The organism is Sphingomonas sp. 1F27F7B (assembly GCF_005503355.1).
GTDB lineage: Bacteria > Pseudomonadota > Alphaproteobacteria > Sphingomonadales > Sphingomonadaceae > Sphingomonas.
Window position 1 is genome coordinate 57,672 of the sequence record NZ_SCMK01000003.1, and the last position, 57,671, is coordinate 115,342.

Below are 57,671 nucleotides of genomic sequence, written 5' to 3' on the forward strand. Positions count from 1 at the left end.
GATCGGATTGGGCGTGCACACGCTTTCCGTCCCCCCGGCGCAAGTGGCCGCCACCAAGGCGCTCGTCACCACGTTCACCGTCGGGGCAGCGGCCGACCATGCCCGCCGGGCATTGACCTGCGCATCCGCAGCCGAAGTCCGGGCGCTGGCGCGCCGGTTCGCCGAGGAGCTCTCCGCATGAAGTCCCCCCTCGCCCTTCTCCAGCCGCTCGGCCGCGCGCTCATGCTGCCGATAGCGGTGCTGCCGATCGCCGGGCTGCTGCTCCGGCTCGGCCAGGCCGACCTGCTCGACCTTCCCTTCATGAGCGCGGCGGGCGATGCGATCTTCGCGCATATCGGCCTGCTCTTCGCCGTCGGAGTCGCAACGGGCTTCGCGCGCGACGGCAATGGGGCGGCGGCCATGGCGGGCGTGGTCTGCTATCTGGTGATCGGCAATGCCGCCCAGGTGTTTCTCGCCGTGCCGCCGGCAACCATCCCGCCCGGCACCGGCGAAGCGATCGGCGCCACGCTCTCCGCCGCGTGGAAAGCCGCGACGATCGACAAGCTGCAGGTTCCCGTCGGCATCGTCGCCGGGCTGGTCGGCGGCGGTTGCTACAACCGCTTCTCGACCACCAGGCTGCCGGACTATCTGGCGTTCTTCGGGGGCCGGCGCCTGGTGCCGATCGTCGCCGGCATCGCCGGCCTGGCGATCGCGATACTGCTCGGCCCGGCCTATGACTGGATCAGCGCGGGAATCGACGGGCTGAGTCGGGGCGTCGTCGCCTCGGGCGGCTGGGGCCTGTTCGCCTTTGGCGTGCTCAATCGGCTGCTGATCGTCACCGGCCTGCATCACATCCTCAACAACATCGCCTATTTCGTCGTGGGCGAATATGCCGGGAAGACCGGCGACCTGACGCGGTTCTTCGCAGGGGATCCCAGTGCCGGCGCCTTTATGAGCGGCTTCTTCCCGGTCATGATGTTCGGCCTGCCCGCCGCCTGCCTGGCCATGTACCACACTGCCGCGCCCGAACGGCGCAAGGCGGTCGGCGGGATGCTGCTCAGCCTTGCGCTCACATCGTTCCTCACCGGAGTGACCGAGCCGATCGAGTTCAGCTTCATGTTCCTGGCGCCCGCGCTCTATGCGGCGCACGCGGTGCTGACCGGTATCGCCCATGTCGCGATGCACCTGCTCGGCGTGAAGCTGGGCTATGGGTTTTCCGCGGGCCTGTTCGACTATGTGCTGAACTATGGCCGTGCCACGCATCCCCTGCTCCTCCTTCCTATCGGCCTGGCCTATGCGGCGATCTATTATGGGCTCTTCCGCTGGGCGATCCTGAAATTCGACCTGAAGACGCCGGGCCGCGAAGCTGTCCAGGACGGAAGCCCGGCGACTGCGGCGGCGCCGGCGGGCGACCGGGCCGGCGCGATCGTGGCGGCGCTGGGCGGTGCGGGGAATCTGCGCACGATCGATGCCTGTACGACGCGCTTGCGCCTGCGCATCGGGGACATGTCGGTGCTCGACGAACCGGGGCTGCGTGCCCTGGGCGCGCGTGGCATCCTCAAGCTGGCGGACAATAATCTCCAGGTCGTGGTGGGCGGCATCGCGGACACGCTGGCCATGGAGATGCGCGATTTCGTCGGGCGCTCCGTCGCCGGGGCAGCGCTTCCGCCGGACATGCAAGCGGAAAGCCCGCTTCCTGCCGCCATCGTCGCAGCGTTGGGAGGCGCCGCAAATCTCGTCGATTCATTGCATCGCCCCGGGCGGATCCGTATCGTGGTGCACGATCCGGAAATTGTCGATCGGCAGGCGCTCGCCGCTAACGCGCGCGCCGTGATCATGCCCGCGGCCACGACCTTCCATCTTCTTGTCGTGGACTGAGCCTGGCGAAAGCACCCCGATGGGGGAATCTCCCTTGCGCGGGACATGACAAGCCGTTCGTGCTGCGCTAGCCTTGGCCGATGCCGCCGAAGCCAGCATCGCAGACCAAGCCCGTCACCAGGAGAACCGGAACGAACGGGGAGGCTGCCGCGCCCAACTATAGCGCGCCTGCGCTGGAGAAGGGCATCGACGTGATCGAGCTGCTCGGAAACGAGCCGTTCGGGCTGACGATCACCGAAATATCCCAGCGGCTCGGGCGTTCGGTGAGCGAGCTGTTTCGCGTGGTCGTCGCCCTGGACCGCCGGGGGTGGCTGCACAAGGATGCCGCGAGCGACCGGTATCGGGTCACCTACAAGCTGCTCGAGCTGGCGCATCGCGCGACGCCCGCGCAGGAGCTCACTTATGTAGCCGCGTCCCGGATGCGCGCGCTTGCCGCGGCAACGATGCAGTCCTGCCATCTCGTGGTCGTCAATAGCGGACGCGGCCTGATCGTCGCGCGCCAGGAGAGCCCGGGTCCGACCGGGTTCGCGGTTCGCCTCGGCACCGAAGTCGCGCTGGAGACCAGCTGCTCGGGCCATGTGCTGCTGGCGTTCACGGACGAGGCCAGCCGGCCGGAAGTGCTTGGCGAGGCGCCGTCGCGCAAGCTCGCCCAGCGATTGGCGACGGTGCGCGCGCAGGGATATGAATCCATCGCGAGCTCGCGCCTGGCCGGCGTATCGGACCTCTCCTGCCCGATCTTCGGTTTCAGCGGCCAGGTGGTTGCGGCGCTCACCATTCCCTTCCTGGCCGCGATCGACGATGCCCCGCATCTGTCGGTCGAAGAGACGCTGGCGCTGCTGAAGGCCACTGCGCTCGATATATCGACCGTCCTGGGCTGGTATGACCGGGAAGAAGCGCCGGTGGTACCGAGCCTCTCCGTGCCCGAACCGAAGCGTCCACGCAGGAGCCGCAAGGCTGGCTAGGCCTGCGCGGCGCGATGCCGCGTATGAAGGCGCATCTCCGAATTCCGTTCTAGCGAGTGGCCCCAGCATCGCCCCTCGCCGGGGACATGCGCGTCCTGGCCGGCTCGCCCTTCGCCACCATGGATCGAGAACCCGGGCAGAATATCCGGCTTTGGTCGTCGAACGCCCCCTGGGGCGGTGCCGGCGGTTGTTCCGCCAGCGGGCATCACGGCCATGGACAACCGTAATTTTATCTAAAAATTATATTTCCATATACAAAATCAATATGGTCCAATATGAGAGGACGCAGTGCTCGACACCTGATCTCCCCCGTCACGGAGAAAACCAACCAATGACCGTGATCACCGGCCTGCGCGTGCTGGACATCAGATTTCCTACCAGCCTTGCCCTAGACGGCTCGGATGCGATGAACCCGGATCCGGACTATTCCGCGGCCTATGTGATCCTGGAAACGAGCACGCCCGGCCTCACCGGCCATGGCCTCACCTTCACCATCGGTCGCGGCAACGAGATCTGCGTCGCGGCGATCGAAGCATTGCGTCCCTTGATAGTCGGCCGCTCGCTCGATGCGATCCGCGCCGAGCCGGCTGCTTTCTGGCGGCACATCACGGGCGACAGCCAGTTGCGCTGGATCGGCCCCGACAAGGGCGCCATCCATCTCGCGACGGGAGCGATCGTGAACGCGGTCTGGGATCTCTGGGCGAAGGCCGAACGCAAGCCGGTCTGGCGCCTGGTCGCGGACATGTCGCCAGCCGAGCTCGTGCGGGCGATCGACTTCCGATACATCACCGATTGCATCACCCCGGAAGAGGCATTGGCGCTTCTGGAAGCGCGCGCCGCCGACAAGGAGAAGCGGATTGCGCAGCTCCAGGCGGAAGGATATCCCTGCTACACCACGTCGGCCGGCTGGCTGGGCTATGACGACGACAAGCTGCGCCGCCTGGCGCAGGAAGCCGTCGATGCGGGCTTCCGCCACATCAAGCTCAAGGTCGGCGTCGATCTGGCGGACGATGTACGGCGTGTCGCGATCGCGCGCGAGGTGCTTGGCGCCGAGGGCGTGCTGATGATCGACGCCAACCAAGTCTGGGAAGTCGAGCAGGCAATCGACTGGGTCAATGCCCTGGCCTTTGCGAAACCCCTGTTCATCGAGGAGCCGACCAGCCCGGACGACGTGCTCGGGCACGTCCATATTCGTGCCGGCATCGCCCCTATCAAGGTCGCGACCGGCGAGATGTGCCAGAATCGCATTCTCTTCAAACAGTTCATCATGAGCTATGCCATCGACGTGGTGCAGATCGACGCCTGTCGCCTGGGCGGTGTCAACGAAGTCCTGGCCGTGCTCCTGATGGCCGCGAAATACGACCTGCCCGTCTGGCCGCATGCAGGCGGTGTCGGACTGTGCGAATATGTCCAGCATCTCGCGATGATCGACTATCTCTGCTTCGCCGGCACGCGTGAGGGCCGTGTGATCGAATATGTCGATCACCTGCACGAGCATTTCGTCGATCCCTGCGTGATCCGGTCGGCCGCCTACATGCCCCCGGAAAGGCCGGGATTCTCGATCGAGATGAAGCCCGAAACGCTCGCCCGGTACCGGTATGCGCCGGATCGCGGGCAGGCGGCGTGAGCCGCGGGTCGCCGCCCGGACCCTAGCGCATGTCCAGCAGCGATGTGTCGACCTCCGCAAGCGTGCGGGCACCCGCCAGGGCGAGCGTGACCCGCATCTCCGCCGCAAAGAGGTCGAGCAGACGCACCACGCCGGCCTCGCCCGCCGCTGCCAGGGCATAGGCCCATGCGCGCCCCAGCAACACCCCTTGGGCGCCCAGCGCGAGCATGCGCACGACATCGGCGCCGGACCGTATGCCGGAATCGGCCAGCACGGTGAGCCGATCCCCGACCGCTCCCGCCACCGACGGCAAGGCCCGCGCAGTCGAAACGGCGCCGTCGAGCTGGCGCCCGCCATGGTTGGAGACGACGATGCCATCGGCCCCGAACCGCGCCGCATCCCTGGCGTCTTCGGGGTCAAGGATGCCCTTGACGATCAGGGGACCGTCCCAGGTCTCGCGGATCCATTCCAGGTCGCGCCACTGGACGGCGGGATCGAAATTCGCGGCGAGCCAGCCCATGAAGTCCTCCAGCCCGCTCGTCTTGCCGAGTACCGGGGCGACGTTGCCGAGGATGTGCGGCCGTCCGCGCACGCCGACGTCCCATGCCCAGCCGGGTCGCCCCGCCGCCTGCACGAGTCGCCGCATTCCGCTCCCTGCCCCGGAGAGGCCACTATGCGCATCCCGGCGCCGCATCCCCGGAACGGGCATGTCGACCGTGAACACCAGTGCGGACGCGCCTTGCGCCTTGGCGCGGCAAAGCAGGTCCCGCATAAAGCCGCGGTCCCGAATGACATAGAGCTGGAACCAGATCGGTCTCGATGATGCCGCAACCACCTCGTCCAGTGCGCAGACCGAGACCGTGGAGAGGCAGAAGGGTATGTTTCGAGCCGCTGCCGCGCGCACGGCCTGCACTTCGCCGCGACGCGCGTACATGCCCGTCAATCCAACCGGCCCCAGCGCGATCGGCAGCGACAGCCGTTGCGAGAACAAGGTGCAGGACAGATCGACATCCTCCACTTCCCGAAGCACCCGCTGACGAATCGCCAGTGCTTCCAGATCGGCTTCGTTGCGCCGCAATGTCGTTTCCGCCCCGGCCCCGCCATCGACATAGTCGAACAGGAAACGGGGCAACCGCCGCTGCGCGGCCAGGCGAAAGTCACTGGTCGAGGTCGCGATCATGGGGCTATCCTGGTTTTGTTTTTCTCTATGAATTTGTATTTTAAATACGCAATTCTAAAAGAGCATATTCCGCTCTGCATCCGGGGGGAGAAAATCTGAGATGGCCAGTCGCGCATTCCTTGCCGCACCGCCGATCATCGAGCGCCGTTATGCGGTCGCGTTCGCGCTCGTCACTTCGCTTTTCTTTTCCTGGGCATTGGCGGCAGCGCTCAACGACGTGCTCATCCGGCAGTTCCAGAAGGCGCTGGACCTCACCCGCACGGAAGCGAGTCTGATCCAGTTCGCATTCTATATCGGATATTTCTGCGCCGCCGTTCCCGCGGGCCTGCTCATCCGCCGCCTGGGGTACAAGAACACGATCCTGATCGGCCTGGGCTGTTATGCTGGCGGCGCGTTTCTCTTCTATCCCGCAGCGTCCACCGAGCAATTCGGCATGTTCCTGATCGCTCTGTACGTGATCGCGATCGGGCTCGCCTTTCTCGAAACCGCGTCCAATCCCTATGTGACGATCCTCGGCGCACGGGAGACGGCGTCCGCGCGGCTGAACCTGGCCCAGTCCTTCTACGGCATCGGCGCCATCATCGGTCCGATCGTCGGCGGGCTGTTCATCTTCTCGACGGACGAACGGACCCAGGCGCAGATCGCCGCGATGGCGCCGGCCGAACGCGCGGCATGGCGGTCCGCGGCGGCGGCCGCAGTGCAGGGCCCCTATGTCGCGATCGGCATCGTGGTCTGCCTTCTCGCGCTGCTGATAGCCTGCACGCGCTTCCCGGCTCTCGATCGCGCGACCGCGATTCCCGGCGGCGGCCGCTCCATGTTCGCCGTGCTTCGCCACCGCGGCCTGCTCGCGGCCATCGCTGCGCTCTTCCTCTATGTGGGAGCCCAGGTCGGCGTGTGGAGCTTCTTCATCGACTTCGCCAAGACACAGGCCCCGCAGTTGAGCGAGCGCGCCGCCGCGTTCCTGCTCTCCGGGAGCCTGGCGATGCTGATGATCGGCCGCTTCAGCGGCGCATTCCTGCAGCAGCGGATCGCCCCGGCGCGGCTGCTCGCGATCTATGCCGCCGCGAACATAGCACTGTGCGGCTTCGCTTCGATCGCCACCGGCATGCCCGCAGTCGGCGCGCTCTGGCTCACCAGCTTCTTCATGTCGATCATGTTCCCGACGATCTTCGCGCTCGGCGTCGAGGGGCTGGACGACGAAACCGAGAGCGGGGCGGCCTTCCTGGTCATGGCGATCATCGGCGGTGCGCTGGTGCCTCCCCTGATGGGCTTCGTTTCCGAGGGAATTGGCGGCGTTCACCATATGATGTTCGTCCCCATGCTCGCCTTTGTCGGCGTGCTGGCCTTTGCCGTGCTGCGCCTCCGCGAAGGGCGTGCCGCATGACTCGCGCCGTGTTCGTGCTCGATCTGGAAAATGATCCGGAGCTGATCTCCGCCTATGAGGCACGCCACACGCCCGGCTCCGTTTGGCCAGAAGTCATTCGCGCCATCCGACAGCGCGGATATCGCGACATGGAGATCTGGCGTGTCGCCGATCGCCTGGTCATGCTCGCTGAAATCGTGCCCAGCGGCCTGGCTCCCTTCGATCCCGATCTCCAGCCGATCGTGGCGCAATGGGAAGCCGAGATGGACGCCTATCAGCGACCGATCGCGCCGAACGGCCCGAAATGGCTGCCGATGACGCGGATCTTCGCGCTCGGCGAGCATCCCGCGCCATGATTCCAGGTCGGACCATTCCCCGTGCCAAGATCGAAGTCAGCGAGATCGGATTTGGCGCGGCGCCGCTCGGCAATCTCTATCATCCGATCAGCGATCTCCAGGCCGGGACCACGCTCGAGCGCGCGCTGACGGCGGGGATGAACTATGTCGATACGGCGCCGCATTATGGCCATGGTCTGAGCGAGCGGCGAACCGGCGACGCGCTGCGCGAGCGGCCGGGCATCGTGCTGTCCACCAAGGTGGGACGATTGCTGCGCGCGGATTCCACGCTCCGGGGCGATGCCGAACGGCAGGGCTTCCGATCCGCCCTGCCCTTTGCGGGCCATTATGACTATACATATGATGGCATATTGCGTTCCCACGAGGACAGCCTGCAGCGGCTGGGCCTGGCAAGGGTCGACCTGCTCTTCGTCCATGACATCGGCACGCGAACGCACGGCGCGCGCAATGCGCATTATTTCGAGCAATTGACCCAGGGACGGGGCTTCGAGGCATTGCAGCGCCTGCGCGGCGAAGGTGCCATTGCCGGCTTCGGCATCGGGGCGAATGAATGGCAGGCCGGTCTCGACGCGCTGAGGTACGCTGACTGCGACGTGATGCTGCTCGCCGGCCGCTACACGCTGCTCGAACAGGGTGCGCTGGACCAGTTCCTGCCGCTTTGTCTCGATCGGCAGGTCGGGGTCGTGATCGGCGGCGCCTATAATTCGGGCATTCTCGCAACCGGCACCTTGCCGGGAAGAGAGCTGCGCTACGACTATGGCGAAGCGCCGGCGGATGTGGTGGCCCGCGTTGCCCGGATCGAGGTGCGTTGCCGGGACTTTCAGATCCCGCTCGCGGCCGCGGCGCTGCAATTCCCGTTGGCCCATCCCGCCGTCGCGAGCGTGATCCTGGGCCTCGGCGCTCCAGCCCAGGTCGAGGAGACGATCAGGCTCCACCAGATACGCATCCCGTCGCAATTCTGGCAGGCGCTTCGCGACGATGGCCTGATCGCCGAAGACGCGCCCGTTCCGGCGGATCGCTAGATGCGCATCGATTCCCACTTCCACCTCTGGCGGCCGGCACGCGGCGACTATGGTTGGCTGACTCCCGCTGCGGGCATCCTCTACCGGGACTATGAACCGCAGGAATTCGCCCCTCTCCTGGCGACGCATGGCATCGACGCCGCGATCCTCGTCCAGGCGGCCCCAAGCGCGGCGGAGACGGAATTCCTGCTCGCCCATGCCGGCCGGCACTCCTGGATCGCCGGCGTCGTCGGTTGGACCGACCTGGCGGCCGGCGACGCGCCGGCCCGCATCGCGACGCTGGCGGGAAGGCCGAAACTGCTCGGGCTGCGCCCCATGCTCCAGGATCTGGACGATCCCGCTTGGATCCTGGGCGACGCGGTCCGCCCGGCCCTTCGGGCAATGGCGCGCCATGGCATCGTTTTCGACGCTCTCGTCCGGGCGGCGCAACTGCCCGCGATCCGGGTTCTCGCGACACGCCATCCCGATCTCTCGATCGTGCTCGATCACTTCGGCAAGCCGCCGATCGGCGATGCCCCCGGCAGCGAATGGCTGGACGCGATCTCCGCCCTGTCCGACGCGCCCAATGTGACGGTCAAGCTTTCCGGGCTGCTCGCCGAAGCCCCCGCGGGCGCCGATGCAACCGTCCTCGCTCCCTATTTCGATCATGTGGTGCACCGGTTCGGTGCCGGCCGGATATTGTGGGGAAGCGACTGGCCGGTGCTGACCACGGCGGGCACCTATGCCGACTGGCTCGCCATCTCGCACGCGCTGCTCGCGCCGCTCGGCAGCGCCGCGCGCGCGGCCATTCTGGGTGCCAACGCGGCACGCATCTATCGAATCTGACGGAGACAAGGATGACGAAGCCTGGCCGGCTGGCAGGGAAGACCGCGCTCGTGACCGCCGCGGCGCAAGGAATTGGCCGCGCAACGGCGGAGCTCTTCGCCGCCGAAGGCGCCGTCGTATGGGCGACAGACGTGAATCTGGAGGGCCTGTCCGGTATTGCCGGCTGCGAAACCGCGCGGCTGGACGTTCGCGATGGAGACTCTATCGCCGAGGCCCTCGATCGTGCCGGCCCGCTCGACATCCTGTTCAATTGCGCGGGCTCGGTACCGGCCGGAACGATCCTCGATTGCACGCCGGACGAATGGGCGCTGGCCCATGATCTCAACCTCACGAGCATGTATCGGATCGTTCGCGCCGCATTGCCCGCCATGATCGCGCGGGGCGACGGCAGCATCATCAACATGTCCTCGGTGGCCAGTTCGATCAAGGGCGTCCCCAATCGCTTCGCCTATGGCGTCACCAAGGCTGGGGTCATCGGCCTGACCAAGGCAGTGGCGGCGGATTTCGTCGGCCATGGCATCCGCTGCAACGCGATTTGCCCGGGCACCATCGAAACCCCGTCCCTGCATGAGCGCCTGCGCGCGACGGGGGATTATGAGGCGGCGCTGGCCGCATTTGTCGCGCGCCAGCCAATGGCCAGACTCGGCCTGGCTTCCGAAGTCGCCGCCCTGGCACTCTATCTCGCCTCGCAAGAGGCCAACTTCACGACGGGCCAGATCCATGTGATCGATGGGGGCTGGACCAACTGATCGCGCATCCGAAGGAGCTTTGCACATGAAATTGCTGCGTTTCGGCCCGATCGGCAACGAGAGGCCCGGTCTTCTCGATGCCGCGGGCGACATCCGCGACCTGAGCGCGATTGTCCCTGATATCGACGCCGCCACGGTCACGCCCGAAGGCCTTGCCCGGCTGCGCACGCTCGATCCGGCGAGCCTGCCCCTGGTCGAGGGAACACCGCGGCTCGGCCCCTGCGTCGCACGCCCGGGCAAGTTCGTCTGCATCGGCCTCAACTATGCCGATCACGCCGCGGAAACCGGCGCCGCCATTCCGGACGAGCCCATCGTGTTCATGAAGGCGACCAGCGCGCTCTCCGGACCGAACGACCCGATCCTGAAGCCCCGGGGATCGACCAAGCTCGATTGGGAAGTCGAGCTGGCATTCGTCGTCGGACGCGACTGCCGCTATGTCGACGAGGCGGAGGCCGAGGCGGCGATCGCCGGCTATTTCGTCTGCAACGACGTCTCCGAGCGCGCCTTCCAGCTGCAATCCTCGCAATGGGACAAGGGAAAGGGCTGCGACAGCTTCGGCCCGATCGGTCCCTGGCTGGTGACGCCGGACGAGATCGACGACCTCGACAATCTGCACATGTGGCTGGACGTCAACGGGAAGCGATTCCAGGACGGCTCGACTTCGACGATGATCTTCCGGCCGCCCTTCATCCTCTCCTATCTGAGCCGCTTCATGAGCCTGCAGCCGGGCGACATCGTCACCACGGGCACGCCCCCGGGGGTCGGGCTCGGCCAGACTCCCAATGTGTGGCTCGACAAGGGCGATACGGTCTCGCTCGGGATCGCGGGCCTGGGCGAGCAGCATCAGCACGTCATCGACGCCTAGCCGGTGCAGGAAATCGCCTCCGGGCCGCTGTCCGTTCGGACACGGCCCGGACCGCACGCACGAGCCACCGCCAAAGTCAGGCGAAGCGCTTGGCCCCCGCCACGCAGAGAATGACGATCACGGTCGACGCGATCATCGTCCAGGCAACCGGCTCGCCGAGCAGGAGGCCCGCGAGCGACAGGCCGAAGAACGGTTGCAGCAACTGGAGCTGACCAACGCCCGCGATGCCGCCGAGCGCGAGGCCGCGATACCAGAAGACGAAGCCCAGCATCATCGAGAATATCGAGACATAGCCGAACCCCGCCCAGGCGCGCCAGCCAATGTCCGTGAAGCTCGCGGGCATCGTGGCAAGCGCGATCACTGCCATTAACGGCAGCGAAAGCAGCAATGCCCAACTGATGACCTGCCAGCCGCCAAGGCGCCGCGAAAGCGTTGCCCCCTCGGCATAGCCGAGGCCGCACAACAGGATCGCCGCGATCATCAGCAGGTCGCCGGCCATCGATCCGCCGCCGCCATGATGGAACGCGAAGCCCGCCACCGTCGCGGCGCCGATCGAGGAAAAGATCCAGAAGACGCGCCTTGGTCGCTCGCCGCCCCGCAGAACCCCGAAGATCGCGGTGGACAGCGGCAGCAGGCCGATGAACACCACCGAATGCGCCGCAGTGATATGCTGGAGCGCGAACCCGGTCAGGAGGGGGAAGCCGACGACCACGCCGATCGCGACAATGATCAGGGGCACGAGGTCGCCGCGCGCCGGCACATCCTGACGCAGCCCCAGCAGGAAGACGCCCCCCAGCAGCGCCGCTATGGCTGCGCGCCCCGAAGTCACGAATAGCGGCGTGAACTCGGCAACTGCCACGCGGGTCGCCGGCAATGATCCGCTGAAGATGACGACCCCCAGGAGTCCGCTTCCCCAGCCGGCGGTAGTTCGTTCCATCACTCCTCGCTTTCGCGATCGGGATAGGACGCCTCGCCCTGGCCGTGACAGGAACAATACCATACGATATACGGAAACTGTATGGCTGAATTTCCCCATACACATGCGTGGACCAGGCGATTGAAGCGACATGGGGGCGTTGGCACGCGCACCGAGGAATTGATGGATGCGATCCGCGGCAGGATCGCCGGCCGCGCGCTCGCGACCGGCGATCGGCTGCCGTCCGTGCGCGCATTCGCCGAAACGATGGGCGTATCCCCCTCCACTGTCGTCGAGGCCTATGACCGGCTGGCGGCGGAAGGCGTGATCAAGGCGCGCCGCGGTTCGGGTTTCTATGTGACCGGTACGAACATGCCGCCCTTGTCCGTGGGCGAGATCGGGCCGCGGCGCGACCGTGCAGTCGACCCGTTCTGGGTGTCGCGCCAGTCGCTCGACGCGGACGGGACGATGGCGATGCCGGGGTGCGGCTGGCTTCCTGCCGACTGGATGCCGAATGCGGCATTCCGGCGCGGGCTGCGCTCGCTCGCCCGCGCCGATGCATCGATATTGTCCGACTATGGCAGCACGCGCGGATCGCCGAAGCTGCGCCGGCTCCTCGCCGGCCGCTTCGCGGACGAAGGCATCGAAGCCCGCACGGATCAGCTGCTCCTGACCGGATCCGGCACCCAGGCGATCGATCTGATCTGCCGCTATCTGCTCCATCCCGGCGACACGGTGCTGATCGATGACCCGGGCTATTTCAACTTCCAGGCACTCCTTCGCGCGCATCGCGTCGAGATCGTCGGCATCCCCCATACGCGGTCGGGCCCGGATATCGCCGCATTCGAGGGGGCGCTGCACGCGCATCGGCCGCGGCTCTACATCACCAATTCCGCGCTGCATAACCCCACCGGCGCAAGCATGTCACCCCAGACCGCGCATCGATTGCTGCGCATCGCGGCCGCCCATGACCTGGTGATCGTTGAAGATGATATCCTCGCCGAGTTCGAACCGTCCCCCTCGCCTCGCCTCGCCATTCTCGACGGGCTCGATCGCGTCATCCGGATCGGCAGCTTCTCCAAGACGATCTCCGCATCCGCGCGCTGCGGCTATATCGCCGCCCGCGCCGAATGGATCGACGGGTTGGTCGACCTCCAGGTGGCGACGAGCTTCGGAGGCCCCAGCCCCATGGCCACCGAATTGATTGCGGATGTCCTGGCGGGCGGAAGCTATCGCAAGCATATCGCCGAACTGCGGCAGCGCCTTGCGCGTTCACGCGACCGGGCGGTCGATCGCCTGGCAGACCTCGGCATGGTTCCATGGACGATGCCGCGCGGCGGCTTCTATCTGTGGTGCCGCCTGCCCGAGCAACTGGATTCGGCCGATATCGCCCGGCGCTGCATGGACGACGGCGTGATACTCGCGCCCGGCAACGTGTTCAGCATCTCGCAATCCGCGGCTCCGTTTCTCCGCTTCAATGTGGCCCAAATGGAAGACGACCGGGTCTATCGGGCCCTGCGCCTCGCCATGTCGGGGAAGCCCTGAGGCGGCAAGGAATCCGCAACCGGCCGGAACGGGCTCTCGCACGCCTGCCGGCCCGAACCGGTCGCCCCCGCGGGCGGCGCCGGCCGGGGCGTTCCTCAGGCGACGGGATAGGGCACGGGCGCCGCGATATTTTCGTCGATCCTCACCGTGCGGCCGATCGACGGAAAGGCGCGCTGCGGACAGGCGTGCCGCTCACACACCTTGCACCCGGCGCCGATCGGCGTGGCGGCGCTCGGATCGGCGATGTCGAGGCCGCGTGCATAGACCAGCTTGCCGGCATGGCGAATGTCGCAACCCAGGCCGATCGCAAAGGTCTTGCCCGGGTCGCCGAACCGGCCACCATTGCTCGTCACTGCCTTCGCGATCCAGAGATAGGTCCGTCCGTCCGGCATCTGGGCGATCTGGCGCAGCACCCGATTGGGCTGGGCGAACGCCTCATAGACTTTCCAGAGGGGGCAGCTGCCGCCGACGCGCGAGAAGTGGAAATCGGTCGCGGACTGGCGCTTGGAGATATTCCCGGCCCGGTCGACGCGCACGAAGAAGAACGGCACGCCGCGGGCGCCGGGGCGCTGCAATGTCGACAGGCGATGGCAGATGGTCTCGAAACCGACCCCATAGCGTCGGGCCAGCCGCTCGATGTCGTAATGCTCGACCTCGGCGGCGTTGAGGAATGCGCCATAGGGCAGGATCAACGCGCCGGCGAAATAGTTGGCGAGGCCGACACGGGCCAGCCGGCGCGCTTCCGGATCGACGAGGATCGCATTGTCGGTGAGCCTGCCGATCACCTCCCCCAGTTCGAGAAAGGCAAGCTGCGTCGCCATCTGGAACGCCTGTTGTCCGGGCGCCAGCGCACCGGAGAGGCGAAGGATCTTCGCGCCGGGATCGAAGCGCCGCTGCACCGCAGTATCGTCCAGCACAGTCTCGACGCCATGCTTGCGCTTCAGCCAAGCAGCGATGCCGGCATGGATGGTGCCCGGCGCGAGCTGGGCGTCGCGGTGGATCCGCTCGGCGGCCTCGTCGAGCAGCTCGACATGGTTGTGCCGGGCATAGAAGAAGTCGCGCACCTGTTCGAAGGGCTGGCGCGCCTTTCCGCCGGCGATCCAGCTGTCGCCGAGCTCGGCCGCCATCGCGTCGCCGCGCTCGACCGCGTCGCGGTATCGGCGGTGCAGCGCGACCAGCGTGCGACCGACCGCCGGCATGTTCGCGGCCAGCTCACGCAGTTCCGCAACCGATACGCTCTCCCCGCCATCGGCGATCGCGTCGCGCATGTCGGTGATCAGCCGCGCTTCCTCATCCTCGGAGAACAGCTGGACGTCGATCCCGAACACCGCGTTGAGCTTGAGCAGGATCGCGACGGTGAGCGGGCGCTGGTTCTGCTCGAGCTGGTTGAGATAGCTGGGCGAGATGCCGAGCGCCTGCGCGAGTTCCACCTGCTTCAGTCCGCGCTCCTCGCGCAGCCGCCGCAACCGCACTCCCATATAAGCCTTGCGCATAGCTCGTCCGATCTTCGCAAAATTTGCTAATTCGCAAACCCGCCTTCACAGGCATTTGCTCTTTCAGTACTTCCAGCGGCGCGCCGTTTGCGGATTATGCGAATATGCTCGCAAGCCCGCATATGCAAGGTGCAGACCTGCTCAACCGCGTCCTGGATGCCGCCACGGTTCGTGCGCGCGCCGCGCTCGGCACGCCGGTCGTGCTGCGTCGCTGCAGCGACATCGAGATCCGCGAAGAGATCGAAGGGCTGCGCTTCGAGACCTGGTGCGTGCGCAGGGACGACGAGGGCCTCGCCGTCGTGGTGACGGCGACGGCACGCGACGAAAGCGGCCGCGAATGCATGGTCGCCTCCGGCCGGTTCACCTTCTCGACATTTGCAGTGCCCAGCGCGTCGATTTGCCATAACGACATAAAGATATCTTTATATGATGCTTGACCCAGCGCGTGAAAAGCGCGATTGAGCACGTGTCGAGGTTCCCCGTTCCGCGATCCGAAAGGCTTGGGGCGACGGGGCTAAGACGGGAAGCCGGTGACATCCGCAGGGGTGGAATCCGGCGCTGCCCCCGCAACTGTAAGCGGCGAGCGGTGGTCCCATAATCGTGCCACTGGTGCTTTCGCGAGCACCGGGAAGGCCGGGACCGACGTGACGACCCGTGAGCCAGGAGACCTGCCTCCGACGCGATAACGTTCCTCGGACGGGGGTTCCTCCGGTGGATCGCGCCAGGCGCCGAAGCGCCGCGCGTCCGCTTGTCCGGGCTCGCGGCCGGTCGTGCCCTTGCGCGCTCTATCCTGGTCCACTCGTCCGGCAGACCAGGAGTCCATGATGACTGTTTCCGCCGCCAATCTGGGTTTTCCCCGCATCGGCCCGCGCCGTGAGCTGAAGACCGCCACCGAAGCCTATTGGGCCGGCAAGATCGACCAGGCCGCCCTGCTCGACACCGCCAGGTCGCTGCGCGCCGCGACCTGGGACCGCCAGAAGGCGGCCGGGATCGAAGTGATCCCGAGCAACGATTTCTCCTTCTACGACCAGGTGCTCGACACCAGCGTGATGCTCGGCGCGATCCCGGAAATCTATCGGGCGATCGGCGCGGCCGACTCGCTCGACGTCTATTTCGCGATGGCCCGCGGCCGTCAGACCAAGGGCGCCGTGCCCGCAGCGGAGGAAGGCTGCACCCATGGTCATGGCGCCGGCACTGACGTGCCCGCGCAGGAAATGACCAAGTGGTTCGACACCAACTATCATTACATGGTCCCCGAGGTGGTGCCGGGCCAGGCGTTCGCGCTTTCGACGACCAAGCCGGTCGATCACTTCAAGGAAGCCAAGGCGCTCGGCCATCACACGCGCCCGGTGATCCTGGGCCCGGTCACCTGGCTGCTGCTCGCCAAGTCCAAGGTCGAAGGCTTCGACACACTCTCGCTGCTCCCCACCCTGCTCCCCGTCTATGCCGAGCTGCTCGGCAAGCTCGCTGCGGCGGGCGCCGACTGGGTGCAGATCGACGAGCCGGCACTGGTGCTCGACCTCAACGATGCGGCTCGCGCGGCCTGCAAGACCGCCTATGCCGAGCTGGCCAAGGTCCCGGGCATCAAGCTGATGCTCGCCACCTATTTCGGCGCGCTGGGCGACAATCTCGAAACCGCGCTGGCACTGCCGGTCGCCGGCCTGCACGTCGATCTGGTCCGCGCCCCGGAGCAGCTCGATGCCGTCGTCGCCGGCGCGCGTGAGGAACTGGTCCTCTCGCTCGGCGTTATCGACGGCCGCAACATCTGGAAGGCCGATCTCGCCAAGGTGCTGGACACCGTCGAAGGCGCCGCGGCGAAGCGTGAAGTGCAGGTCGCGCCGTCCTGCTCGCTGCTCCACACGCCGGTCGACCTCGAGCTCGAGACCAGGCTCGATCCGGAAGTGAAGAACTGGCTCGCCTTCGCGACCCAGAAGCTCGGCGAGCTGGCGGTGCTCAGCAAGGCGCTGAACTCGGGCCGAGACAACGTCGCCGCCGCACTGGCCGACAATGCCGCCGCGATCGAATCCCGCCGCAGCTCGCCGCTGACCAACGATGCCAAGGTGCGCAGCCGCGTCGCTGGCGTCACCGAGAACTGGACGCGCCGCGTCACGCCGTTCGCCGAGCGCATCAAGCTGCAGCAGGCCCATCTCAACCTGCCGCCGCTGCCGACCACCACGATCGGCTCGTTCCCGCAGACCGCCGAAGTCCGCAAGGCCCGCTCGGCGCATGACAAGGGCGAGCTGGCCACCGAGGCCTATGAGCAGTTCCTCCGCGAGGAGACTGCCCGCACGGTGCAGTGGCAGGAAGAGATCGGCATCGACGTGCTGGTCCACGGCGAGTTTGAGCGCAACGACATGGTCCAGTATTTCGGCGAACAGCTCGCCGGCTTCGCGTTTAGCCGGGCCGGCTGGGTGCAGAGCTATGGCTCGCGCTGCGTCCGTCCGCCGATCATCTATGGCGATGTCTCGCGTCCCCGTCCCATGACCGTCGAGTGGTGGCAGTACGCACAGAGCGTCGCGACCAGGCCAATGAAGGGCATGCTCACCGGCCCGGTGACCATCCTCAACTGGTCCTTCGTCCGTGACGACCAGACCCGCGAGGAGAGCTGCCGCCAGATCGCACTCGCGATCCGCGACGAAGTGGTCGACCTTGAGCGCGCCGGCTGCAAGGTCATCCAGATCGACGAGGCTGCTCTTCGCGAGGGCCTGCCGCTGCGCAAGGCCGACCAGCAGCGCTATCTCGACTGGGCAGTGGAAAGCTTCCGCATCTCCGCCTCGGGCGTCCAGCCCCAGACCCAGATCCACACCCACATGTGCTATTCGGAGTTCAACGAGATCATCGACTCGATCGGCGCGATGGATGCCGACGTGATCTCGATCGAGACTTCGCGTTCGAAGATGGAACTGCTCGACGCGTTCGTGGACTACAAATACCCGAACGAGATCGGGCCGGGCGTGTACGACATCCACTCGCCACGCATCCCGTCGACCGAGGAGATGGAAGGCCTGCTCCTCAAGGCGGGCGAGCGCCTGTCCGTCGAGCAGCTCTGGGTCAATCCGGATTGCGGCCTCAAGACCCGCAAATGGGAAGACGTGAAGCCGGCGCTCATCAACATGGTCGAGGCGGCCAAGGCGGCGCGTGCTGCCCTCGCCTGACCTGACGAGCCCGGGGCGCGCCGCGCCGCGCCCCGGCGCTTCCGAACCCGCCGTGCCGGACCGCATGTTCCTGCACGGCGTGGAGGTGCAGGGCCGGCACGGCGTGTTCGATTTCGAGCGCCGCGCCGGCCAGCGCTTCGTCATCGACGTGGATTGGTGGCTGGATACCAGCGAGGCAGTCGCGACCGACCGGCTCGACGCCACGCTTTGCTACAAGCAGCTCCACGATCGCGTGTGCGAGGTCGTCGGCGGCGAGCCCTGGGCGCTGATCGAGACCTTGGCAGACCGGCTGATCGCCGCCTTGTTCGAGCGCTTTCCGCGGATCGTCACGCTGCAGCTCACCGTCCACAAGCCCGAAGCCCCGATCGGCGGCACCTTCGCCGATGTCGGCATCACCCGGTTGCGCCATCGTACCCGATCCCGATGAACCCGACGGGCGCCAATCCAGCCAGCTCCCCTCTGCCATCTTACTGTAGAGACGGGTATTTCTTCCAGGGTCGGCCTTCCGCACGACCGATCTCCCACTGAAAATTCCCCACGGCCTAGCGCGTTGGGCCGCCATACATCGGAAGGGGTCGGATGGGTTCCGCCGGATAGCTGTAAGGATCGCCGCATGTCCTAATCCTGCCACCAGCAACCGCTGGGACGGTAGGAGATGTATGATGAAGATTATTGCAATCGGCGCCGCTGCCTTGGCGGTGCTCACGGCCGCTCCGGCCCTTGCCCAATCCTCGGGCTCCGGCAACATCGGCGGCGGAATCGGCATCGGTGTCGGCGGCTTCACCAACGGCGGCATCAATACGGACTCGCTGAGCAGCACCAGCACCAGCGGGGTAAGCGGAACCATCAACAACGAACTCTCGGCATCGTCCGGCAGCGGTTTCGGCGGCACGATGAACATCAACAGCCTGCCCGGCGGCACCAGCTATGCGGTGGTCGGCGGCGTTGGCGACGCCGGCACCTCGATCAGCTCCAGCGTGAGCCCCTCGGGCGTCGGATCGATCACCAGCAACAGCTACAATGCCGGCGTCTATGGTGGCCTGACGCACGGGAACGCCGCATTGAACATGCAGGTGATGAACTTCGGCGAGAGCGCCGGCGACTATAAGTTCACCGCCAACTTCAATGCGTCCAACACCACCAATGTGAATGCGGCGAGCATCGACTGGAACGCTGCAGGAGCGGCGGGACCGGTGCTGTTCGGGTTCGGCTCGCTCGGCTGGACCGTAGAATAAGGCACTTACAGGCGGGATGGCAGCCGCCGTCCCGCCTCCCTTTCCATTCAGGAGTTCGATCATGAAGCACCTTGCAGTCGCGGCGACCCTCGTCCTGATGGTCAGCGCCACAGCCGCCCACGCCCAGCAGAACACGTCGGATACCGCCACGACCAATAGCGCGGTGACCGTCGAGGCGATCACCGGCCCGGTCAGCGAGGCCCCGGCCCACGAAACCGTCACCTATAGCGGGCATGAGTGGACCACTCCGAGCGTTCAAGGCAGCTATTTCGCCGGTGCCAATCCCTGCCTGATCGGAACAGGCGGCGGCATTGCCGGCGGACCGATCGGAATCAACCTCAATTTCGGCCGCAGCGACGAAGGATGCACGCGCAGGTCCGATGCCGCGGCATGGCATGCGATGGGCTTCGACAACGTGGCCGTCGCCCGCATGTGCCAGGATCGCAAGAGCGCCGATGCGTTCTTCGCGGCCACCGGCACCACCTGCCCCGGCGCCGATCCCGGCCGCTATCGGACGCCCGAGGGACGCCAGGCTCCCATGGCCATGCTCGTCGCGAACAGCCGCGCGATCCCGGGGAACCCGAATGCCGGGCCAGTCGACCTCAGCAATCCGGCGGTACAGGCCGCCATCCACGAAGAGGCCGCTCGCCTGGCACGCACGAACAGCTTCGCGCCACAGGCACCCAAGGGAGTGGTTACTCCGCCGCCGCCGCCGCTGCCCCAGCAATGAACCGGGCAAGAGGCGTTGTTTCAACCAGCAATGACGAAAGGAATGTCGAGGTGATCTTGGAGGCCGAACCGGAACGCCAACTGGATCATATGGGCGCGGTTGCGGGCGCGAAGCTTCAGGCGAATATTCTCTACGTGACGATCCACGGTCTTTGGACTGATCTCCAGCCGCCTGGCGATTTCCTTCGCACAGAAACCGCCGGCGGCAAGGTCGAGCACCTGCAGTTCGCGCGGGGTGAGGTGGTCATAGGAATGCGCTCGTTCTTCCATGGTGCATTCTCCGATACTGGCCTCGCGCATGGCGCTTGCGCAGGACGCAAGTCATGCTGAGACGCGGCGGGACCCTCGTGGGGGAGGCTGCTTACTCCAACCTTACAGCCGTAAGCAGGCAGGCCCGGCGCTGTCTCAAATCCGCACAGCGGAAGCCCCGTATTTTCGCCGAACATGGCCGGAATGGTGGAGTTTCCCACGGCATCGCCGCATCCGACGGCGATGCGGATAAGGAGTTTCCCGGAGACGGCAGTGGCCTCGCCGACATGCGAAGCCGCTTGTTGAGGATGCGCGACACTAGGATAGTGGCCATCATGAACTGCGTACCATCTTGTTCAGTAATGGGACAGATGAATTCAGTGACGAGAACAATGATCGAGCGCCGCGATATAGGCATCGATCTCGCGCTCTCGAATGTCCGCTCGCGCACCGGCATCTTCACTGACGGTTCCTACGGCAGGTTCGCATGCGCGGGGTTCGAGAAGGAACCCGGCCACCGGCATCCCCTGACTGCAACGGAGCACGCTAGATGCGGCTGCTGATCGTCGAGGACGATGCCGAACTCGCCCACGCGATGGTTTCGGCATTTGCGAAGCGCGACGTGCGCTGCGATCTGGCCAGCACCGCAGGCGATGCCGAGCTTCTGATCCAAACCATCAACTACGCCGCGATTATCCTCGATCTGGGCCTCCCCGACGAAAATGGCCTCGCCTTGTTGCGCCGCCTGCGAGGGTATAAACGCATGGAACCAATTCTCGTGCTGACCGCACGCGGGGAGGGTGAGATGCGCGTCCAGGGACTGGAGAGCGGTGCCGACGACTATATCGTCAAGCCATTCCTCTTTCCTGAACTCCATGCGAGGATTTGCGCCGTCCTCCGCCGGCAGGGCGGCTATGTCGAGCGCCTCCTCGCCGTGGGAGACCTGTCATTGGACACCCGGACACGCGAAGTGAGAGTGGGCAACGAACCCGCCGATTTCTCGGAGCGCGAGGCCGAGTTGCTCGAGTTGCTGATGCGGCGGTCGGGCCATGTTCTTTCCAAGCGCATCATCGAGGATCAGCTATTCGGCTCGGGCGATATGCTGGGGTCGAATGCGGTGGAAGTATATATCCACCGGATCCGACGGAAATTGGACGGCGTCGCGGCACGAGTCAGGCTAAAGACCGTTCGCGGAATCGGCTACATATTGCTGAGCTCGTGAAAATTCGCTTCCCGCGATCGATGTTCTGGCAGCTATTCCTGTCCCAGGTCATTCTCGTGCTGTTCCTGGCGGTCTTCCTGCCGATGCTGCTCGGCTATCTCCTGAGTACCACGGCGGATCAGTTCGTTTCGGACAGGCTGCAGCGCGAGGCCCTGGCGATCGCGACGGACCGGCCTACAAGGTGGCAGGCAAGAGGCCCCAGCTTTCAAGGCAGCCTCGGCATCACCGATGCCGGCGACCTTGGCCTCAAATCCGCTTCGGGCCCGCTGCCGGTCCCCATTGCCAAGCTCGAACATGGCGACACGCCGATATTCTTCAAATATGGCCGCTACGACGTGCTGACTCTTCCGGTATCGCGCGCCGGGCGCCAGGAGTGGATCGTCGTTGCGCAGGATCGAACCTACCCCACCCATATCGTCGACAATGTAGTCACGACATTCCTCGCGCGCTTTGCCTGGATTGTTCCGGCCTCCTTGTTCGCTTCGCTGATCATCGGGCTGCTCATCCTTGGCCGTGTGACGGGCCGGTTCCGGCGAACGGCGCGCCAGGCCGATGCGATCGGGCTGGATCATATCGATCACCGCCTGGAGCCCGAGAGCGTGCCCCTGGAGGCGGTCCCTCTCGTCCATGCGACCAATCGCGCGCTTGACCGCCTGGAAGCGGGCTATCGTTTCCAGAGCGAGTTCATCGGCAATGTCGCCCATGAATTGCGTACGCCGCTGGCACTCATCTCTCTGCGCCTCGAAGCGCTCGATCCTTCTCCGGAACGCGAGTCCGCGCAGCTGGGAGTCGAGCGCGCCAATCGGGTGGTCCAGCAGCTGATGGACCTGGCGATAGTGGATCGCCACCATCGAAAGCTCGAGACCTTCGATCCCGTGGCGCTCGCCGGCGAAGTGGCCAGCGTGATGGCGCCGCTCGCGCTTCGCCGGGATCACGATATCAATTTCGCGGCGCCCATGGGCGATCACGCCTGGGTCGAAGGAATCGTCGGCCTGGTACAAATCGCATTGACCAACCTGATCGACAATGCGGTGCGCCACACGCCGGCGGGCTGCACCGTTTCGGTCCAGGTCGCGCAGGACGGCAGCATGGTCGTGGCCGACGACGGCCCCGGCTTTGCCGTCGAGATCCTGGCCGACCAGACCAAGCGCTATCGAAGAGAGGGAACCAATCGAACCGACAGCGCCGGCCTGGGGCTGGCCATTGTGGAACGGATCATGGCCGCCTGTGGCGGCTCGCTCGAGATCGACAATCTCTCTCCCAATGGAACGCGGTGCGTCGTCAGACTCCGAGCGTCGGAGCCAGCCCCAGGCATCGTTGCCTTCACCAGCACCCCGGCAAGGCCACGCAGAATGCGCGACATCGCGGATCTGAATGGAAGGCGGCCCCCGCTAGCGGGGTGATCGTTGCGGAACCCGGGATCAGGCCCCCGCCTCCCCGGCTGCCATGTCGATGGTCAGGCGGTCGCGAAGCGCCTTCTTGTCCACCTTGCCGACGCTCGTCCGGGGAAGACCGTCGAGGATGAGCACCCGCTCCGGAATCGCGTATTTGCTCAGACGGCCTGCCGCCACATGATGCATCAGGCCGTCCCGCAGCATTTGGGGATCCGCCGTATCCCCGCCCGCCGCCGCGACGACGAAGGCAACCGGCCGCTCCCCCCATTTGCCATCGGAGATCCCGACGACCGCCGCTTCCGCCACCCCAGGCAGCTCCAGCAGAAATTCCTCGACGGCGATGGACGAAACCCACTCGCCGCCGGTCTTGATCACGTCCTTGAGGCGATCGACGATCCGGATCGCCCCGTCATCGTCCATGGCGGCGACGTCTCCGGTGTGCAGCCAGCCTGCCTCCCAAAGCGCGTCCGAAGCGGCCTGGGAGCCATAGCCCCGGGTGAGCCACGGCGCACGAAGCAGCAGTTCGTTCCCCCCTTCCCGGTCCAGCCGCGCATGGACCAGCGGTATCGGGAAGCCGGCGCGGCAGAGCTCCGCCGTATCGTTGCCGGGCGAACGGGCCAGCGCGACGACGGGGCCGGTCTCCGACATCCCGAAGCCGACGAGCGTCGACAGGCCCGCCCGCGACGCTTCGTCCGCCAGGGACGGCGGAAGGGCGGATCCGCCGATGATCACCGTCCAGGGGCCCAGCGATTCCGCGCCGTCGCCCCGCGCGTCGAGGAGCATCCTCAGGATCGTCGGCACGCAATGCGAGAAGTTCACTTGCTCGCGCCGCTTCAGCGCCAGCAGGCGCTTCGGATCGTAGCGCCCGGGATAAACCTGCTTGAGCCCGAGCATGGTCGCGACGAACGGCAGGCCCCAGGCATGGACATGGAACATCGGCGTCATCGGCATGTAGACGTCGCCGCGCCGCAGGCCCTGGCCAGCGGGCTGGTTCGCCAGGGTCGCCGCCAGCGCCAGGGTGTGGAGGACCAGCTGCCGGTGACTGAAGAACACCTGCTTGGGGTTGCCGGTGGTACCGGTGGTGTGGAAGGTGGTGGCGATCGCGTTTTCGTCGAAGTCCTCGAACCGGAAGGTCGGCGCGGTCGCCGCGATCAGCGCCTCATAGCTTCCCGGCTCCGGCCGCTCCTCCATCCGGATCACACCGCGGATCGCGGGAAGATCCGACAGAATATCGCCGCACAACGGGCCGAAATCGGCGTGGCGCAGGACGAAGGAGGCGCCCGATTCCCGCAAGGTGTACGCGATTTGCGCCGGCGACAACCGCACGTTCACCGTCTGCAGCACCGCCCCCATCATCGGGATCGCGAAATAGCATTCGAGATAGCGATGGCTGTCCCAGTCCATGACCGCAACGGTATCCCCGGGCCGCACCCCGCGATCGGCGAGCAGCGCCGCCAGGCGGCTCACCCGGTCCGCCAGGTCGGAATAGGTGAAGCGCCATTGGCCGCTCACGATCTCCGCCGAGGTCTGCTGCGCCACATTGGCGAGCAGGTGGCGGAGGAGGAGCGGATAGGCATAGGCGCCTTCCGCAGGCGTCGTCAGGATTCTCGGGCTATTCACGGACTCTCCGGCGGCGATCGTGATCAATTGGAGCTTGCGCGCCGCGAAGGCTTGCCGCTGCGCGGGCGGCAGATGCCGGGCTTGCTGGTGTCCACTCCCGTCACCGGCTTCGCGCCGAGGCTGGGATCGCTGCCCTTGAGCTGCGCCATCGGAACCTTGTCCGCCTTGCGGATGAGCTCGGCGAGCATGGCCGTCTGGCGTGCGGCCAGCCCGGCATCCAGCTTGTCCATATGGCCGTTGCGCGCGATGCTCAGCAGATAGCTGGGGCCGCCGATGAGCGCCATGTGCGGCACGCCGCTCTCATGGAACACCACTCCCGTGGTGACCCCCGGTCCAGGCTCGACGCCGTGCCGAAGCAGGTCGTGCCGCTTGATCCCCTCTATGACGAGATCGGTCAGCGGCCCGGCCGTCGTCGGGCAGTTCATATATTCATTGTGCCCGGTCGGCCCATAGCCCTTGCCGGGAATGTCCAGCCATTCGCTCGATCCCAGATGTTCGATCGTGAACGCCGCCGCCGCCCGCTTCATGAGTTCGGGATGCGCCAGCGCCCAGCCCGGCGCCTCCGGCATTTCGCCGGTCATATGGCCGGGCCAGCCCGCGAAGACCACGCTTCTGCGCAGCCACTCGCGCTGAGGAAGGCTCGCAAAGTAGCGGGCGAGGTGCAGCAGAGTGATGCAGCCATTCTCCTCGACGAAATTCTGGCCGTCGGTATGGGTGTCGACGATCATCACTTCGTCGCTCTCGCCCGGCAGGATCGCCGTGATCTGGGGAACCTCGCCCGTCGCCCATTCGGCATCGAGCGTGAGATGCGCCGTCTTGCCCGCCTTGGCCGCGCTGCGCAGCGCCTCGCCCGCGTCCTGGCCGACGAAGAGCGCCGGGAGCTTCGGCCGGTAATGCGAGGCATGGGGCGAATAGTTGCCCTCGATCATCGCCGAGGAGACGTCCATGATGATCGCGACGCCGGCGGCGCCGCGCGCGGCAAGGTCGTCGAGCGGAAATGCCGGGGTCGTCCACAGCCGGTGATAGGGCGTGTCGAGCGCTACCCCCGGCGCCTCCTCTCCCATATGAACGAAATGCGGATGAGTGAGCTTCCCCATCGTCATCCGTGGAAGCTGCCCGTCGAAGACGAGGATGCTGCCCTTGGGAAAGTCCGGAAGAGCCTCCGGCCCGGTCGGCCGCAGCGTGCCGCCATAGACCAGCGGCCCGGTGACCCCACCCGGACCAGTGGGAACCGAGCGCACGAAGAAAGTGACCTTGTCGACGGGCCGGCGCGCGCCGCCGTCCAATATGTCCAGGCCGACGCGCTTGGGATCCCAGCGCCGATAGCTGTAGGTTTCGCAGGGGCCGAGCGTGAGGCCGGCGTCCTGAAACTGGCCGGCCATCCATTCGACGAACGCGATGTGATTGGCATTGCCGGGAAGCCGGGGGCCGAAATCGACCATCTCCTGAAAGTCCCGCCGGATGTCCGCCGCGGACGGCAGCGGCACCGGTGCCCGGCGGCGCTGCCCAGCCCTCAGCGTGCGCGCCGCGGCGCTCGTGCTCGCCAGCGCGCAAGCGGCGGCGAGCAGCGCGCCGCGGCGGGAAATGAGCGATAGGTCATCCATGCGAACTGTCTCCCGCTAATGTCCGGCCGCGTCGAAGCGCGGCCGATGGCGCGATCTCCCGCGCGTTCAGAACTTGATGTTCACGCCCGCCGTGAACTGGCGCCCGATCACATCGTAAAGCAACGGATTGGTGGGAATGAAGGTGAACAATGTGCCGCCCGGCGCCAGCGGAGGGTCGCGGTCGAACAGGTTGTTGACGGTCAGGAAGAACCGGTAGCCCTGCTTGAGTTCCACCGACGCGGTCAGATCGGTGTAGAAGACCGATTTCACGCGGTTGTTCTCGATGGTCTTCGGCTCCGCGCGCGTGACGTCATAGGTTCCCGCGCCGATGAACCGCTCCTGCACGAACAGCGCGACCGGCCCGCTTTTCCAGTTCAGGCCGGCGGTGGCGCTCCAGCGCGGATTGGCGCTGAGGCCGACTTCCCCGGCTCGATCGATCGAGGGGCCATTGCTGATGTCCTGCCGCTGCTTGTCGAGATAGCTGGCGATCAGCCGCAGGTCGGCAGAACCGCCCAGCACCTGTCCGCGCGGCCGGTAGCTGAGCTCGATGTCCAGGCCCGACGTCGCCAGCCGGTTGAGGTTCAGCGTCGGCGACTCGATCCGGGTGATCTGTCCCGCCGTGTTCCGCGTGATGTTGGCGCAGAGGCTCGCCGCACCCGCAAGGCACTGGTTCAGTGTCAGCTGCGGCGTGAGCGACGAAATGATGCCGGCGATGTCGATCGAATAATAATCGACCGACAGCGTCAGCCCGGGTGCGAAGGCGGGGCTGAGGACGATGCCCGCAGTGTAGGTGTCGGCCTTCTCCGGTTGCAGCGACGGGTTGCCTCGAGCTGCCTGGACGATGGGAATGGTGACGCCGTTCTCGATCACCGAGCCGGTGTTCTGCACGATCCCGGCGAACAGCTCCGGCACGTTGGGCGCACGGATGTCGCGCGAGGCGGTTCCCCGCAGCCGCGCCCCGGCCACCGGCTCCCATACCGCACCGGCCTTCCAGGTCGTCACGCCGCCGCTCGTGCTGTAGTTGGTGTATCGCACGGCGCCGTTGACATCGAGCTTGCGCAGCAAGGGCAGGTCACGGGCGAGCGGCACCGCAACTTCCCCGAACACTTCCCAGAGATGGTAGGAGCCCTTCACCGGGAAGACGTTGGTGAGCAGCCAGCCGCCGGGCTGGTTCTGATAGGCAGGCGGAAAGCCACGGATGCCGGTGGCGTCGTTGATGCTCTGCGCGATGTCGTCGGACACCTGCCGCAGCGCGACCCGGCGATACTGGCCGCCCGCCGCGATCGAGACCGGCCCCGCCCAGGTGGAGAAGGGCTGCGCCCGCAGCGAAAGGTCGCCAACGTCCTGGGTGAAAGTGGCGGTGTAGCTCGAAGCTCCCTCGACATAGCCTATCGCCGCCTGGGACGGTGCGCCCGCGCCGAAGAGATTGATCGGGACGCAGCCCGGATAGAGGCCCGGATTGGTCAGCGTCACGCGGCAGACGATCTGGTTGGTGGACGGATCGCGAACCGCATCCGCCGCCGCATAGAGGCGTTCGAGCGCGACATTGTTGTAGGTCCGGATGTTCGTGCGGTTCCTGCCATGCTCGAAATAGCCTTCGATCTGGAGGCCGTCCGGCCCGGCGAAGCGGAAGCCCCCGGTGAGATCGAGCGTGCGCGCCCGCGCCGTCGCGTTCGCCGGCTCGCCAAAGTCGAAATTGACGCGGCCCATCGCGAACGCCGGCGTATTCGTGTCGGTCAGCACTCGCTGGACCGCCGGGTTCAGGAAGGCGTTGCCGCTGAAGATGGTGAAGCCGTTGAAGCCGCCGGGATTGAATTGCTGGGCCTGGTTGTAATGGTTGCGCGCAAGCGCCAGGCTGCCCTGGGCGTAGAGGGTCAGCGAGGGAGTAACGTCGAACTCGGCGTGCCCGAAATAGCTCCGGGTCGTGACATCGGCCGACAGGTTGCTGAACACCTGGGCACCGTCGCCGCCGACCTGGATCAACCCCGACTGCATCGATCCGCGCGAATAGGGAATGAGCGTTCCGTCCGGCGCGAACTGCTGGAACGCCAGCGGCCCGCTCAGGATCAGCCCGCCGGGAGACGCAGTCGAGGACCGGAGGTTGTCTCGAAAGATCAGCTGTCCGGGAACGGCGGGATTGCTGAGGAAGCCGGTGCCCCGCCGCCCCCAGTCCCGATCACCGACGCTCTGGATGCCGCCCATCTCGAAATAGGTGGCGCTGGCCACGACTCTGCCCCGCCCTTCGGCGAAGGACTGACCGGCGGTGATGCTGGCCTTGTAGGTCGGGACGTCCCCCTTGTCGGAGATGCCCGCCTGCGCGCTCGCCCGGATTCCGGTGAAGCGCGTATCGAGCACGAAGTTCACGACGCCGGCCACGGCGTCCGAGCCATAGGCGGCGGAGGCACCGCCGGTCACGATGTCGACGCGCTTCACCAGTTCCTGCGGAAACAGGTTGATGTCGGTCGAGCCATCGCGCGAGGACGGCGCCGCGCGGCGGCCGTCGATCAGCACCAGCGTGCGCTGCACGCCGAGATTGCGGAGATTGAGATAGCTGCCGGACTGCGGCCCCACTGCGCCGGTGAACGCCCCCGCCGGGCGGGTCGAGCCGCGGAACGACGGAAGCTGATTGAGCGCCTCGCCGATAAGGCCGGGCTGGGCCTTGGCCAGGTCCTCGGCCGCCATGACCGTGACCGGCGTCGGAGCCTGGGATCCGTCCCTGATCGCACGCGAGCCGGTCACCACGATGTTGGTCGCGGTGTCGCCGCCAGCGGTAGCGGCCGCGTCCTCCCGCACCTGGACTTCCGCCGAAGCATCCGCCGTGGATTGCGCATATGCGGGAACCGCAATCAGCGCCGCCGAACATGCCGACGCGAACAATACCGGCCTGATCATGGACCGCCCCTTTCCAGTCTTGGGCGCGACCATCGTCGTCTGCCCGTCCTCTCCACTCGCAGACTTCGATCAATACCGAACCGGAGTCAATATCTTTCTTTCTTTAGGAAGGAGTATGTTGCTGCAACCGGTTCCGGCCCTGGAGCGAAGTCGCTCGGAATTGCGCGTTCAACTATTTTCTTTCCTGGAAAAAAGTGCATATCGAGACTAGGCAGATCGGGTCCGAGCCCGAATTTCCGCTACCCTTTCAGAGGGGTATCAGCAGCATTCTCAACCGGGATTCAGACGTGACAACGCAGCGCAAGTCGAAGAATGGATCGCCGTCGCGGCGCTCGAACGCCGAGCGGCGCGAAGAGTCGATGACGACCATTCTCGATCACGCCGAGGCGGAATTCGCTTCCAAGGGATATGACGGCACAACGTTCGTGAGCGTCGCCGAGGCCGCCGGCGTGGACGCCGCGCTGATGCGCTATTATTTCGGCGACAAGGAGCAGTTGTTCGCGGCCGTCTTCCGCAGGCGCGGCCCGGTGGTCAACGCGCTGCGCCTGCAGGCCCTGGACGACTATCGGGCCGCGACCGGCGGGCAAGGCACGCTCGAGGGGCTGCTAGAGGCATTCACCCGTCCCGGCTTCGAATTCGGCATGTTGAGCGAGGGGCACCGCAACTATGCCGCCATCGTCGCCTTTGTGAACAGCTCGCGCGGCACCATGCACGCACTCATGTCGGAGGTCTTTGACGACGTCTCCCGCGTGCTGGTCGACGACATGCAGCGGCTGATGCCCGACGCCTCGCGGGAGACGCTGTACTGGGGCTATCATTTCCTCACCGGCGCCTTCACTTTCTCGCTCGGCCAGACCGGCCGCATCGACCGTATTTCCGAAGGCTCGGTTTCTTCCGAGGATTTCGCGGGGATAGCCGATCGCCTGCCCGCGTTCGTCGCCGCCGGTATCAGGGCGCTCGCCGCGCGCTGACGCTTCCCGCAGCGAAGGCTGCTTGCCGCGACTGCGCCCGGACCGAACGAAATCCTAGCCGCGATCCGCTACGGCGATCTCGATCTCCGGCACCCCCTCGCACTCCAGGCGGATCCGGCCGCGATCCGGCCGGGAGAGCCGGATCGGGCCGCCGCGTTCTTCCAGCCGCCGACGCAGCAGGATGAGGCGGGTTTCCAGATTGTCCTTGAACGCGGGCAATTGCAGCGAAGGCGCCCGCCGGACCTCGCGATTGGAGAAATCGACGCGCCCCGTCTCGAGATAGCAGGACAGGAAATATTGCAGGAGCCGCCCGGGCAACCCGCGAATGACATAGTCCCCTTCCACGAAAATACTGCCGTCGAAGGGGAAATACCGAATCTGGACGCGTCGCTCCGACGGGACCGGCCGCCGATGCTCCGACCATCGCGACGCCCCGCCTTCCGAACGCTCGCGCTCCGCCAGCAGCAGACTTGTCGCAAGCTGGCCGGCAACGAGAGACAGCGCCTCCTCGTCGCGATGGCTGAATGCGAATGCCTTCTCCGATTCGACGAACAGCACGCCAAGCAACCGCCCCCGGCTCGCCAATGGGGCGGCCAGCTGGCTGCGCGGCTGGGGCAAGGAAGGAAAGGGAATCACGGCCGATCCGCTGCGCATGGCTTCCGCCTGCACCGCTGCGGCATATCGCTGCCCGCGCCGCATGTCGCAGATCCGCAAGGGCCGGCGCAGCGCCGCGGCCATGCCGATCGTGCCTTCGCCGACGACGACTTCGGAACCGATGCCGAATGCCGGATAGCCGCGGCTGGCGATCGTGCTCAGCTTGTCGCCCTCTCCGTCCGGCACGAGGACGACCGCGTTGGAGAAGCCGAACAGCTTCTCCACGCCTTCCAGCGCGCAATCGAGCATCGCTTCGGCGTCTTCCCGCTCGGCAACCGCCGCGCAGAGCTGCGCCGCCGCCTGCAGGCGATCGCGCGGCGGTTCGGTCTCTTCCGGCTCGGCGAGCGAAGCGATCGGCACGACCGGCCGACACTCGATCACTTCGTAGATCTCCAGGCTGCGGAGTTTCATGACATCGCCCATGCCCTGCGAAAGGCTCGTCACCGCGAGGTGCGAGGCCGCCCGTTCGAAGAGCTCGCCCCCGGTCGTCGAGCGGAGGAACCGCAGATCGAGAATATGCTGCCGGCCCGTCCGGCCGTCGACCACCATCAGCGTCGCCACGCCCCGGTCGCGCACATTGGCCGCGGTCTTCGAGAAGAACTGGTTGGACACCGCGACATGCTGCTCGTCGACATAATGGACATGCGAGAGATAGGAGATGTTCGGCATGCCATCCGCGCCGGTGGTCGCGATCACCGACGGGATCACGCCTTCGAAACTGTCCCGAATGTCGCCGAGCCGAGTCTTCATGACGGCGTCCGCGCCAGGCGCTGGCCTGCCCCGGGGCCCGGAGTCTGCGCGAACAGGTCGGTCGGCAGAAAGCTGATCCGGACCAGATCCTTGTCGGTCAGCGTGTGCGCGAGCTGAGCCTTTGTGACGCCGAGCTCGCCCATCACCTCGAGCATGCGGGCCACATAGGCAGTCGCGCGTTGCCGCTCCTCTTCGGACGCGAGCGCCACCGACTTGATGGCGCCCTTGATCTGGAAGGCTCGATAGTCGCTCGGCCGGACGACGGTCACGGCCATGGGAGCGCCCGCCACCGCATGCTTCCCGACATCGGGCCATTGACCCTGACACAGGAGGACATGGATGTGCCCGTTTCGCCGATCGAGGCGAATGCCGGATCCGCGCGCGATAAAGGCCCGATGCGCATCGTCCCGCGTCGACAACAGGATCATCGTCGGGCCTTCGAGGAACGCAGCGATGTCCGTGCCTATCATCGAATTCTCCACGACGCCTTCGCCCCGATAGCATTTTTAGGAATTCGAAGTGCGGCTTAGGAAGCTTTTAGGAACTGAGACCAGCGCTTCGCTCCTATGGGATCGCTCAATCGGCAGCAACTTGCGGAGTGTTTCGTGATCCAGACGCATAATCACGCCAACATCATCGACCTGGAGGGTCGGTACGATTTCTACGGGCCAATTCACAAGGGCCTGCGAAGGGCCCAGTGCGCTCTTCTGGTCCGACTGGGCAACGCCGATTTCGGCGATGCCGTGACCCTGGCCGATCTGGTGGCGGACATGCGCGAGCTTCTGGATCTCGCGGCTGCCCATATCCGGCATGAGCACCATCACGTCCATGACGTGCTGCGCCTGCGCGGCGGCGGCGTCGACCGACTCGACGATCAGCATGACGATCACCAGGCCAGCTTCGCCGAGCTCGAGGCGCTTCTCGACGGCATCGAAGCCGCCGCACCCGCTTCGCGCTCGGCGCTCGGCCGGCGCCTCTATCTCGCTTTCTCCGGCTATGTCGCGCGCGACCTCGAGCACATGCTCGAGGAGGAAACCGTCGCAGCTCCCCAATTATGGTCGCGGTTCTCGGACGGGGAGCTGATGGTGATCGAAGGCCAGATCGTCGGCTCCCTGGCGCCCGAAGAGGCCATGGCCTTCATGCGCCTGATGATTCCGGCCGCCAATCCGGCGGAGCGCGTGGCGATGCTCGGCGGCATGCGGCAACAGGCCCCGCGCGAGGCCTTCGATGCAGTGATCGAGTTCGCCGCACGTCCCACTCTGTTGCCCGCCGAGTTCGCCGATCTCGCCGATCGGCTCGAACTGATGGCCTGATTCATCCCGCCGGCCGAATCGGCGCAGATCCAGGGCTGGGCGAGATGCCGCATTCGGCATCTCGCCCAGCCCAATCAGAAGCCGTATCTCAGCGTCGCGCGCGCATTTCGCGGTTCGCCATAGACGAAACCGGGGAACCAGCTGTTGCCGCTGAAGAAGGTCCGGTCGAACAGATTGTCGACATTGAGCTGCAGCGACAGCTGCCTGGTCAGGTCGTAGCGCGCCATCAAGTTGACGATGGCATAAGCGGGCTGGCCGATCGGCTCCACCCTCCCCGTGCCGGGATTCTGCGCAGTGACCGGCGGCCGGCTCTCCCATTTGAGCGCACCTCCCAGACTCAGCCCGTCGAGCGCGTCGGCAAAGGCGTATTTGGTCGCCAGATTGAAGGCCCGGCGCGGCTGGTGGGCCAGCACGTCCACCCCGTCGGAGTCCTTCGCGCTATAGTCGCTCCAGCCCAAGCTGAGGTCCCATTGCCGCGTGACCTTGCCGACGACTTCGAGCTCATATCCCTTGGCGACGGTCCCCTGCGCCCCGCGATAGGCCGGATTGGACGTGCCGGGCACGAACCGGCCGGGATCGGGAACGGCGAGATTGCTCTGCTCGATACGATACACGGCCGCGGTCGCCAGCAGCTTGCCGCCGAGCAGCAATGCCTTCAGGCCCGCCTCGTAATTCTTGCCCTCGAGCGGATTGAGCAGCCGCCCGTCGCGGTCGCGGACATTGCCCTGCGGCTTGAAGATCTTGGTATAGCTCGCATAGGCGGACAAGTTGCTGGTGATGTCGAGGACCAGCCCGGCATAGGGCGTGAGCACGCCCTTGTAGCTCAGCCGATAGGCGGCGTTCGTCCCCGCCGCGTCCTCGTCTCGCCGGAAATAGCTCAGACGTCCGCCGCCGATGACCTTCAGCGGACCGAACAGGCTGATGCGCGTCGTGGCGTACAGCGCCGCCTGGGTGGTGGAGCCCCCGCTGGAAAGATAGCGCGGCCCCCAGACGGGCTGGGCAAGCTTCCCGTCCCAATGGTTGAAGTCGGCGATCGGATCCATCGCGACGGGATTGCGGTTGGTCCATCCGTCGGTGAGGCGATTCACCATCGCGCCGATAGCCAGATCATGCTCGCCACCCAGCAGCGAGAAGGGGCCATTGGCCTGGATGCTGCCGTTCCATTGCTCGGGATCGGCCTTGAACCAATAGGCGGAAGTGGCCATGCCGGCGCCGGTAACCCGGTCGGGCACGCCATCGAGCCACAGCAGTCGCGATTCCTCCAGCCCCTTGTGATAGCCGAGGTCGCCGCGGATGCTCCATTTCCCGCCCAGATCGTGCGTCAGCGTGGCGAAGCCCGAAATCTCGGTGGTGTTCCAGAATCCCCAATCGGTGCCGGTGGTCTTGGAGCGCGGCCAGCGGGTCCGGGTTCCGTCGGTGTACCAATAGGGAAGCTGCGCCCACATCACGCCGTCGCGATCGTCGCGCTGATAGCTGGCGCCGAACGACAGCTTCGTATGCGCACCCAGATCGGCATCCACCACGGCATAGAGGACGAGGCCCTTCTTCTCCTCGCGATCGACGAAGCCGTCCTGCCGATAGGCCTGGGCAACGGCGCGCACCCGCACCGCTCCGGCGGCATCGAGCGGCGACTGGAGATCCATGGTCGCGGCGAAGCGGTTCCACGACGCTACTTCCAGGCTGGCCTGGCCGGAGAATGTCGCGGCATCGGCATGTTTGCGGACCAGGTTGACGACTGCCGAGGGGTCCCCCGCCCCATGCATCAGGCCCGCCGCGCCGCGCACCAGGTCGACGCGCTGGTATATTGCCGTGCTCGTCTCGCCGAAGCCGACATTGCCATTGGCGAACGGCGCGCCGTCGAGCTGGAAATTCTGGACCTCGAAGCCCCGGGCGGAGATTGCGCTGCGGCCGCGATCAATGTCCTTCTTGGAAATGCCGACCGCGAAATCGAGCGCGTCGTTAATCGATATCAGCGCCTGGTCGTCGATCTGCTGCCGGGTGATGACGCTGATCGTCTGCGGCGTCTCGATCGGCGTGAGATGCAGCCCGGTCGCGGTGGTGGGCTGGTCGCTCCGCCCATAGCCCGTGACGACGATGCCCTCGCTCGTCTCTTCCTCCGCCGCCGTGCCCTGCTGCTGCGCCTGCTGGGCGTGGAGCGATGCCGGCATGAATATCGCGGCAGAGCCGGCCAGCAGCAAATGAAACGAACGGCGCATCATCGTCCCCCTTTTTTCCTTCGCCGCGCCTCACTCCCCTCCATCCCGGACGCAGCCGCGATCGCTCCCGCCGGAATGGAGCCGTCGCCGCCAGGCGGATCGGCCCGATCCGGGAGATGAAGCGAGCGTGACCCGTTCGCGAAGACGGAAGCGATGATTCGCGTTCCCGATGCGGCGCCACTAATGCGATTAATTAGCAATTGCAAATCTGCAATGTCGACCTGCCGGCCTCAAAACCATATCGCTCGCAACCGAGCCATGAAGTCCTCGTCCCAGGCGAGGGAGAAGGCATTGGTGGCAAAGGCAAAGCCGCGGGAATCGGCCGGATCGAGCATGAGATAGGCGAAGCAACTGCCCGTGGAGCCGGCATGCAGGAACAGCGGCCGCCCATCCTCCCCGCGCTCGATGCACCATCCGAGCGCATAGCTCCAGTCGGCCCCGGGTTCGGGGCTGCTGCCGACCGGGCGATAGAGCATCCCCAGCGGCCCCGCCTGTACGACCGGATCGGCAAGCAGGCGCAGATGTGCTCCGCCATATCGGGCGAGATCGGCGATCCGCCCATGGACGTCACCCGAGGGGCGGACGATTTCCAGGTCGTCGACGAGCCGCCTGCCCGGCTTCAGCGCCACCCATTTTTTGCCCCATAGCGCGTACCGGTGCTCGACCGGCTGCGAGCCGTCGCGCAAGGGCCGGTCGAACCCGGCGCCGCATAGTTCGAGCGGATCCAGCACATGCCTGCGCATGAGGGTGCGATAGTCCTGGCCGGTCGCGGCGACGGCGATCGCTCCGGCCAAGCCGTAGCCGAGATTGGAATATCGGAAATCGCCATCCCGCGGCGGCCGCGGCGCGCGCAACGCATTGCCGAGCAACCGAGCCGAGGTCTGCCCGGGATTGCCGCCGAGGAGCAGATATTGCAGCAGGCCCGGCCGCGACGGATCGGCAGGCAGACCGGCACGATGCGCGAGAAGATCCAGCAACGTGACTTCCCGGAGCGCGCTGGTTCGCGCATCGGGCATTGCGGCCAGGCCCTCGCCGACCGTCATGCCCCAGTGCAGCACGCCCGCTTCGACCAGGCGACCGATCATCAAGCTGGTCATGGATTTGCCGATCGAGCCATAGTGCCACAGGTCGTCGATCGTCGCAGCCGGCCCGCCGGCCCGCCGGATCCCGCACACCGCCGTGACCAGCTCTTCGTCCGCGCCGAAAGCAGCGCATGCGGCGGCAGGCAAATCGAATGCGTCGCGGAACCGCTCCAGCCTCGCCGCCATCGGATACGAGGATGTCCGGACCGGCTCGGATGACGATCGCATGGTATCTTTCCTGGTCGTGAAGGCGATCCGCCGGCACGATCGCGCAACGGGTCGCCGCCTTCTCTTCGGAACGGCGGCATGGTGCGGTTGCGTGCAGAATTCGTGGAGCATTTGCGAAGCGAATGCGAAGGCGCGACCATGTGTCGCCCGTCCCTTCTCCGACGATCCGCATGCGCGCGGATCAACTCGGCCGTAACCTAGATCCGCCGGCGGGATGGCGATCCGGCGCGACGAACCACGCCTGCACGGAGTCTCCATCCCTCCTTGCCATGGCCTGCACGATCCTTCGCCACCGGCCTCCCATGGTCTTCCGGAGAAACGGCGATGAAGGTGCGATTCCTGATTGGAGTGACCGGTGCCGGCGCCGCAGCCTTCCAGCCCGGCGCGACCGGCGCTATCGAGCGGGACGGCAACGGCGATCTGCGGCGCGCGGCGGGCGCACAATCGTGGTTCCGAGGAGCAGCCTTCTTGCGTGCCGGCCGCCATCTCCATCATTTCTCCATATGATCTTCACGCATCCCGAATAATCAGGCCGCAGCGCGGCGAATATTTTTCACTAGGCAGAGTTTCATGGAAAATGCGCTGATCCTCGTCGTCGAGGACGAACCTCAGATTGCCCGCATCCTGCGCTCCTATCTGGAGCGCGAGGGATTCAGGACGGTGGCCGCAGAAGACGGGGAAGTCGCACTGACCCATCACCTGTCGCTGAAGCCCGACCTCGTCCTGCTCGATGTCGGGCTGCCCAAGCGCGACGGGTTCGCGGTGCTCGCCGATCTCCGTGCCCGCGGCACGACACCCGTCATCATGACGACCGCGCGGGCAGAGGATCTCGACAAGCTGTCCGCGCTGAGGATCGGTGCCGACGACTATGTCGTCAAACCGTTCAATCCGCTGGAAGTCGTCGCGCGGGTAAAGGCCGTGCTGCGCCGCTCGGGCGGTGCGGGCAACGATCAATCGCTGATCCGGTTCGGAGCGCTGCAGCTCGATACCATGAGCTATGCGGCGGCGGTGCTGGCCGATGCGGCCACGGTCCCGCTGGACCTGACGCTGACCGAATATCGGCTGCTGTCGCACATGCTTCGCGTGCCGCATCGGGTGTTCTCCCGCTCCGAACTGGTCGATGCCTGCCTGCCCGAGGGGAATGCGCTCGAACGCACCGTGGACAGCCACGTCAGCAACCTTCGCCGCAAGCTTGATCGCGCCGGCATGCCGGGCCTCTGCGTGGTGGTGCGCGGCGTCGGCTACCGGCTGGCAGCATCATGATCGCCGCCTTGCGCGCGTGCCTGGCGCGCCGCCCACGTCGCCGCTGGCCCATCGCGCGGCAGCTGGCGACAGCGCTGGTCGTGATCGTCATCACCAACTGCGTGCTGATCTTCGTCGCGATGACGATATGGACCAGCAACGAGGAGCAACGAATCAAGGAAGTCGCGTCCCCCGCCGCCCAACGCGCCCTCGCCGCGCTGGAGGCAGGGCGGGTGCCCGATTTCAACGGGATCGACAGGGTCATCAAGGAGCTCGACGAGCTGACGGACACGGTGAATCAGCGCGGCAACACCGCGCTGCTGATCTGCCTGTTGTTCGTGGCGGTGTGCGATTTCATCGTTGGCAGCATCTTTCTCGCGAAACTGGGCCGCGGCCTGAACGACGTCGCATTCATTGCCCGGCGCGTGGCGGATGGCGATTTGTCGGCGCGCGCATCGCTGGTCCCCTGGGCATCGGCGGAGGAAGCGCAGCTCATCGACGATTTCAATGCCATGGCCCAATCGCTGCAGCGCGCGGAACGGGAACTGGCGGAGAGCACTGCGGCGATCGCGCACGAGTTGCGCACGCCGCTCACGATCCTGCGCGGGCGCATCCAGGGCACCATCGACGGCCTGTTCGCGCATGAGGAAGAGGAGATGCGCAGCCTGTTGCTGCAGGTCGAGGGCCTGGGACGGCTGGTGGACGACCTCCAGACCATCAATCTGGCGAAATCGGACCGCATGGTATTGAACCCGGACCATATCGACCTCGCGCGGGAAGTAGAGCGAGTCATCGCTCTGGTTCGACCCGATCTGGAAACCGCGGGACTGGAGCCGGTGCTGGTTCTGCGGCCTACGCCGGTTGTCGCCGACGCCGCCCGGATCCGCCAGCTGATCGGGGCGGTCCTGTCGAATGCACAGCGCTATGCGGCCGGGAGCGGCCCGCTGCGCATCTGTACGGCGCGGCATGACGACGGGGCTCTTCTCGAAATCGTCGATCACGGCCCGGGGTTGCCGGGAGATGCCCTGGATATGGCCTTCGACCGGTTCTGGCGCGCCGAAACATCCCGCGCGCGGCACAGCGGGGGCAGCGGGCTCGGCCTATCGGTCGTCCGCGCCATCGCCGAGGCCCATGACGGCACCGCGAGCCTGGCCAACCATGAAGGCGGCGGCGCCATCTTCACGCTGCGCCTGCCGGTGGGCGCCGCTGCGGATACCGCCTGATCATACGCGGCACCGCCTGGGGCAAGGCGCCCCGGCCTCCACGAAACATCCACATCCAGTCGACCGAATCTGGAGGATCCCGCGCCATTGCGATCCCGCCGGCCGGCATGGCGCCGACAGGCCGCCAAGGAGTGCCGTCTTGAAGTCCGTCCTCACCAGTTCGCTCGTCATCGCCGCGGCAAGCGCATCCATTCTCTCCGCGCCGGCGCGAGCGCAGAATACCGAGTCGACATCCCCGTTCGCAGGTGCCCACCTCACCCTGGAAGGGGGAATGGTCGACAATCGCGTTCGCCAACCCGGCACGCCTTCGACCGGCGGCAGGAAGCACCATGCCGATTTCGCTGCGGTGCGTGGTGCCATCGGCTATGACATCGCTCCGGTGAACGGGCTGATCCTCGGCGTCGAGGCCGGGGCTGGAACTGCCGGCCGCACCTTCGGACAGGCTTCGCTGCGCGGCGGGCGCTACGGCTTCAATCCCGCCCTGGCGTATGACGCCACGGCGCGAATTGGCATCGCCCCGGTCTCGAACCTGATGTTCTATGGCCGCGCAGGATATCGCTGGATGCGCAATCAGCGGGAGATCACCGGGCAGACCATGGGCAACGACACCACGAAGCGGACCGATCGCGGTTTCACTTATGGCGCCGGTATCGAATATGCCCTGTCGGAACGGTTCTCGCTTCGCGCCGAGTTCAACCGGACGAACTTCGACAGGAACCTGACGCAGAACCGCGTCGCGGCCGGTGCGTCGCTGCGCTTCTGATCCCCGTTTGCGGCGTGCCGTCGATCGCGGACAGCAAGGAGCCCGAAACACCGTCGATCATCGTAAATAATCGGGCATAACACGAGAATTCACAGAAATAATCGTACAATTTACTCAAAAGCGCAGCATTCGCGCTCTAGAGGCGTGTATTGACAGGGCAGCGCGGGGCTTCGTGATTACATGAATGGGTCAGCCAGGAAGTATCGCGCAGCTTGCTGCGCAAATAGTGGCGCAAGGTCATGAACGAAGTGGAGCGCAGTCGCGTCGTGGCGATTTCGCTGATGCGAATGGCCCTGGCACTGCTCGATCGATATGGCGATCCGCTTGCCGCCGCTCGATTGCAATATGCGATCGACACCGAGGAAGAATTACTGAGTCGCGCGCCCGCCACGGATGGCGGCATATGACCAGCCGCCTGGCGACCCGGCCGGGGGTGCCTGCATGCGACTGGCCCGGTGCTTCGCCGCTGCCCCAGCCCTGCCACCGCAGCGAGCGACGCTTTGCTCCTGGCGTGTATCATCGCTGCGGGCCGCCCTGACCATGTCCTTCGCTGCCGCGCTACTCCTTTGCGGCCTGCTCGTCGCCCTGACGATATTTCAGCTCGGCCTCATCGCCGGACTGCCCCTGGGCCATCTCGCCTGGGCCGGGCGGTATCGAGTGCTCCCCGTCCGGCTGCGATTCGGCAGCGGAATGGCCATTCTGGTCTATGCGGTCCTTGCACTTGCGATACTCGACAGGGCCGGTCTGGTCGCAATTCTGCCGAGCCCCTGATCACATGGCTTGGCCTGGGCGACGGTATCCTATCTTGCACTAGCACTGGCGCTGAATCTGATTTCGCCCAGCCGCGCCGAGCGCCGGCTCATGGCACCCATCGCCGCACTCCTCCTCTGCTGCGCGCTAGTCGTGGTGGCGGAGCCGATCGCCTGGCCGTCCTAAATCCCGGCGATTGCCATCTGAGTCCATGGATCGGCGAATAAGGCGCCATGCCGGCGTTCATCTATCGGCAGGCTCCTCCCAAGACCTCTTCCCGCACGAACCAAGATACATGAAGATATGAAAAGCATCTTCATACTATCTTGTTCAACTCACCAGCATTGCGGGTACGCCTATCCCGCCAAAGGCTCCCCTCCTCCACCCCATCGCCAGGAAAATGACCGCCTCACCTCGAGGTGAGGCGGAGCTGCACCCTTATCATTGCCGCGTTTCCTGGAATCTATCTTGTCGCTCTGACGAAAATCACCCGCTCTCCCGATAATCCTCGACATCATATGGCAACTTTATTGCGATGCAGCAATCATCTTCCGGACTATAAAAGGCATCCATTCCGACGTTTCCAACGCCACTTCCCATATGCAAGCCATACCTCCCCGAAAACCACATAATCTACAATTAAACTTAAATTACATACTTTATATTTTTCGAGCACATTAACACACTGGATTCAAAAAGATTCCGACTAAACGGACGCACAACACACCACAATGAACACAATGATATCTTTTACTAATATCCCATTCTGATAAATTCGCTTTGACGCAATTCGCTACGACAAGTCCACCGCCAGAATCGTACGCATAGGAATTTGCGTACCGTTTTTCTGGGGAAGAATCCGTTCGATATTTTCACATGAACATATTGGGGGTGCATTGTGAGCTATCTTGTTACTGCAGGACCGCCGACCCCTAATGGCGACCTTCACCTTGGTCACCTGTCCGGCCCCTATCTCGCCGGCGATATTCTAACGCGCTATTTGCGGATGACCGGCGAGCGAGCGACCTACATCTCCGCCGGCGACGATCATCAGAGCTATGTCGCGCGCATGGCCAGGCAACAGGGCCGCGACGCCGCGACCGTCGCCGCGGAAAATGACGAACGGATCCGCGCGTCGCTGGCTGGTGCCGGCATCGCGCTCGACCTGTTCGCCTCTCCCGCGCAATCGCCGCGCTACTCGGGCTTCATCGAGCGTTTCTTCCGCACGTTGCTCGATCGCGATGCCCTGGAGGAGCGGACCACCGACCAGCCCTTCTGCACGACTTGCGATCGCTTCGCCTTCGAGGCGCATCTCCACGGCCGCTGCGCACATTGCGACGCAGAGAGCGACGGCGGGATTTGCGAGGCGTGCGGCAAACCGAATGCCGGCGCGGATCTGGTCGACCCCGTCTGCGTCACCTGTGGGGCCACGCCCGAGCGACGCCCCCTGCGCCAGCTCTGGTTTCCGCTCGAGCGCTATCGCAGCGCGGCCGAGTTCACCTTCGCCTGCGCCTGGCTGAGCCCGCGGGCGCGGGCGCTGGTGGCCGAGATCCTGGCCCAGCCGCTGCCCGACGTGCCCGCCACGCAGCCTGCCGAATGGGGCATAGCGATTCCAGCCAGCGGCTATGACGACCAGCGCATCTCCGCCTGGTTCGAACTGGGGCCGCACTATCTGGCGCTCACCGACCTGCTCCCCGAGGCAAGGAGCAGCCCGGGCGGCTGGCAGACGCCGTGGACCGGGTTCGACAATGTCGTGCAGTGCTTCGGCTTCGACTCGATCTATTTTCACGTCGTCCTGTTTCCGGCGATCTTTCAGGCCTTCGACCCCAGGCTCCGCCCGCCCATGGGGTTCATCGCGAACGAATTCTTCCGGCTGGACGGAAGCAAATTCTCCACCAGTCGCGGCCATGCCCTTTGGGCCGGCGATTTCCTGCGCAACCACGATGCCGATACGCTGCGCTATCATCTCGCCCGTGTCGCACCGGAGATCGAGCAGACCAATTTCACGCTAGACGAATTCGAGGCGACGCGGCGCGAAGAACTGATCGGCATCTGGGACGACTGGCTCGTCGACCTTGCGAAGCGATGCGAAGCCGCGGGTGGAATGGTCCCGCTCGCTCCGGCGCCGCGCAGCGCGCCGATCGCCCTCGCCCGCCTCGCCAATCTCTATGGGGATCTTTCCAACTGCTATTCGGTCCAGGGCTTCTCGCCGAGCCGAGCCGCGCATCTGCTGGGCGAGATCGTGCGCGTCGCGCGCCGTTTCCGCGCCGAGCACGCGGCGTTCGACGGAAAGCCGGCATCGACGATCGAAGCAGCGGGCGCGTTGGCGGTCGAGCTGGCCTTTGCCCGCGGTCTCGCGCTCGCCGCGGCGCCCATCCTGCCCGGATTTGCCGATCGGCTGTGGCGCGACCTTGGCGAACGCGGCACGGTGGCGGAGGCGCGCTGGGAGCTATTGCCGGCGATGCTGACCGCGGGGACTGCGATCTCGCTCTCGACCACCGGCTATTTCGATCCCGTGCGGCCCGGCAGCGAACCCGCGCCCCCCGAGCCGACGCCCGAGACCGAGGCGGCACCAACGGCGGACGATGCGGAGCTCCAGCCTGCGGGAGAGGAAGCCGAAGCGAGCGCCGAAGCCGAGACCGCAACCGTCACGGAGCGGGCCGAACCTGCACCTCGCAGCAATCGGAGGCGGGCTCGATGACGATGACGGCAGAACGCCTCTATATCGACGAGGAGCGCGCTTCCTTCGCGCAAGAGCGGCTCTGGTTGCTGCAGCAGCTCGATCCTTCCGACAGCGGCTATAATCTCGTCGTTCCCATCCCGCTGCCGCCAGGCACCGACGCCACGCTGCTCACTGCGGCCATGGCCGACATGGTCGAGCGCCACGACAGCCTGCGTACGCTGTTCGAGGATCGCGACGGCGTGCCGTGGCAATGCGTGCTGGCCCCCTATGCGCCGATCGTGACGGCGCACGACTTCGCCGCCCTTTCCCCGGAGGCACGCGAGGAAGCGCTGGCCAGGCTGATCGCCGGCGAGATAGCCGCTCCGTTCGACCTTGCGGCGGCACCGCCGCTGCGTTGCCACCATGCCGATCTCGGCGAGGCGGGCGCGCTGGCGGTGATCGCGTTCCACCACATCATCGCCGATGGCTGGTCGATGCACCTGTTCGGGCGCGACCTGGCGGAATTCTGTGCCGCGCACCTGGCCGGGCGAGCGCCCGTGCTGCCCCCGCTCGACTATCAATATGTCCATTTCTCCACCTGGCAGCGCGACCAGGTCGAGCGTGGCGCCTATTCCGAGCAGCTCGACTATTGGGTCCGCACGCTTTCGGAAGCGCCGCCGGTGCTCGACCTGCCCCTCGATCGGCCGCGCACGCCGCAACCCGAAGCGCGCGGCGGCACCTGGGTGGTCCAGTTCCCGAACGAACTGCGCGATGGCCTCAATCAGCTCGCGCGATCGGAAAGTGCGACACTCTACATGGTGCTGATGGCCGGCTATCATGCGCTGCTGTCGCGATTGGGCGGGCAACACGACATCATCGTCGCGACACCCGTGGGCAGCCGCCCGCGAGCCGAGTTCGACGACATCTTCGGCTGTTTCCTCAATAACGTGCTGGTGCGCGGCCGCCCCGAACGCGCGCAGACCTTCCGCGAATTCCTTGCCGCGACACGCGTGGCGGTGCTGGATGCCTTCGCGCATCAGGACGTGCCGCTCGAAGTGGTGATCGAGACGGTCAAGCCGCAGCGCAGCCGAACGCATACCCCGCTGTTCCAGACGATGCTGGTGCTGCAGAATGCACCGCGCGCCATGGAAGAGGCCGCGCCCGAGAACGAACCCGCCGACGGCCCCGGCCTCGCGCTCAACGCCAAGTTCGAACTGTCGCTCGCCCTGTGGGAGAGCGCGTCCGGCATTACCGCCGCCTTCGAATATCGACGCGACCTGTTCGACGAGGCGACCGTCGCGGCGATGGCCAGCGCCTATCGCGCGCTGCTGGCCGACGCGGTCGCACGCCCGGACGCGCGGTTGGGCAGCCTCGCTCTGCTCGACGCGCCGACGCAGCGCCGGATTCTGCACGACTGGAACGCCGTGCCGCTCGATTATCCCGATACCGCGACGATCCACGGCCTGTTCGAGGAACAGGTCGCGCGCGATCCCGACGCCGTCGCCGTGATCTTCGAGGACCTGACGCTCAGCTACGGGGCGCTCAATCGCGCCGCCAATCGCATCGCGCACCAGCTGATCGCGCTGGGCGCGGGTCCGGAGACCTGCGTGCCGGTGGTCTGCGAGCAGAGCATCGAGATGATCGTCGCGCTGATAGGCGTGCTCAAGGCCGGCGCGGCCTATGTGCCCATCGACCCGACACTGCCGCAAAAGCGCATCGAATATCTGATCGACAGCGTGGCGCCCAAGGCAGTGCTGACGCTCGAACGCTTCGCCGGACTGGCGGGCGATCCCGGCGCTCCGGTGATCCCGATCGACGGAGCACACACGGCAGCCGGCCCGGATATCGGCAATCCCGAAGTCGAGGTTTCCGCGCGCACCCTCGCCTATGTGATCTTCACTTCGGGCACCACCGGCCTGCCCAAGGGCGTCGAAGTCGAGCATCGCAGCGTCATCCACCACCTCTGGGGCATGCGCGAACAATATGAAGTGACCTCGGCCGATCGCTTCCTGCAGAAGCACCCGTTCAATTTCGACGTATCGGTCTGGGAGTTCTTCCTCCCGCTGGCGACCGGCGGCAGCACGGTGATGGTGCGCCCCGGCGGCCAGCGCGACCTCGACTACATGATCGACCGGATCGTCGCCGAGGGCGTGACCATCGTCTGCTTCCTCCCCTCGGCGCTCCAGGTCCTGCTCGATCACCCGCGCATCGCGCTGCTGGACGCTTCGGTCCGCTGGATGCTGTGCGGCGCGGAGGCGATGGGGCGCGACGTGCCATCCCGCTTCTTCGAACGGCTGGGCGCCAGGCTGCACAATCTCTACGGCCCGACCGAAACGACTGTCCACAACAGCTGGTATGAATGCCGGCGCGGCGAGCAGCCCGCCGTGATCCCGATCGGGCGGCCGATGCCCGGCGTGCGCCTGTACGTGCTCGATCCCGAGCTGCAGCCCGTGCCGGTCGGCGTGCCGGGAGAGATCCATATCGGCGGCGCCAGCGTCGCGCGCGGCTATCGCAACAGCCCGGACATCACCGAGGCCCGGTTCGTCGCCGACCCCTTCACCGACGGCCCCGACGCGCGGATGTATCGCACCGGCGACATCGGCCGCTTTCGCGCCGACGGCAACATCGAGTTCATCGGACGGCGCGACCGCCAGTTCAAGATCCGCGGCTTCCGCATCGAACTGGGCGAGATCGCCCATGTGCTGCGGCACCACGAACAGGTTCGCGAAGCGCTGGTGATCGTCCGCGAGGACGTGCCGGGCGATTTGCGCATCGTCGCCTATGTGGTGGCGGGCGCACCCGGGCTGGACGAGGCGGCGCTGCTCGATCACGCCGGGCAGCACCTCCCGCGGCACATGGTGCCCAGCGCCATCGTGATGATGGACAGCCTGCCGCTCACCGCGAACGACAAGGTGGACATGCGAGTGCTTCCGGCACCCGGCCGCTACCAGCGCGATGCGGGACGACGCCCCGAAGGACCGATCGAGACCGGCCTGGCAGCGATCTGGAACTCGCTGCTCGGCTCCGCGGTGGAAGGGGTCGAGGATGATTTCTTCGATCTCGGCGGCCATTCGCTGCTCGCCGCGCGGCTCGTCGCCCATGTTCGCGCACGATTGGGCCGGGTGCTGCCAGTGCGGGCGGTGTTCGAGACGCCGAAGCTGGGCGCGATGGCCGAGGCCATCGCCGCAGCGCCGGTCGCGGAGGACGATCTCAGCGCGATGCTGCGCCGGCCACGGCGATCCATTTGACCGACTCCAGCACGGAATTCTGCCAGATGTACAACGAAACCGGGCTAAAATCCGCCGAAGTCCTCGAAACCGTCGTCGAGCCGGCGGTCACTGCCATCGATCTCGCCTGTATCGGCTTCGGCCCCGGCGGGATCGCGCTTGCCGCCGCGTATAGCGACTGGCGCGACGCCCAGCCCGAGGGCAATGCGACGCCCAGCCTTCGGTTCATCGAGCGGCGTCCCGGCCCGGCATGGCAGCCCGGACTGCTGATCCGCGGCGCCGACCTCAATCATCATTTCCTGCGCGACTTCGCCACGCCGCGCGATCCGCGCAGCCGCTTCACCTTCGCCTGCTATCTCAAGGAGACCGGCCGGCTGTTCCAGTTCGGCCATCTCGGCGGGCGCGTGAGCCGCGTCGAGTGGAACGACTATGTCATCTGGACCGCCCGCCACTTCGATCCGATGGTCCGCTACGGGCTCGCCGTACGATCGATCGCTCCCATGGCGATACGCAATGGCGCACCGAGCCTGATCGAGCTCGAGCTCGACGACGGCAGCCGCATCGCCGCCCGCAACCTGGTGGTGAGCACCGGCCAGTTTCCGCACGTGCCCGAGCTGTTCCGCCCGCATTTGGGGGCCCGCATGTTCCACAGTGCGGGGTTCCTCGACCGGATCTCCGCCTTCGATCGCGCCGCGCCGCTCAGGATCTGCGTGCTGGGTTCGGGCCAGAGCGCGGGCGAGACCCTGCTCTGGCTCTACGATCATTTCCCCAATGCGCAGCTCACTTCGGTGCACCGCGGCCTGCCGTTCCGCCTCGTCGACATCGGCCATTTCAGCAACGAAGTCTTCTTTCCCGAACAGGTGCCCTATTTCCACGCCCTGTCGCCCGAGAAGCGGCGCATGGCCGCACAGGAATATCACCTGACCAACTTCTCCGCGGTCGACCTCGACGTCAGCCAGGGCCTCTACTGGCGGATGTACGAGGACCGCGTTCTCGGCACGACGCGCGCCGAAGTCATCGCCCGCCACACCGCCAGCGAGATCGAACCCGCCGGTGAAGGATTCCGGATCCGCTTTGCCGACGGGCTCAGCGGCGCCGAGCGGATGGTGGACGCCGATATCGTGGTGCTCTGCACCGGCTATCACGAGCCCGCCTTCCCGCCGCTGCTTGAGCCGCTGCGCGAATGGATCGTCACCGACGCCGGCGGAGGGCCCGAGGTCGAGCTCGACTATCGGGTCCGTACCGCATCGGGCTTCGGGCCGGCATTGTATCTGAACGGCGTCACCGAGCGCACGCACGGCGCGAGCGACGCCTCTTCGCTCAGCATGACCGCACTGAAGGCCCAGACGATCCTCGGATCCTTCCTGACCAACCGGAACCGCTGACGGAGCCGCTGCATGTCCACTTGGCTGTTTACCTATGGATCGAGCACCGATCCCGATCATTTCGCGGAGGATTTCGGCAAGCCCGAGGCCTTTGCCGCGGCGAGCGTGGCAGATCATCGGCTGGCCTTCGTCAACTATCGCGAGGCGTTCGGCGGCGGGACTTCGGCAATCGTGCCCGCGCCCGGCGCGGAGGCGATCGGCGTCGCCTATCGCATCACGCCCGAGCAGCACGCGAAGCTCGCCAAGGCCGATCCCGACTATGCGCTGCAGCCGATCCGGGCGCGGATCGGGGGCGAGATCGTCGAGGCCGAGGTGCTGCTGCCGCGCACGATCCATGGCTTCGCGTCGCCCACCGACGCCTATATGGCGCGGATCCGGTACGGCCTGACCGGCTTCTATCCCATCGCGCAAGTCGATGCGGTGATCCGCGCCGCGCTCGACCGGCGCTGGCTGTTCGACGGCCTTCCCGCACAATGGGCCGCCGAGGCCGAGCCGCGCATGGAATATGGCACGCTGTTCCGCCGGCTGCTGCCGTGGAAGGGAGGCGTGCGCACGCCCTGGGGCGGCGCCGTCGCCACCATCGCGCCGGGCACGGCCAGCGAATTGTTCCCGCACGACGAGGAAGAGCTGGCATTCGTGCTGTCGGGCAGCGGCAGGCTGCGGCTCAACGCGCATGAGCGCGCGCTCGGCCAGGGCGACCTCATCTATTTCGAACCCGAATGCGAGCATGTCGTGACCAACGACCAGGGCGAGGAGCCGCTGGTCGTGCTGTTCCTCTGGTGGGGCGGCGCGGACGGCGTGGCGTGGGCGGGGCGCAAGATCTGACGCGATCCTTCGCGTTTCTGGCGGGAGCGGAGCAATGACGGACGTGAAGACGGCAACTCTCAACCGGCGCGGTTTCCTTGGCGCCATGGGCTCGGCAATGGCGGCGGCCGGCACGGCGTCTGCCCGCGCGGCAATCGCGGCGCAGGATACCGAATTCGACTATATCGTCATCGGCATGGGATCGGCGGGGTGCGTCGTCGCCAACCAGCTGAGCGCGCAGGCCGGACTTCGCGTGCTCGCGCTGGAAGCCGGCCCGACCGACTATACGCCGATCATCCAGGACCCCGACAATTACTACAAGGCCAAGGGCTCCCCGATCTACGACTGGAACTATCAGACGATACCCCAGCCCCACATCGACGGCCGCATCATCCCCGCGCCGCGCGGCCGGGCCTATGGCGGGTGCAGTTCGATCAACGCGATGATCTATATCCGCGGCAACCGCGCGGACTATGACAATTGGGCCTATCAGGGGAACAAGGGCTGGGCCTATGCGGATGTGCTGCCGCTGTTCATCGCAGCCGAGGGCAACCGCGACATCCACGGGCCGCTGACCGGCAACAAGGGCCCGCTCACGGTCCAGAACTATCCGCGCAAGAGCCTGCCGGGCGTGGCATTCGTCGAAGCGGCGGTGCAGATGGGCTTCAAGGGGCCGGACTGGAACTTCAACGGTGCGATCCAGGAGAACGGCGCGGGCTTCTATCAATTCACCATCCGCACCGAACTGCGCGACGGGAAGCCGAGGCTGGAGCGATGCAGCCTCGCCAAGGCCTATCTCCACCCCGCCATGGGGCGCACCAACCTCACCGTCCGGCACGATGCGCCGGTGAAGCGGCTGATCGTCGAGGGCGGCCGGGCCGTCGGCGTGGAATATGTGCTCGATGGCCAGACGCTGCAGGCCCGCGCGCGCCGCGAGATCGTCCTGTGCGCCGGCGCAGTCACTTCGCCCGCGATCCTGATGCGCTCCGGGATCGGCCCGGCCGACGCACTCCGCGCGCTCGGCATCCCGGTCGTGCTCGACCTTCCCGGCGTTGGCGAGAATCTCCAGGATCATCCGGTGCTGCCGGTCGCCTATCGCGCGGTTCCGACCTTGCCGCCGCTCTGGGCCAGCGGCGTTCAGGCCGGGCTGTTCGTCAAGACGCAAAGCCACGCCCATTCGGCGGCGCCCGATCTCCAGTTCCATTTCTGGCAAGGCGACGACGACGACGCCAATTCCTTCTCCTTCTCGCCGACTGTCGTCCGGCCGTCGAGCCGCGGCCGGATCCGGCTCAAATCGGCGGACTATACCGTCGCGCCGCTGATCGACCCCAACTACATGCAGACCCAGGCCGATATCGACGTGATGATCAAGGGCATGGAGCTGTCGCGCGAACTGGTGCGCCAGCGGGCGTTCAAGGGCGTGGCGGGCGCGCCGCTGCACGACTTCGGATCGGCGAGGACGCCCAGGGAAATGACCGACTATATCCGCAAGAACCTGCGGACGATCTATCACCTCGCCAGCACCTGCAAGATGGGGCTCGGCGCGGACGCCGTGGTCGATCCCGAACTGAAGGTCTACGGCATTGCCGGCCTGCGCGTCGCCGACGCCTCGATCATGCCCGAAGTGATCAGCGGCAACACCAACGCCGCCTGCGCGATGATCGGCCAGCGCGCCGCCGACATGATCCTCGGCAAGGGCAAGCGCCCGTGAGCCGGCGCGCCCGCGCCGAGACGGCTGATAGCGGCACCGCATCCTTTGCCCGGCTGGAATCCGAGGTCCGCGTCTATTGCCGCGACTTTCCCGCGGTATTCGCGCGGGCGCGGGGAGCCGAGCTCTTCGACGAGGAGGATCGGCGCTATCTCGACCTGCTGGCCGGCGCGGGAGTGCTCAACTATGGGCACAATCCGCCCGAGATCGTCGCGGCGATCAGCGACTATCTGGCCGAGGGCGGAATTGTCCACGCGCTCGATCTGCACACGGTGGCCAAGCGCCGGTTCCTCGACGCGTTCGAGCGCCATATCCTCGTGCCGAGAGGCCTGGACTACAAGATCCAGTTCACCGGCCCGACCGGCACCAACGCCATCGAAGCGGCGCTCAAGATCGCGCGCCGGGTCACCGGCCGGCACTCCGTGATCGCTTTCACCAACGGCTATCACGGCGTATCGCTCGGCGCATTGGCGACCACGGGCAATGCCGCCAAGCGACGCGCCGCCGGCATCCCGCTCGGCAGCGTCGACCGGCTGCCCTTCGACGGCTATTTCGGCGGCGAGATCGATACGGCCGCCTATCTCGCGCACATGCTCGCCGATCCCGGCAGCGGGATCGATCCCCCCGCGGCAATCCTGCTGGAAGTCGTCCAGGCCGAGGGCGGCATCAACGTCGCCTCGGACGCCTGGCTGCGCTCCATAGCGGAGATCGCCCGCGCGCACGACACGCTGCTGATCGTGGACGATATCCAGGCGGGCTGCGGGCGTACCGGCAGCTTCTTCAGCTTCGAGAAATCCGGGGTCCGGCCCGACATCGTCTGCCTGTCCAAGGCGATCGGGGGCATGGGGCTGCCGATGTCGCTGGTGCTGATGGCGCCCGAGCATGATTGCTGGCGCCCCGGCGAGCACAACGGCACCTTCCGTGGCCATAACCTCGCCTTCGTCGCGGCAACCGCCGCCATCGAGAACCATTGGCGCGACGAGCGGCTGGAACGGCGTATCGCGACAAGCGCCGCGCAGCTCGATGCGCGGCTGCGCGCGCTGCCGGGGCATGGCAGGCCGGGCGGATTCGAGCTGCGGGGCCGAGGCATGATCCGCGGCCTGGCCTGGCGCGACCCATATGTCGCCGGACGAGTCTCGGCTGCCGCCTATGCGCGCGGCCTGATCGTCGAAACCTGCGGTCCGCACGGCGAAGTGCTGAAGCTGCTGCCCCCGCTGACGATTGCCGCCGCCCAGATCGACGAAGCGGCCGACCTGCTCGGCGAGGCGATCGCCGATGCGCTTCCCGTCCGCGCAAGTGCGCTCGCAACGGCCTGACCCGCAGTGCGCGGACCCAGCCTTCTGGTGGTGGGGGCTGGCATCAACGGCCTGTGGATCGCCTGGCGCTTCCTCCGCGCCGGCTGGCAGGTGACACTGGCGGATGCCGGCCCCTTGCCCAATCCGGCTGCGGCATCCTGGGACCAGCATCGGCTGATCCATCCGCTGGGCGCAGAATCCGAAGCGGATGTCCATGCGATCGAAGCTGCGATGGGCGGCTGGGCGGAACTCTGGTCACGGCTCGGCCACAGCCATTATCGCCAGACGGGAGGCCTGCTCGGCGGCCGCATAGAGGCTCGCTCGATCTTTCTGGGCGCGGCCGGCTGGCCCTGCCAGCGCGTCGGCAGGGCCAGCCTCGCCGCCCTGGTTCCGGGGCTGCGGCGCCATCCGGAAAGCGGCGGACTATGGACGCCGCGTGCCGGCGTGCTGCTCGCCGACCGCATCGTCGCCGACATGGTCTGGCTGATCGATGGGCTCGGCTGCCGCCTCCTCCCCCATCGGCCCGTCCTGGAAGACGAAATCCGCGAAGGGCGCTTCCTCCTCGATCGCGGCGAACGCTTCCAGCCCGACCTGGTCATCGTCGCAGCGGGTGCCGGCACCGGCGAGGTGGTGCGCGAACTCGCGCCGCGGCTCGCCGGTGTCGACCAGACGATGTTCTATTTCTCCGCACCCCAGGCCTGGGAGCGTGCGCCCCTTCTCATCGATTTCGGCCCCCGCGACACCCTGTGGGTCGCGCCGCCGGTTGCCGGCACGATGCTAAAGCTCGCCGCCACCGATCTTGCCGTATCGAATGGCCCCTTCGACAACGACGCGCTGTCGGACCGCATCGCCGAGACGTTTCGCACCAACGAATGGCGGTTCGTGCGCCAGGCCCGTTGCCGCTATTGCCGCACGGCCGACGGCATGCGCATCCTGGAACCCGTGAAGGGCACCGACCAGCGGGTCTGGGTGGTCGCGGGCTGCAATGGCGGCGGCTTCAAGCTGGCACCGCTGGTGGCGGACACGGTCCTGCACCATGCCGCCGGGCGGGCGGAGATCCTCGCATGACATCGGCCGGGCCTGACTGGGCACAGCTTCTCGCCGCATTGCCGGGACCGGCAGCAGAGCGCACCATGGTCGGACTTGCGATCGATACGGGACCGCACGGCGCCGATTTGCTCCGCGCGGCCGCGGCGCTGGCCGATGACTTTCCCGGCCTGGGCTATTTGTGGCTCGATGACGGAGCGAGCGCCAAGGGTGGCGGCGCAGCGGCACAGGCAATGGTCGAACGCGGCGTGCGGTTGCTCATCGGACATTTCAACAGCGCGTCCGCGCTCGCCGCCGCTCCCTTCTATGCCCGGACCGGCGCGGTGCTGCTGGCGCCCGCCGCGACGCATCCCGCATTGACCGGCGCGATGCCGCGTTGCTTCCGGCTGTGCCCGCACGATCTGCTCCAGGCCCGGCTGTTTGCCGACACGCTCGCCGTTCCGGGCAAGCGCCCGATATTGATCACGCAGCGGATCGCCCATGGCATCAGCCTGGGCGATGCAATCGAGAGCCGGTTGCGCGACGCCGGACGCGCGCCGCTGCGGATCGATGTCGACGCTCCGGCCGAGATCCTGGAATTGCCACCGGGGCCGGTGGCGGTGATCGGCCGCCATGCATTCGCGGCGGCATTGCTGCCAAGGCTGACATCGCATCCGCTCGTGCTGCTGAGCGACGATTGCCGCACACCGCACCTGCTCGACGCGATCCGGCCCGGCCCGGCCGACCTGCGCGTGGCGGTGATCGGCGGAGCGGCCGATTCGCCATCGGCGCGGGGCGGCGGCGCCTATGCGCTGACCAGCCGCGCAGCCGTCGAAATACTGGCAGGAGCAGTGGAAATGGCAGGTCGCGATCCGGATGCCGTGGCGGGATTGTTGCGCGCCAGGCGCTGGCCCACCTGTCTCGGCACTGTCGGATTCGACGAGCGGGGCGAGGCCCTCGGAATCGGCTGGCATTGGCTGCGGATCGAGCCCGCCCGGCTGGCGGAGGCAGGTTGATGCAGGCGGGCGGCATGACGACCGGCACGGTCGGCCTGTGGCTGGTACCCCGCGAGGGAGAGCATCGCGATCGCGAAGCCGAATTCGACGAACTCGACGCCGCCACGCGCAAGCGGCTGGAGGAAATCCGCTCGCCGGAGGCCCGCGACGCCCAGCTCCTCAGCCGCGCATGGCTCGCGCGCGTGTTGCGCGCGCGCTTCGGGACGGCAAGCGCAGCCTGGAGCGTGGGCATCGACTGCAACGGCCGGGCAACCCTGCGCGGCGCCCCGCCGGAAATCGCGATCGCCTTTGCCCATGGACGCAACACGATCGCCATGGCGATCGGCTATGATTGCGGCGCCGGGCTGGGCGTCGACCTCGAGGACCGGCTCGGCGGCGACGACCCCCTGCTCGCCCCGGTGATGCTCTCGCCGACCGAACTCTCGCGCTATCATTGCCTCGCCACCGGAGAACGCCGGCGGCACTATCTGCTCATGCGGTGGGTGGCGAAGGAAGCCTATGCGAAGGCGCTGGGCAGAGGTCTGGCGCTGGGGTTCGACGCAATCGAAACGATCGAGGCCGCGCCGGGATGCTTCGACATCCGCGATCCCTATGCGCCGAGCGCCCCGAACTGGCAGGTCAGGTTGCTCGAGCCGGACGGCAGCACCGCAGTGGGCGTGGCACTGGCGCTATCCGCTGCCCGACCCGTTGCGATCGATCTCCACGACGCCAAGTCGCCGCCGGTCGGAATGCCCCGCCCGTAGGGAGAACCGGCGGGGCGGCGGGCCCGCGGGGGGAACGGGCCCGGGGGAAGCTCAGATGAAATCCGGCCCGCGCGGCAGGGCGAGAACGAAGACCGCACCCTCCCCGGGTTCGGAAGGCTCGATCGTCAGCGTGCCGCCATGCGCGTCGACGATGGTCTGCGAGATGGCGAGGCCAAGACCGGTGCCATCCACCTTGGTGCTCACCATCGGCTCGAACAGATGCTCGCGAATACCCGTGGGCACGCCGGGGCCGCTATCCGCCACCCGGATACGGACGCGCGCGCCCTCGGCCCAGCTCGCGATGGTGATCCGGCGCGTCGGACTGTCCCACATCGCCTGCGCGGCGTTGAGCAGCAGGTTGGAGAGCACCATCTCCATCTGGATGCGATCGCCCAGCACGCAGGTCGAACCCGGCGCGAGACTGCACACCATCTCGACATCGCCCAGGCACGACAGGCGCGCCCGCACTGTGTCGAGCATCTCGACCAGGCATTCGGGGCGCCCGTCGATCCGGCCGGTCTTCACGAATGCACGCATGCGCAGCACGATGTCCGAGGCTCGCGCGGTCTGCTCGGCGGCATCCTCGATGAAGCCGAGCAGTTGCTCCAGACCATGGATCCGCTGGCGCAGCATCGCCGCGCAACCCTGCATGTAATTGCTAGCGGCCGTCAGCGGCTGGCTGAGTTCATGCGCCATCGCCGCCGCCATCGCGCTCATCGCCGTAAGGCGGGCACGGGCAGTCGGATCGCTCGACGCGCAGATGTCGAGCGGCGAAGCACCCGCTGGAAACCGCGTCGAATCGGTTGCTTCGCTCAAGCCGATTTCGTCGACGTCAGTATTTCGCCTGGCCGCCGATAGCCCGTCGAACCCCATTTACTTCTCCGTGCCTCCGATTTTCTGCCCATGGAAACCGGTATCCCCATGTCCATAGGACGCGCTGCGCCAAGTTGCTTTGCATTTCACGCCAACCACTTGGCAGTTTGCGTCACCCTGCATAAGAATTGGAATGTTCCGGATGCACTCCGGACATGGGGAGGGTCCGCCATGGCTTCGGGGCGTGCGGCCATATTGATGAACTATGTCTCGGTCGCCCTGGAAGTTGGCCTCGATCCTTATCGCATCCTCGCCGACGCGGGCGTCAGCCCGTCGCAGCTCCGCAATCCCGAGGAACGGCTTCCCCGCGGCGCAATCGCCTCGATCCTCGAGCGCTCGGCGATGCAGGCCAACTGCCCGCAATTCGCGATGCTGATCGCCGAGCGGCGCGACCTTTCCTCGCTCGGCCCCGTGAGCCTGGTCCTCCAGCAACAGGAGACGCTGGAAGACGCGATCCGCACGCTGATTCGCTACCAGCACCTGCTGAGCGAGCTGCTCACCTTCAATCTGGAGATCGAGGGCGACAGCGCGCTGGTCCGCACCCAGATCGTCAGCAACATCGATTTCGTGCCGCGCCAGGCGCATGAAGCGGTGGGCGCGATGCTGTCCCGCGCCTTCGCCGAGATCGGGGGCGGCGCGTGGCAGCCCGAATGCCTGCATTTCATGCATGCGGCACCGCGCTCGCTCGAAGTGCACCACCGCGTGCTCGGCTGCCCGGTGATCTTCGGCAGCGACGTCAACGGCGTCGTCTATGGCCGCGAGACATTGCAGGCCCGCAACCCGAACTATCGCTCGAACCTTGCCGCCTATGCGAACAGCTATTTCGAGACGCAGCTCCCCTCGGCCCCGCCGCTCAGCCAAGTCGACCGGACGCGCCGGGCGCTCTACATCCTGCTCGCATCGGGCAACGCCTCCATCGGAAATGTCGCGCGCCACATCGGCGTCTCGCAGCGCACGCTCCAGCGCAGGCTGGAAGCGGAAGGCACCGGCTTCAGCGCGGTGCTGAGCGCGGTGCGGCGCGAGCTCGTGGTCCGGCACCTGCTCAACAACGTCCAGCCGCTCGCCACGATCGGAGAGATGCTGGGCTATGCCTCCCCCGCCGCGTTCACCCGCTGGTTCACCTCGGAATTCGGCATGTCGCCCAGTGCGTGGCGCCGTTCGGCGAATGATGATCCCTTGCCCGCCGTGCCTCCCGCCGATGTCGAGGATCCGGCCCCGGCCGGCCTGAGGGAGATCGAGGCGCCGACGCCCCTGTAAGGCAAGGCGGCAAGGCCATGCCCCTCCCCTTGCGACTCCCCGCGCCGCCTGCGATGTTCCGGCGATGCACGACCTCGACACTTTCATCACCGGACTGCCCAAGGCGGAACTCCATCTGCATATCGAGGGCAGCCTGGAGCCCGAGCAAATGTTCGCCTTTGCCCGCCGCAACAATGTCGCCATCCCCTTCGCTTCGGTGGAGGAGGTGCGGGCCGCCTATGAGTTCTCGAACCTCCAGGACTTTCTCGACATCTATTATGCCGGCGCCAACGTGCTGCGCACCGAGGAAGATTTCCACGACCTCGCCTTCGCCTATTTCGAGCGGGTGGCGAAGGACGGCGTGATCCATGCCGAGATCTTCTTCGATCCGCAGACGCACACGCATCGTGGAATCCCGTTCGGCGTGGTCGCCAACGGGCTGCTCGCCGGCATGGAGGCGGCCGAGACGCGGTTCGGCATCAGCTCCAAGCTGATCCTCTGCTTCCTGCGCCACCTCGACGAGGAAGATGCCTTCAAGACACTGACCCAGGCGCAGCCCTGGCTCGACCGGATCGCCGGCGTGGGCCTGGATTCGTCGGAGCTCGGCCATCCCCCTTCCAAGTTCGAGCGAGTCTTCGCCGCGGCCGCCGCGATGGGGCTCAAGCGGGTGGCCCATGCGGGCGAGGAAGGACCGCCCGAATATGTCGCCGAGGCGCTCGACCTGCTGGCGGTCGACCGGCTCGACCACGGCAATCGCAGCCTCGAGGATCCCGCGCTGGTCGCCCGCCTCGCTCGCTCCTCGATGACGCTCACCGTCTGCCCGCTCTCCAACGTCAAGCTGTGCAACGTCGCGTCGGTCGACACGCATCCGATCGACCGGATGCTGCGGCTGGGCCTGCGCGCCACGGTAAATTCGGACGATCCCGCCTATTTCGGCGGCTATGTCGCCGACAATTACCGCGCGATCGCCAGGGGCCGCGATCTCAGCCGCCACGACCTGGTGACGCTCGCACGGAACAGTTTCCTCGGTTCCTTTCTTTCCGACGACGAAGTCGCCGCGCATCTCGCCCGGGTCGACCTCTATGCGGAGAAACACGCTTGAGCATCGTCTTCACACCCTTCACGCACGAGGAGATGGTGGCAGGCGTCCACGCCATCGCCGCCGCGGCGGAAGCCTGGAACCCCACCCTGCTGGTCGGCGTCGGCCGCGGCGGCCTGGCGCCGGCCGTGTTCCTGTCGCACCGCATGGGCCTCCCGCTCGTCTCGATCGATCATTCGACCAGGATCGCCCAGTTCGGCGAGGAGCTGGTCTCGGTGCTGGCCCGGCGGACCCGCGACGGCGACCGGCTGCTGTTCGTCGAGGACATCAACGACAGCGGCAAGACGATCGGCGAGATCCGCGCCGCGCTTGCCGGCGAAGACGCGATCGCCAGCCGCATCCGCTTCGCCGTGCTGCTCGACAATCTTCGCTCGTCGCAGCAGGTCGACTATCGCTCCCGCCGGATCGATCGCTCGATCGACAAGGACTGGTTCGTCTTCCCCTGGGAGGCCATGGCGCCGCGCGACACGCTCGCCGAGGACGCGATGGAAGTTCCCGAGCGGCTGGCGTGATTTGATGAGGGTTGTTCAGCCTCGGTCAATCGCGGATATGACACGCTCCACCGT

General features: G+C 66.3%; 50 protein-coding genes and 1 riboswitch (1 of these 51 only partly in view). Of the genes, 38 read left to right on the forward strand and 12 right to left on the reverse strand.

What is annotated here, in order from left to right; genetic code table 11:
- From ptsP to FFS08_RS03495, 4 genes are all read left to right on the forward strand, one after another.
- Positions 1-181, forward strand: partial view of a phosphoenolpyruvate--protein phosphotransferase gene (gene ptsP, locus FFS08_RS03480; protein ID WP_137863231.1) — the 3' end only. The gene continues 2,288 nt to the left of window position 1, outside the view; only the last 181 of its 2,469 coding nucleotides appear in the window; its start codon lies beyond the left edge, outside the window; it ends in the stop codon at positions 179-181.
- Entirely contained in the window at positions 178-1,857 is a 1,680-nt protein-coding gene (gene nagE / locus FFS08_RS03485; protein WP_137863230.1) for an N-acetylglucosamine-specific PTS transporter subunit IIBC, read from the forward strand. The genes ptsP and nagE overlap by 4 nt, the downstream gene beginning before the upstream one ends.
- An 80-nt stretch (positions 1,858-1,937) precedes the next feature.
- The gene (locus FFS08_RS03490) at positions 1,938-2,819 is read left to right on the forward strand and encodes an IclR family transcriptional regulator (RefSeq protein ID WP_137863229.1); all 882 of its coding nucleotides are present in this window, start codon (positions 1,938-1,940) and stop codon (positions 2,817-2,819) included.
- A gap of 331 nt (positions 2,820-3,150) precedes the next feature.
- The gene (locus FFS08_RS03495; protein WP_137863228.1) at positions 3,151-4,446 is read left to right on the forward strand and encodes an L-fuconate dehydratase; all 1,296 of its coding nucleotides are present in this window, start codon (positions 3,151-3,153) and stop codon (positions 4,444-4,446) included.
- Between the two features lie 22 nt (positions 4,447-4,468).
- Here the strand turns inward: FFS08_RS03495 and lldD are convergent, their stop codons facing one another.
- Complete coding sequence (gene lldD, locus FFS08_RS03500) at positions 4,469-5,605, reverse strand: FMN-dependent L-lactate dehydrogenase LldD (RefSeq protein ID WP_137863227.1); 1,137 nt, start codon at positions 5,603-5,605, stop codon at positions 4,469-4,471.
- Between the two features lie 100 nt (positions 5,606-5,705).
- Here lldD and fucP point away from each other — a divergent pair, with 100 nt between their 5' ends.
- The 6 genes from fucP to FFS08_RS03530 are packed head-to-tail and all read left to right on the forward strand — an operon-like array spanning position 5,706 to position 10,785.
- Positions 5,706-6,989, forward strand: coding sequence for an L-fucose:H+ symporter permease (gene fucP, locus FFS08_RS03505; RefSeq protein WP_137863226.1), 1,284 nt, complete (start codon positions 5,706-5,708; stop codon positions 6,987-6,989).
- Positions 6,986-7,324 carry an L-rhamnose mutarotase gene (locus FFS08_RS03510; protein WP_137863225.1) on the forward strand — a complete coding sequence of 113 codons (339 nt, stop codon included), beginning with the start codon at positions 6,986-6,988 and terminating at the stop codon, positions 7,322-7,324. Before fucP ends, FFS08_RS03510 begins: the two co-directional genes overlap by 4 nt.
- A complete protein-coding gene (locus FFS08_RS03515; protein WP_137863224.1) occupies positions 7,321-8,346 on the forward strand; it encodes an aldo/keto reductase in 1,026 nt (341 codons plus the stop codon). The genes FFS08_RS03510 and FFS08_RS03515 overlap by 4 nt, the downstream gene beginning before the upstream one ends.
- The gene (locus FFS08_RS03520; protein WP_137863223.1) at positions 8,347-9,171 is read left to right on the forward strand and encodes an amidohydrolase family protein; all 825 of its coding nucleotides are present in this window, start codon (positions 8,347-8,349) and stop codon (positions 9,169-9,171) included.
- An 11-nt stretch (positions 9,172-9,182) separates the two neighbouring features.
- Complete coding sequence (locus FFS08_RS03525) at positions 9,183-9,920, forward strand: SDR family oxidoreductase (RefSeq protein ID WP_137863222.1); 738 nt, start codon at positions 9,183-9,185, stop codon at positions 9,918-9,920.
- Between the two features lie 25 nt (positions 9,921-9,945).
- Positions 9,946-10,785: a fumarylacetoacetate hydrolase family protein gene (locus FFS08_RS03530; RefSeq protein WP_137863221.1), complete on the forward strand. Its 840-nt coding sequence runs from the start codon at positions 9,946-9,948 to the stop codon at positions 10,783-10,785.
- A 76-nt stretch (positions 10,786-10,861) separates the two neighbouring features.
- Here FFS08_RS03530 and FFS08_RS03535 read toward each other — a convergent pair whose 3' ends face one another.
- Positions 10,862-11,722, reverse strand: coding sequence for a DMT family transporter (locus FFS08_RS03535; RefSeq protein WP_137863220.1), 861 nt, complete (start codon positions 11,720-11,722; stop codon positions 10,862-10,864).
- Between the two features lie 162 nt (positions 11,723-11,884).
- Between FFS08_RS03535 and FFS08_RS03540 the strand changes: the two genes are divergently transcribed.
- A complete protein-coding gene (locus FFS08_RS03540; RefSeq protein WP_137863219.1) occupies positions 11,885-13,246 on the forward strand; it encodes an aminotransferase-like domain-containing protein in 1,362 nt (453 codons plus the stop codon).
- Between the two features lie 95 nt (positions 13,247-13,341).
- Here the strand turns inward: FFS08_RS03540 and FFS08_RS03545 are convergent, their stop codons facing one another.
- On the reverse strand, positions 13,342-14,739 hold the full coding sequence (locus tag FFS08_RS03545) for a short-chain fatty acyl-CoA regulator family protein (protein ID WP_137863218.1): 1,398 nt from the start codon (positions 14,737-14,739) through the stop codon (positions 13,342-13,344).
- Between the two features lie 122 nt (positions 14,740-14,861).
- On the opposite strand from FFS08_RS03545, the gene FFS08_RS03550 reads away from it, so the two are divergent.
- The 5 genes from FFS08_RS03550 to FFS08_RS03570 all read left to right on the forward strand — a co-directional run bounded on the left by FFS08_RS03550 (position 14,862) and on the right by FFS08_RS03570 (position 19,859).
- The gene (locus FFS08_RS03550) at positions 14,862-15,176 is read left to right on the forward strand and encodes a hypothetical protein (RefSeq protein ID WP_249341120.1); all 315 of its coding nucleotides are present in this window, start codon (positions 14,862-14,864) and stop codon (positions 15,174-15,176) included.
- 19 nt (positions 15,177-15,195) lie between these two features.
- A riboswitch (cobalamin riboswitch) is annotated at positions 15,196-15,429 on the forward strand.
- Positions 15,430-15,563: 134 nt separating this feature from the next.
- The gene (gene metE / locus FFS08_RS03555) at positions 15,564-17,894 is read left to right on the forward strand and encodes a 5-methyltetrahydropteroyltriglutamate--homocysteine S-methyltransferase (RefSeq protein ID WP_137863216.1); all 2,331 of its coding nucleotides are present in this window, start codon (positions 15,564-15,566) and stop codon (positions 17,892-17,894) included.
- On the forward strand, positions 17,878-18,321 hold the full coding sequence (gene folB, locus FFS08_RS03560) for a dihydroneopterin aldolase (RefSeq protein WP_249341119.1): 444 nt from the start codon (positions 17,878-17,880) through the stop codon (positions 18,319-18,321). The genes metE and folB overlap by 17 nt, the downstream gene beginning before the upstream one ends.
- Positions 18,322-18,556: 235 nt before the next feature.
- Complete coding sequence (locus FFS08_RS03565) at positions 18,557-19,129, forward strand: hypothetical protein (protein WP_249341118.1); 573 nt, start codon at positions 18,557-18,559, stop codon at positions 19,127-19,129.
- A gap of 61 nt (positions 19,130-19,190) precedes the next feature.
- On the forward strand, positions 19,191-19,859 hold the full coding sequence (locus tag FFS08_RS03570; protein WP_137863214.1) for a hypothetical protein: 669 nt from the start codon (positions 19,191-19,193) through the stop codon (positions 19,857-19,859).
- A gap of 20 nt (positions 19,860-19,879) precedes the next feature.
- Here FFS08_RS03570 and FFS08_RS03575 read toward each other — a convergent pair whose 3' ends face one another.
- Positions 19,880-20,128: a helix-turn-helix domain-containing protein gene (locus tag FFS08_RS03575; protein WP_137863213.1), complete on the reverse strand. Its 249-nt coding sequence runs from the start codon at positions 20,126-20,128 to the stop codon at positions 19,880-19,882.
- A 529-nt stretch (positions 20,129-20,657) separates the two neighbouring features.
- Here FFS08_RS03575 and FFS08_RS03580 point away from each other — a divergent pair.
- On the forward strand, positions 20,658-21,329 hold the full coding sequence (locus FFS08_RS03580; protein WP_137863212.1) for a response regulator: 672 nt from the start codon (positions 20,658-20,660) through the stop codon (positions 21,327-21,329).
- A 20-nt stretch (positions 21,330-21,349) separates the two neighbouring features.
- Complete coding sequence (locus tag FFS08_RS03585; RefSeq protein WP_137863211.1) at positions 21,350-22,732, forward strand: sensor histidine kinase; 1,383 nt, start codon at positions 21,350-21,352, stop codon at positions 22,730-22,732.
- Positions 22,733-22,750: 18 nt separating this feature from the next.
- Here FFS08_RS03585 and FFS08_RS03590 read toward each other — a convergent pair whose 3' ends face one another.
- The 3 genes from FFS08_RS03590 to FFS08_RS03600 all read right to left on the reverse strand — a co-directional run bounded on the left by FFS08_RS03590 (position 22,751) and on the right by FFS08_RS03600 (position 28,839).
- The gene (locus tag FFS08_RS03590) at positions 22,751-24,343 is read right to left on the reverse strand and encodes a long-chain-fatty-acid--CoA ligase (protein ID WP_249341117.1); all 1,593 of its coding nucleotides are present in this window, start codon (positions 24,341-24,343) and stop codon (positions 22,751-22,753) included.
- A 23-nt stretch (positions 24,344-24,366) separates the two neighbouring features.
- The gene (locus FFS08_RS03595) at positions 24,367-25,947 is read right to left on the reverse strand and encodes a M28 family metallopeptidase (RefSeq protein WP_249341116.1); all 1,581 of its coding nucleotides are present in this window, start codon (positions 25,945-25,947) and stop codon (positions 24,367-24,369) included.
- Positions 25,948-26,013: 66 nt separating this feature from the next.
- A complete protein-coding gene (locus tag FFS08_RS03600; RefSeq protein WP_137863210.1) occupies positions 26,014-28,839 on the reverse strand; it encodes a TonB-dependent receptor domain-containing protein in 2,826 nt (941 codons plus the stop codon).
- Between the two features lie 287 nt (positions 28,840-29,126).
- Between FFS08_RS03600 and FFS08_RS03605 the strand changes: the two genes are divergently transcribed.
- Entirely contained in the window at positions 29,127-29,810 is a 684-nt protein-coding gene (locus tag FFS08_RS03605) for a TetR/AcrR family transcriptional regulator (protein ID WP_249341115.1), read from the forward strand.
- 54 nt (positions 29,811-29,864) lie between these two features.
- Here the strand turns inward: FFS08_RS03605 and FFS08_RS03610 are convergent, their stop codons facing one another.
- Both FFS08_RS03610 and FFS08_RS03615 read right to left on the reverse strand, forming a co-directional pair.
- Positions 29,865-31,214, reverse strand: a complete 1,350-nt coding sequence (locus FFS08_RS03610; RefSeq protein WP_137863209.1) for a GAF domain-containing protein — start codon at positions 31,212-31,214, stop codon at positions 29,865-29,867.
- A complete protein-coding gene (locus FFS08_RS03615) occupies positions 31,211-31,684 on the reverse strand; it encodes a hypothetical protein (RefSeq protein ID WP_137863208.1) in 474 nt (157 codons plus the stop codon). The genes FFS08_RS03610 and FFS08_RS03615 overlap by 4 nt, the downstream gene beginning before the upstream one ends.
- Positions 31,685-31,819: 135 nt before the next feature.
- On the opposite strand from FFS08_RS03615, the gene FFS08_RS03620 reads away from it, so the two are divergent.
- A complete protein-coding gene (locus FFS08_RS03620; protein WP_212741952.1) occupies positions 31,820-32,527 on the forward strand; it encodes a hemerythrin domain-containing protein in 708 nt (235 codons plus the stop codon).
- A 74-nt stretch (positions 32,528-32,601) separates the two neighbouring features.
- Here FFS08_RS03620 and FFS08_RS03625 read toward each other — a convergent pair whose 3' ends face one another.
- Both FFS08_RS03625 and FFS08_RS03630 read right to left on the reverse strand, forming a co-directional pair.
- A complete protein-coding gene (locus tag FFS08_RS03625) occupies positions 32,602-34,743 on the reverse strand; it encodes a TonB-dependent siderophore receptor (RefSeq protein WP_171012449.1) in 2,142 nt (713 codons plus the stop codon).
- Positions 34,744-34,973: 230 nt separating this feature from the next.
- Positions 34,974-36,053, reverse strand: coding sequence for a serine hydrolase domain-containing protein (locus tag FFS08_RS03630; RefSeq protein ID WP_171012450.1), 1,080 nt, complete (start codon positions 36,051-36,053; stop codon positions 34,974-34,976).
- Between the two features lie 324 nt (positions 36,054-36,377).
- Between FFS08_RS03630 and FFS08_RS23375 the strand changes: the two genes are divergently transcribed.
- From FFS08_RS23375 to FFS08_RS03695, 15 genes are all read left to right on the forward strand, one after another.
- Entirely contained in the window at positions 36,378-36,560 is a 183-nt protein-coding gene (locus FFS08_RS23375; RefSeq protein WP_150531609.1) for a hypothetical protein, read from the forward strand.
- A 63-nt stretch (positions 36,561-36,623) separates the two neighbouring features.
- Positions 36,624-37,316 carry a response regulator gene (locus FFS08_RS03635; protein ID WP_137863204.1) on the forward strand — a complete coding sequence of 231 codons (693 nt, stop codon included), beginning with the start codon at positions 36,624-36,626 and terminating at the stop codon, positions 37,314-37,316.
- Positions 37,313-38,518, forward strand: a complete 1,206-nt coding sequence (locus FFS08_RS03640) for an ATP-binding protein (RefSeq protein WP_137863203.1) — start codon at positions 37,313-37,315, stop codon at positions 38,516-38,518. The genes FFS08_RS03635 and FFS08_RS03640 overlap by 4 nt, the downstream gene beginning before the upstream one ends.
- A 139-nt stretch (positions 38,519-38,657) precedes the next feature.
- Complete coding sequence (locus FFS08_RS03645) at positions 38,658-39,281, forward strand: outer membrane protein (protein ID WP_171012451.1); 624 nt, start codon at positions 38,658-38,660, stop codon at positions 39,279-39,281.
- Between the two features lie 239 nt (positions 39,282-39,520).
- Complete coding sequence (locus FFS08_RS23380) at positions 39,521-39,688, forward strand: hypothetical protein (protein ID WP_171012452.1); 168 nt, start codon at positions 39,521-39,523, stop codon at positions 39,686-39,688.
- Positions 39,689-39,821: 133 nt separating this feature from the next.
- Positions 39,822-40,052, forward strand: a complete 231-nt coding sequence (locus FFS08_RS03650; RefSeq protein ID WP_137863201.1) for a hypothetical protein — start codon at positions 39,822-39,824, stop codon at positions 40,050-40,052.
- Between the two features lie 877 nt (positions 40,053-40,929).
- A complete protein-coding gene (locus tag FFS08_RS03655) occupies positions 40,930-42,732 on the forward strand; it encodes a methionine--tRNA ligase (RefSeq protein WP_171012453.1) in 1,803 nt (600 codons plus the stop codon).
- Entirely contained in the window at positions 42,729-45,941 is a 3,213-nt protein-coding gene (locus tag FFS08_RS03660) for a non-ribosomal peptide synthetase (RefSeq protein WP_171012454.1), read from the forward strand. Before FFS08_RS03655 ends, FFS08_RS03660 begins: the two co-directional genes overlap by 4 nt.
- Complete coding sequence (locus tag FFS08_RS03665) at positions 45,938-47,305, forward strand: SidA/IucD/PvdA family monooxygenase (RefSeq protein ID WP_137863198.1); 1,368 nt, start codon at positions 45,938-45,940, stop codon at positions 47,303-47,305. The genes FFS08_RS03660 and FFS08_RS03665 overlap by 4 nt, the downstream gene beginning before the upstream one ends.
- A gap of 12 nt (positions 47,306-47,317) precedes the next feature.
- Positions 47,318-48,130: a cupin domain-containing protein gene (locus FFS08_RS03670; protein ID WP_137863197.1), complete on the forward strand. Its 813-nt coding sequence runs from the start codon at positions 47,318-47,320 to the stop codon at positions 48,128-48,130.
- Positions 48,131-48,164: 34 nt separating this feature from the next.
- A complete protein-coding gene (locus FFS08_RS03675; RefSeq protein WP_137863196.1) occupies positions 48,165-49,820 on the forward strand; it encodes a GMC family oxidoreductase in 1,656 nt (551 codons plus the stop codon).
- Positions 49,817-51,133: a diaminobutyrate--2-oxoglutarate transaminase gene (gene ectB, locus FFS08_RS03680; RefSeq protein WP_137863195.1), complete on the forward strand. Its 1,317-nt coding sequence runs from the start codon at positions 49,817-49,819 to the stop codon at positions 51,131-51,133. Before FFS08_RS03675 ends, ectB begins: the two co-directional genes overlap by 4 nt.
- Before the next feature lie 6 nt (positions 51,134-51,139).
- Positions 51,140-52,180, forward strand: a complete 1,041-nt coding sequence (locus FFS08_RS03685; RefSeq protein ID WP_137863194.1) for an NAD(P)/FAD-dependent oxidoreductase — start codon at positions 51,140-51,142, stop codon at positions 52,178-52,180.
- Positions 52,177-53,154, forward strand: a complete 978-nt coding sequence (locus FFS08_RS03690; RefSeq protein WP_137863193.1) for an ABC transporter substrate-binding protein — start codon at positions 52,177-52,179, stop codon at positions 53,152-53,154. Before FFS08_RS03685 ends, FFS08_RS03690 begins: the two co-directional genes overlap by 4 nt.
- A 14-nt stretch (positions 53,155-53,168) precedes the next feature.
- Positions 53,169-53,897: a 4'-phosphopantetheinyl transferase family protein gene (locus FFS08_RS03695; protein WP_171012455.1), complete on the forward strand. Its 729-nt coding sequence runs from the start codon at positions 53,169-53,171 to the stop codon at positions 53,895-53,897.
- A gap of 51 nt (positions 53,898-53,948) precedes the next feature.
- On the opposite strand, the gene FFS08_RS03700 is transcribed toward FFS08_RS03695, so the two are convergent.
- Entirely contained in the window at positions 53,949-54,713 is a 765-nt protein-coding gene (locus FFS08_RS03700; protein ID WP_171012456.1) for a sensor histidine kinase, read from the reverse strand.
- A gap of 228 nt (positions 54,714-54,941) precedes the next feature.
- On the opposite strand from FFS08_RS03700, the gene FFS08_RS03705 reads away from it, so the two are divergent.
- The 3 genes from FFS08_RS03705 to FFS08_RS03715 all read left to right on the forward strand — a co-directional run bounded on the left by FFS08_RS03705 (position 54,942) and on the right by FFS08_RS03715 (position 57,617).
- The gene (locus FFS08_RS03705; protein ID WP_171012457.1) at positions 54,942-56,027 is read left to right on the forward strand and encodes an AraC family transcriptional regulator; all 1,086 of its coding nucleotides are present in this window, start codon (positions 54,942-54,944) and stop codon (positions 56,025-56,027) included.
- A gap of 64 nt (positions 56,028-56,091) precedes the next feature.
- On the forward strand, positions 56,092-57,108 hold the full coding sequence (locus FFS08_RS03710) for an adenosine deaminase (RefSeq protein WP_137863261.1): 1,017 nt from the start codon (positions 56,092-56,094) through the stop codon (positions 57,106-57,108).
- Entirely contained in the window at positions 57,105-57,617 is a 513-nt protein-coding gene (locus FFS08_RS03715; RefSeq protein ID WP_249341123.1) for a phosphoribosyltransferase, read from the forward strand. Before FFS08_RS03710 ends, FFS08_RS03715 begins: the two co-directional genes overlap by 4 nt.
- The last annotated feature ends 54 nt before the right edge of the window (positions 57,618-57,671 follow it).

Bases quoted from the DNA above. Each gene is read 5' to 3' on its own strand.
- nagE (WP_137863230.1), top strand. From the start codon at position 178: ATGAAGTCCCCCCTCGCCCTTCTCCAGCCGCTCGGCCGCGCGCTCATG.
- FFS08_RS03490 (WP_137863229.1), top strand. From the start codon at position 1,938: ATGCCGCCGAAGCCAGCATCGCAGACCAAGCCCGTCACCAGGAGAACC.
- FFS08_RS03495 (WP_137863228.1), top strand. From the start codon at position 3,151: ATGACCGTGATCACCGGCCTGCGCGTGCTGGACATCAGATTTCCTACC.
- lldD (WP_137863227.1), bottom strand. From the start codon at position 5,605: ATGATCGCGACCTCGACCAGTGACTTTCGCCTGGCCGCGCAGCGGCGG.
- fucP (WP_137863226.1), top strand. From the start codon at position 5,706: ATGGCCAGTCGCGCATTCCTTGCCGCACCGCCGATCATCGAGCGCCGT.
- FFS08_RS03510 (WP_137863225.1), top strand. From the start codon at position 6,986: ATGACTCGCGCCGTGTTCGTGCTCGATCTGGAAAATGATCCGGAGCTG.
- FFS08_RS03515 (WP_137863224.1), top strand. From the start codon at position 7,321: ATGATTCCAGGTCGGACCATTCCCCGTGCCAAGATCGAAGTCAGCGAG.
- FFS08_RS03520 (WP_137863223.1), top strand. From the start codon at position 8,347: ATGCGCATCGATTCCCACTTCCACCTCTGGCGGCCGGCACGCGGCGAC.
- FFS08_RS03525 (WP_137863222.1), top strand. From the start codon at position 9,183: ATGACGAAGCCTGGCCGGCTGGCAGGGAAGACCGCGCTCGTGACCGCC.
- FFS08_RS03530 (WP_137863221.1), top strand. From the start codon at position 9,946: ATGAAATTGCTGCGTTTCGGCCCGATCGGCAACGAGAGGCCCGGTCTT.
- FFS08_RS03535 (WP_137863220.1), bottom strand. From the start codon at position 11,722: ATGGAACGAACTACCGCCGGCTGGGGAAGCGGACTCCTGGGGGTCGTC.
- FFS08_RS03540 (WP_137863219.1), top strand. From the start codon at position 11,885: ATGGATGCGATCCGCGGCAGGATCGCCGGCCGCGCGCTCGCGACCGGC.
- FFS08_RS03545 (WP_137863218.1), bottom strand. From the start codon at position 14,739: ATGCGCAAGGCTTATATGGGAGTGCGGTTGCGGCGGCTGCGCGAGGAG.
- FFS08_RS03550 (WP_249341120.1), top strand. From the start codon at position 14,862: ATGCAAGGTGCAGACCTGCTCAACCGCGTCCTGGATGCCGCCACGGTT.
- metE (WP_137863216.1), top strand. From the start codon at position 15,564: ATGACTGTTTCCGCCGCCAATCTGGGTTTTCCCCGCATCGGCCCGCGC.
- FFS08_RS03565 (WP_249341118.1), top strand. From the start codon at position 18,557: ATGAAGATTATTGCAATCGGCGCCGCTGCCTTGGCGGTGCTCACGGCC.
- FFS08_RS03570 (WP_137863214.1), top strand. From the start codon at position 19,191: ATGAAGCACCTTGCAGTCGCGGCGACCCTCGTCCTGATGGTCAGCGCC.
- FFS08_RS03575 (WP_137863213.1), bottom strand. From the start codon at position 20,128: ATGGAAGAACGAGCGCATTCCTATGACCACCTCACCCCGCGCGAACTG.
- FFS08_RS03580 (WP_137863212.1), top strand. From the start codon at position 20,658: ATGCGGCTGCTGATCGTCGAGGACGATGCCGAACTCGCCCACGCGATG.
- FFS08_RS03585 (WP_137863211.1), top strand. From the start codon at position 21,350: ATGTTCTGGCAGCTATTCCTGTCCCAGGTCATTCTCGTGCTGTTCCTG.
- FFS08_RS03595 (WP_249341116.1), bottom strand. From the start codon at position 25,947: ATGGATGACCTATCGCTCATTTCCCGCCGCGGCGCGCTGCTCGCCGCC.
- FFS08_RS03600 (WP_137863210.1), bottom strand. From the start codon at position 28,839: ATGATCAGGCCGGTATTGTTCGCGTCGGCATGTTCGGCGGCGCTGATT.
- FFS08_RS03610 (WP_137863209.1), bottom strand. From the start codon at position 31,214: ATGAAGACTCGGCTCGGCGACATTCGGGACAGTTTCGAAGGCGTGATC.
- FFS08_RS03615 (WP_137863208.1), bottom strand. From the start codon at position 31,684: ATGATAGGCACGGACATCGCTGCGTTCCTCGAAGGCCCGACGATGATC.
- FFS08_RS03625 (WP_171012449.1), bottom strand. From the start codon at position 34,743: ATGCGCCGTTCGTTTCATTTGCTGCTGGCCGGCTCTGCCGCGATATTC.
- FFS08_RS03630 (WP_171012450.1), bottom strand. From the start codon at position 36,053: ATGCGATCGTCATCCGAGCCGGTCCGGACATCCTCGTATCCGATGGCG.
- FFS08_RS23375 (WP_150531609.1), top strand. From the start codon at position 36,378: ATGAAGGTGCGATTCCTGATTGGAGTGACCGGTGCCGGCGCCGCAGCC.
- FFS08_RS03635 (WP_137863204.1), top strand. From the start codon at position 36,624: ATGGAAAATGCGCTGATCCTCGTCGTCGAGGACGAACCTCAGATTGCC.
- FFS08_RS03640 (WP_137863203.1), top strand. From the start codon at position 37,313: ATGATCGCCGCCTTGCGCGCGTGCCTGGCGCGCCGCCCACGTCGCCGC.
- FFS08_RS23380 (WP_171012452.1), top strand. From the start codon at position 39,521: ATGAACGAAGTGGAGCGCAGTCGCGTCGTGGCGATTTCGCTGATGCGA.
- FFS08_RS03650 (WP_137863201.1), top strand. From the start codon at position 39,822: ATGTCCTTCGCTGCCGCGCTACTCCTTTGCGGCCTGCTCGTCGCCCTG.
- FFS08_RS03660 (WP_171012454.1), top strand. From the start codon at position 42,729: ATGACGATGACGGCAGAACGCCTCTATATCGACGAGGAGCGCGCTTCC.
- FFS08_RS03670 (WP_137863197.1), top strand. From the start codon at position 47,318: ATGTCCACTTGGCTGTTTACCTATGGATCGAGCACCGATCCCGATCAT.
- FFS08_RS03675 (WP_137863196.1), top strand. From the start codon at position 48,165: ATGACGGACGTGAAGACGGCAACTCTCAACCGGCGCGGTTTCCTTGGC.
- FFS08_RS03690 (WP_137863193.1), top strand. From the start codon at position 52,177: ATGACATCGGCCGGGCCTGACTGGGCACAGCTTCTCGCCGCATTGCCG.
- FFS08_RS03695 (WP_171012455.1), top strand. From the start codon at position 53,169: ATGACGACCGGCACGGTCGGCCTGTGGCTGGTACCCCGCGAGGGAGAG.
- FFS08_RS03705 (WP_171012457.1), top strand. From the start codon at position 54,942: ATGGCTTCGGGGCGTGCGGCCATATTGATGAACTATGTCTCGGTCGCC.
- FFS08_RS03710 (WP_137863261.1), top strand. From the start codon at position 56,092: ATGCACGACCTCGACACTTTCATCACCGGACTGCCCAAGGCGGAACTC.